The following is a 57536-nucleotide window of genomic DNA, read 5'->3' as shown; positions in this document are numbered from 1 at the left end:
GTCGTGTACCGGCAAAGGTGCAGTCGTTTTATACATGGAGATTTTGATGGCAAGCAGTAACTTGATTAAACAATTGCAAGAGCGGGGGCTGGTGGCCCAGGTGACGGACGAGGAAGCGTTAGCAGAGCGACTGGCGCAAGGCCCGATCGCGCTCTATTGCGGCTTCGATCCTACCGCTGACAGCTTGCATTTGGGGCATCTGGTTCCATTGTTATGCCTGAAACGCTTCCAGCAGGCAGGCCATAAGCCTGTTGCGTTGGTGGGTGGTGCAACGGGTCTGATTGGCGATCCGAGCTTTAAAGCCGCCGAGCGTAAACTGAATACTGAAGATACCGTGCAGGAGTGGGTGGATAAAATCCGCAAACAGGTGGCACCGTTCCTCGATTTCGACTGTGGCGACAACTCGGCGATTGCTGCGAACAACTACGACTGGTTTGGCGGTATGAACGTACTGACTTTCCTGCGTGATATCGGCAAACACTTCTCCGTAAACCAGATGATCAACAAAGAAGCGGTTAAGCAGCGTCTGAACCGTGACGATCAGGGGATCTCCTTTACCGAGTTTTCTTACAACCTGCTGCAAGGTTATGATTTTGCCTGCCTGAATAAACTGCATGGCGTGGCATTGCAAATTGGCGGTTCTGACCAGTGGGGTAACATTACCTCGGGTATCGATCTGACCCGCCGTCTGCATCAGAATCAGGTATTTGGCCTGACGGTTCCGCTGATCACTAAAGCTGACGGTACCAAATTCGGTAAAACGGAAGGTGGCGCAGTTTGGCTGGATCCGAAGAAAACCAGCCCATACAAGTTCTACCAGTTCTGGATCAACACAGCTGACGCGGACGTATATCGCTTCCTGAAATTCTTCACTTTCATGGACATTGAAGAGATCAATGCGCTGGAAGAAGAAGATAAGAACAGCGGTAAAGCGCCGCGTGCCCAGTATGTTCTGGCTGAGCAGGTAACGCGTCTGGTTCACGGCGAAGAAGGTTTAGTGGCGGCGAAACGCATTACCGAAAGCCTGTTCAATGGTAACCTGAGCGACCTGAGCGAAGCGGACTTCGAACAGCTGGCGCAGGATGGTGTACCGATGATTGAAATGGACAAGGGTGCCGACCTGATGCAGGCGCTGGTGGATTCTGAACTGCAGCCTTCTCGCGGTCAGGCGCGTAAGACCATCGCGTCTAATGCGGTCACCATTAATGGTAAGAAACAATCTGACCCGGAATATTTCTTCCAGGACAGTGATATTTTGTTCGGCCGCTACACCTTACTGCGCCGTGGCAAAAAGAACTACTGTCTGATTTGCTGGAAGTAAGTCAAAGTCAGCAGGGGCGTGGGAAACTACGCCCCTTTATTTTTTAGGGTTGTGGTAAGTAAAATGAAGAATATCCTCGCCATCCAGTCCCACGTTGTTTTTGGCCATGCCGGCAACAGTGCTGCCGAATTTCCGATGCGTCGTCTTGGCGCGAATGTCTGGCCGCTCAACACCGTTCAGTTTTCTAACCACACGCAGTACGGTAAATGGACCGGCTGTGTTATGCCACCCAGTCACCTGACTGAGATTGTTCAGGGCATTGCTGATATCGATAAACTTCAGACCTGCGATGCGGTGCTGAGTGGTTATCTGGGATCCGCTGAGCAGGGCGAGCATATTCTGGGTATTGTGCGCAAAGTGAAAGCGGCAAATCCCCAGGCGAAATTCTTTTGCGATCCAGTGATGGGTCATCCTGAAAAAGGGTGCATCGTGGCACCTGGCGTTGCGGAATTTCATGTTCGTCACGCACTTCCGGCCAGCGACATTATCGCGCCAAATCTGATTGAACTCGAAATTCTGTGCGAGCATGCGGTTAACAATGTTGATGAGGCGGTGCTGGCTGCCCGTGAACTGATTGCGCAGGGGCCGGAAATTGTGCTGGTTAAGCATCTTGCCCGTGCAGGCATGAGCGCAGATCGCTTTGAGATGCTGTTGGTCACCGCTGATCAGGCGTGGCATATCAGCCGTCCGCTTGTTGATTTTGGCTCACGCCAACCGGTTGGCGTTGGTGACGTCACCAGTGGCTTGCTGTTGGTTAAACTGTTGCAGGGGGCTTCATTGCAGCAGGCGCTGGAACATGTGACTGCGGCGGTGTACGAAATTATGATTGCCACCAAAGAGATGCAGGAGTATGAGCTGCAGGTGGTTGCCGCTCAGGATCGTATCGCGAAACCGGAACACTACTTTAGCGCTACTCAGCTGTAATCAATGTGCAATGGCGCTCACGCTTATCGGGCCTGGGTTTGGCTGTAGGCCGGGTAAGCGCAAGCGCTACCCGGCAACAACAATTAATTTAATCCTTCCGCTTTAAGCGCTGCGGCAACCGCCGGGCGTTCAGCCATGCGCGCCATATACGCCTCGATATGGCTTAATCCTGCCATATTCAACTTAACCGCATACGCCCAACGCAGCACGGTAAACAGATAGGCATCAGCAATGCTGAAGCGTGCGCCGCAAATCCACGGGTTGTCTTTCAGCGATTCGTTCACATACTGCATTTTTTTCTCAAGCAATGCGCGTACGGTTGGTTTGTACTCCTCTGGCGTGTCCGGGCGGAACAGTGGGGTAAAACCTTTATGTAGCTCTGTAGCGATATAGTTAAGCCATTCGATAGTTTTGTAGCGGGAGAGACTGCTGGTAGGGGCCAGGAGATGACGGTCTGGAACGGTATCAGCCAGATATTGCATGATGGCGACGCCTTCGGTCAGTAGTGTACCATCATCCAGCAACAGTGCGGGAACTTGTCCTTTCGGGTTTACCGCGAAAAAATCGTCGCCGTTTTCCAGGCGTTTCTTCATCAGATCAACACCATCCAGAGTGAAATCTTTACCGCTCTCACGAAGTGTGATGTGGGAAGCGAGAGAACAAGCGCCCGGTTTGTAGAACAGTTTCATCGGTAACTCCTTTTGGCTGAGGTATACCGTATGGTAGTGCTACCTGGAGCAAAAAAAAAGCCGCTAACAACAGTTAGCGGCCTGAAATTAAGTTTCCCTGAGAATTACGCTGTTGCGGCCTTAGCGGCTTTCTCATCGGCTTCGTCGTCCTGAGTCATCCGATTCAGTTTCGGTGCCGTCAGCAGCATCAGAACAGCGATAACCGCCGTTGCAACACCAATCTGCAGGAACACGCGACCGTAGACTTCCAAAGACATCAGCGGATCGGTCACATTCTCCGGAACCGCCATCATGTTAGCCACGTAACCACCGATGATGTTTGCACCGGCAGTAGTCAGGAACCAGCTACCCATAATGAAGCCCATCAGACGCTGTGGAACCAACTGTGCCACCATCGCCAGGCCCAGACCAGAAATCATCAGTTCACCGATACTTTGCAGACCGTAGCAGATGATCAGCCAGTTAACAGAAACGATGCCCGCATCGGTCGCGAATTTAGCGCCCAGCGGCAGGATCAGGAACGCACCGGAACACAGCACCATACCAATCGCAAATTTGGTTGGCATCGGCAGCGTATCGCCCATCTTGTTATAGATAGCGGCGAGGATTGGGCTACCAATGATGATCCAGAACGGGTTCAATGCCTGGTACTGTTCAGGTTCAAAAGCAATACCCAGAATAGAGTGCTCAACGTTACGAATCGCGAAGAAGTTCAGAGACGTCGGCATCTGGCTGTACAGCACGAAGAAGATAATCGCTTCCAGCATCAGAATGAAGGCAACGATCATTTTACGACGGGCAGCACCGTGCATGGTGAAGGCTTCTTTACCGAAGATAAATACGATACCGATGGCAATCACACCCAGAACCATACGTGCGATCTGCTGGTTGTGCAGCAGCCAGGTTGCAATCGCGATCAGCACCACAACGCCAACGATAGTCAGCAGCAGGTTACGGAAGTTGATTGGTTCAAAGTCAGGCTTGGAACCGTACTGTTTAACCCAGCGCTGGCAGAAGGCGAAGTTAACAACGGTGATCAGCATACCCACAACGCTCAGGGCGAACGCGGTGCTCCAACCATAACGCGCTGCCAGCCACGGTGTTGCCAGCATAGAGAAGAATGAGCCGATGTTGACGGACATGTAGTACATGGTGAATGCACCATCAAGACGCGGGTCATCTTTGGCATAGCAGGTAGAAAGCAGGGAAGATGGGTTCGCTTTAAACAGGCCGTTACCGACCGCGATGGCTGCCATACCCATATAAACGATACCCGCATCGTGACCAGACCATGCAACCAGCGCATAACCAATGGCCAGGACAACGGCACCCAGCATAATGACGCGTTTTGTACCCAGAACTTTATCACCTAACCAGCCACCAATGGCAACAAGGCCATACACCAGGGCGCTAAAGGAGGAGAAAAGGGTGATGGAATCCGCTTCTGACATACCCAGTTGCTTCACCAGGTAGACGGCCATAATCCCTTGCAGGCCGTAATAACCAAAACGTTCCCATAGCTCAATTGAGAAAATGAGATAGAACGCTTTTGGTTGTTTGAAGGCGTTTAAACTGACGCTTTCTGTTGGTTTATTGTTTGCAGTAGACACTTTTACCTCTTTTTTTACATCCCATATCAACGGGGGTGTTCTGGTACGTGATGAGTCAAGTTCATCCGTCCGATTGTTATAGTGGGAGGGGAAACGGCAAGTAATGTTCACTATCTTGACCATTCAGACAAGGGGTTTGTAATAATCTGTTACATATAACTCAGGTGGTGAAATCGTCGGGGCTGAGAAATGTTATCCAGCGTTAAATTTCTTCATATGGAGAATGGCAGATTTTTACACTGTCAGGATGGGGTTAAAATGGGAATGTGGCGATATGTTCTGCTATTTTGGCTTGAAGGTAGTGATATGGTCCATTATCTGAAAAATAGCCAGTGTAATGTTTTGTATCGAAACGAACCTGTCAGGTCATCTGATTGTCATTTTAACTACAAAATAATAAATATTTTACATAATGTTATCAGGGTGATCTTGATCACGGATGGATAGAAATTTCTACTATTAAAAAAACGATTAACCTACTCAGGTGTTAGTTCACAAGAATATTACATTAGATATGCAGGAAGGTACGGCATCATTGTCGGGAAATTAACGATTGAGAAGTGCATAACTAATCGTTATGAAATAGGGGCCAGCGTTATGGCCCCATGTTGTCAGATATCGGCTTTTTCTTTGAATTCGCAAAGATCTTCGATAATGCAGGAACCGCAACGTGGTTTTCTGGCTATGCAGGTGTAGCGACCATGAAGAATTAACCAGTGGTGGCAATCGACTTTAAATTCACTGGGGACGACTTTCAGCAGTTTCTCTTCGACCTGTTCGACGTTTTTACCTGGGGCAAATTGTGTCCGGTTACATACCCGGAAAATGTGGGTATCTACGGCAATCGTTGGCCAGCCGAAGGCGGTATTTAACACTACATTCGCCGTCTTGCGCCCAACGCCAGGCAGGGCTTCTAATGCGGCTCTGTCTTCCGGAACCTCGCCATTGTGCTTTTCCAGTAAAATGCGGCAGGTTTTAATCACGTTCTCCGCTTTGCTGTTAAACAAACCGATTGTCTTGATGTAGGACTTAACACCTTCAACGCCGAGTTCCAGCATCGCGGCAGGCGTATTAGCGACGGGGTAAAGCTTAGCTGTTGCTTTATTGACGCTGACATCGGTGGCCTGCGCGGAGAGCAAGACCGAAATCAGCAGTTCAAACGGTGATGTAAAATTAAGCTCGGTTGTCGGATGCGGATTGTTATCACGCAGGCGCGTCAGTATTTCCAGCCGTTTTGCTTTGTTCATTACACATTCCCTGTTTCACCCGCCGGGTCTGCTGCCATAGCGGCCTCGGCACGACGCTTCTTCATCTTTTCATCAATCAGATACTTAACAGCCAGCATCAGCCCCAGGCCAATGAATGCACCCGGCGGTAGCATGGCCAGCAGAAATGGTGTGTCAGTATGGAAGATCTCCACGCGCAGGACTTTGGCCCAATTGCCCAGCAGTCCGTCTGCGCCGTCGAACAATGTACCGTTACCTATGATTTCACGCAGCGATCCGAGAACAAACATGGCGCCGGTCGCCCCCATGCCAATAGAAAAACCATCGAGTGCGGATAATGCAGGGCCTTTTTTGGCGGCGAAGGCTTCTGCGCGGCCAACAACAATACAGTTGGTCACAATCAGCGGGATAAAGATACCCAGAGACTGATACAGGCCAAAGGCGTAGGCATTGATAAGCATTTGTACCGCACTCACTACGGAGGCGATGATCATGACATAAATGGGAATACGGATTTCGGGCGGTGTCCAGCGGCGTAGCGCTGAAATCGTCAGGTTTGTCAGGGTCAACACCAGCGTGGTCGCAAGCCCCAGACCTAACGCATTGGTTGCAGTAGAGGTAACGGCCAGCAACGGGCACATCCCGAGTAACTGTACAAGGGCGGAGTTATTTTTCCAAAGCCCCTGAACAATGACGTCTTTAATTTCGCTCATGGTTATTCTCCACAGGCGCTAAGTTGAGGAAGTTGCGCAGGCAGCGTCTGCGCATATAAACCGGCGCGTTTTACTGCATTCACCACCGCACGCGGCGTGATGGTTGCGCCCGTAAACTGGTCAAAGTCGCCGCCGTCTTTTTTCACCGCCCAGTGAGGGTCGTTCTCTGCACTAATCGTTTTGCCGCTAAAATGGGTTATCCAGTCTGACAGACGTAACTCGATTTTATCACCGAGGCCTGGTGTTTCATGATGTTCTGTTACCCGCGTACCCAGCACAGTACCGTTGAAATCTACACCAACCAGAAGTTGAATTGCGCCGGAATAACCATCGGGGGCCGTAGCCTCCAGAATTGCCGCAACCGGACGATCGTCCTGGCGGGCAATATACACTCGGTGGCTGCCTTTGCCTAACGCTGGCGCATCGACCAGATAACAACTCTCAGGCAAGTTATTATTGTAGCGTTCGCCAGGCAGAACCTGATCGAACAGTGCTTTTTGCTGCAGCGCGGCCTGTTCATCAATAGTGGACTTGGTTAATTGATTGATTGCCGCGGTTAACCCCGTCGAGCCCGCAGCAAACAGCGCCAGTGTAATACCGTGTTTACGAATCGTTTTCAGCATAGGGAGTCCTTAGCGATGTCCGTACACGCGAGGGCGAGTGTAATAATCAATCAGCGGAACCGTGATATTTGCCAGCAATACGGCAAAGGCTACACCGTCAGGATAACCGCCAAAACTGCGAATCAACCATACTAACAACCCCGCAAGTGCGCCAAAAATCAGGCGACCACGGTTAGTTGTCGAGGCCGTAACGGGGTCGGTAAGAATAAAGAATGCACCCAGCATGGTTGCGCCGGAAAGCAGGTGCAACTGCGGTGATGCCAGAGAGTCTGGCGAGAAAATCCAGCCTAAAGTGGCGCAAACAGCGAGCGATATCAGGAAGCTCACCGGGATGTGCCAACGAATCGCTTTCTGCCATAACAACACGATGCCGCCCGCGAGCCAGGCAAGGTTAACCCACTGCCAACCCGCGCCCGCGAGCATGCCGCTGTAAATCGGATACTGCATCACCTGTTCAACGGTACGCCCTGCATGTAGTGACGTCTTAAAGGTGTCGAGAGGCGTTGCCTGACTGATGCCGTCGATCCCTATACGGAGCGTGTTCATATCGCTGCCGCCAGCGGTATGTCCGGTAAAGATAACGTTTAAAGCATCAAAAAAGCCGGGCACCGTAGCGGCAATTTCATGTGGTGGCAGCCAGCTTGTCATCTGCACCGGGAATGAGATCAACAGCACGACATAACCAATCATTGCCGGATTAAATGGATTCTGCCCAAGACCGCCATACAGCTGCTTGGCAATGATAACGGCGAAGACGGTACCCAGGATCACCATCCACCACGGAGCCAGGGGAGGAATACTGACGGCAAGCAGCAACCCTGTAAGCAGGGCGGAGTTGTCTTTCAGGATTGCGGCAACGGGCTGTTTACGTAGTTTAAGCACGCCCGCTTCGGCGGCGATGGCACTGACCGATGCCAGCACTATCTGGAACAATGTACCCCAGCCGAAGAACCACCATTGAGCGGCAATTCCTGGTAATGCAGCAATCAGAACCAGCATCATGATACGCGATGTCTGACGCTGGTTATGGGTATAAGGGGAGCTAGCTATTCTGAATACCATTTATTCCTCGTTTACAACCTGCTGCTGTGCGGCTTTCTTTGCCTGAGCGCGAGCAATAGCGGCCGCAACGGCGGCTTTACGTGGATCAATCGGCTCGGCTGTTTCCGTTACTGCCTGCTGCTCAAGCTTGCGGGCTTTGGCACGGGCAATTGCGGCTTCGACGGCAGCTTTGCGTGGATCCGCACCCGCTCTGCTGTCCTCATCTTTTGACGGATTATCAGTGCGTGCGGCGCGAGCCTGCGCTTTTCGCGCTTCACGTGCGGCAATCACTGCGCTGTTATCAGGTTTTTCACCCGCCTGAATGACAACCGGCTGCATAGCCTGGGCCTGTTTCTCTTTCACGCGAGCCAGTGCAGCAGCGATGGCATCATGATCTTTGGGCGCCGGTTGTACAACTGCGCTTTTATGCCGCTCAAGACGTGCCGCTTTTTCACGTTCAAGGCGCGCCTGTCGGGCTTCAAATCGCGCTTTTGCTTCAGCCGCTCGTTTTTCTTCCTGACTAATGGCGTAAATCTCGGCTTTTTCCTGACGGAAATACTGCACCAGGGGAATGTTGCTTGGACATACCCAGGCGCAGGCACCGCATTCAATGCAGTCAGCAATGTTGTGGGTTGTCGCTTTATCATGCTGCTGGCCTTTACTGAACCAGTAAAGTTGCTGCGGCAGAAGATCGGCAGGGCAGGCATCGGCACAGGCGCTACAGCGAATACAGCCTTTTTCTTCCTGCGGTTCACCCATTTCACTGGCAGAAGGCGCAAGCAGGCAGTTGCTGATCTTCACGATGGGAACATCCAGCCAGGGCAGGGTAAAGCCCATCAGCGGACCGCCCATGATCACCATCTGGTCAGCAGAAGGACAGAAACCTGCATCATTGAGCAGGTGACGAACAGGCGTACCCAATCGCGCCCAAACGTTGCCCGGGCGGCTGACTGCTTCGCCCGTTAGCGTGACCACACGCTCGGTGATTGGCTCGCCGTCAATAACGGCCCGCTTGACAGCATAGGCAGTCCCCACGTTTTGCATCAGCACCCCGATATCGGAGGAACGTCCACCGTGAGGAACCTGTTTCCCGGTCAGGATTTGCGTCAGTTGTTTGGCACCGCCTGACGGGTATTTAGTGGGAATGACTCGTAAGCTGATATCGTGAGAATCAGCCAACACTGCGCGCAGCATGGAGATAGCCTGCGGTTTGTTATCTTCAATACCCAGCAGGACTTCGCGCGGTTGAAGAATATGAGCAAGTATGCGGATACCTTCGACCACCTGGGCCGCGCAATCTTGCATTAAGCGGTCATCGGCGGTGATGTAGGGTTCACATTCAGCGGCGTTGATGATCAGTGTTTCAATTTTATCACCGCCACCCTGCAATTTGACGCCGGTTGGAAAACCTGCGCCGCCGAGTCCGGCAACACCGAATTGGTGAATACGGGCTATGAGCTCTTCGCGGCTGCGGGCACGATAATTTGCCCAGCCGTCACGCTCAATCCAGCGATCTTCGCCGTCCGCATCAATGATGACGCTAAGTTCAGCTAAAGCCGAAGGATGCGCGGTAGAGTGCGGGGCAATGGCAACAACGGTGCCGGAGGTCGGGGCGTGTACGGGCAACATTCTGCCGCGCCCACGGGTTAGCGCCTGACCACGCAGCACGGTGTCGCCCACATTGACACGCAGTTCACCTTCAGCGCCAATATGCTGCTTCAACGGAATAATAAAGCGCGGAGCCAGCGGAACCTGCCGCAGCGGTGTCCCGTTAGACTGGGTTTTCATTTCAGGTGGGTGAATGCCGCCATCAAAGTCCCAGATTTTATTTTTTCTGAATGCGGAGAATAACTTAAGCATGTTGTTCCACAGGAATGATGCGCACAGGAATAGTGTTTAAATCCCACTTCCAGTTGTCAGGCGTCTCGGCGACCGGGCGTAATTCGATACATTGGGTCGGGCACGGATCAACGCACAAATTGCATCCGGTGCACAGATCGCTCATCACCGTGTGCATGGCACGCGTAGCGCCCACGATGGCATCGACCGGGCAGGCCTGAATGCATTTTGTGCAGCCGATACAGTTATTTTCATCAATCACCGCCAGCATACGAACGGGGGTAGCGTCCTGCTCATCACCATCAATAGGTTGCGGATCGACGTTCAACAGGGTCGCAATTTTTAGCATCACCGCTTCGCCACCAGGGGCGCATCGGTTGATTTTTTCGCCCTGACAGCCAATAGCTTCAGCATAAGGACGGCAGCCCGGATAACCGCACTGCCCACACTGGCTTTGCGGGAGAATTTCATCAATTTTTTCCACGACTGGATCATCCTCGACGGCAAATCGACGAGAGGCATAACCCAAAATAGCGCCGAACGCCAGACCCAGCAGACTCACTGCGGCAACGGCAATCCAGATAGCATTCATTACAACTTCACCAAACCACTAAAGCCCATAAAGGCCAAAGACATTAAACCAGCGGTAATCAGCGCAATCGCATTACCGCGGAAGGGGGCAGGAACGTCTGCTACGGCGAGGCGTTCGCGAATTGCGGCGAACAGAACCATCACCAGTGAGAAGCCGACGGCGGCGGAAAAACCGTACAGCGCCGACTGTAAAAAATTATGCCCGAGGTTGATGTTCAGCAACGCTACACCTAATACCGCGCAGTTAGTGGTGATCAGCGGTAAGAAGATCCCCAGCAGGCGATACAGCGCAGGGCTGGTTTTGCGTACAACCATCTCGGTAAATTGTACCACCACGGCGATGACCAGAATGAAGGCCAGCGTGCGCAGGTAGATGAGATCGAGCGGGATGAGGATCCAGGTGTCAATCAGCCATGCGCAAATGGATGCCAGCGTCATTACAAAGGTCGTGGCGAGGCCCATACCCATTGCGGTTTCCAGTTTTTTGGAAACGCCCATAAAGGGACATAAGCCCAGAAACTTGACCAGTACAAAGTTATTGACCAGTACAGTTCCGACAAACAGCAGCAGGTAATCAGTCATTTTTCGGCCTGAAATAAAAAAGCCGCCTATTATCTGACAATCTACAACAGGCGACAACAGGTTAACTGTAGGGTTATTACGGGTTCACAAACGTCGTCTTAACGCGTTGCGAGCGTTTGAAATAGGGTACCAGCAGCGCAGCCGCTAACAAAGGGAACAGCAGTTGACGCACGGCAAACGCATCCGGAACAGGTGAGAATGCAAACGCTTTAATTGCCAGTAACACCGAGATCAGCAGCCATATAATATAGTGTTTTGGCACACAGACTCTGCGTTTGAAAAACGCGATGGTCAGCCACAGCGTGTAGTACCACATGGCGATTGCGGTAATAAAGGAGACGCCCCATAGCAGCAAATTCGTCGTACTTTGCTCGCTCAGCGTTTGGAATGTCTGCGGTGTGGCCAACGCAGTGACATACAGCAGTAACGCCAGCGAAGCACTTAACAACGCGACTAACAGCCAGGCCAATGGCCCAAGTAGCCAGCCTCCGATACGTTGTGCCGGTGTTGTAGTCATTTCATCTCCAGGTTTACGCGCGCGAACAGACATGCCGTTCATTTTGGGGCAATTATTATAAAGCTTTTAACGCCAGGCGCTACTGTCTTGTTTATTGCACGTAATGCCAGACGGATTTGGGTACCTGGCCAACATCGAACAGGCGGCCTCCCGAAATGAGCTCGGCACGGCGGTGGTCTGCAGCGCGATACATATTGATAATGTCGCTATCGTCAGTAAGTGTGTAGTTAAGATGATCGAACAATTTTTCCAGACTTTCTAGCGAACTGATTTTGCGGAATTTTAATAAGTAATCCTGAACAGTCATAAAAGGCAATCCATATTAATAAAATAATACTAACGGAGTAGTAAATATTAAAAAACAACCAACGTTGTACAGGTAAACGCGAATTTGCGCGCAAATGTAAGAAGAGTTTTCAACCCTGTGGGAATCCAGGCGCTATTTACGCCTGCGGAAAGGGTAACGCGCTTCACGATCGCAGGCAATACGCGCTGGAGCGGGATGCGGCATAATTCGCTTTTTTTTTGACAAAAAATGATCTTTTACAGCCCTACCCAGCAACCATCGCGGAGTTAACTGCCAGGCTATAACGGGCTGCGTATATTTATTTTTTCTGTACTGCAGCGACGGGTTCCGGTGGTTGGTAGTTGTCAATATGATTGGCAACACCCAACAGGATCACGGAGACCACGAGAACAATCCAACCTGTTAACTCAATAAGACGATTCATTACTGACGACATTTGCTTTGATTTATCCATAAACACAGGTAGCAAATGTTACTTATCAATAAATGATACAGCAAGAGTATTGGGAACGATTTCGATGACTTTTTCGCGGCAAGTTAACTCTAAGTGGCATATGTTTGACTTAAGTTAAGCAACAACCTTTGTAGCGCAAAGGTTATTAAACTATTGTGGCGCTACTATCTATGGTGTGAAATAGGCCAGATCTGAATTGAGAGGCAAAAACATGAGTGACAACATCCGCGTTGGGCTAATCGGTTACGGTTATGCCAGTAAAACTTTCCATGCCCCCCTGATTGTGGGCACTCCGGGTCTGGAACTGGTTGCGGTGTCCAGCAGTGATGAAACAAAAGTGAAGGCGGACTGGCCTTCGGTGGCGGTTGTTACTGAGCCTAAACACCTGTTTAACGATCCGAGTATCGACCTGATTGTGATCCCTACACCCAATGATACACACTTCCCGCTGGCGAAAGCGGCGCTGGAAGCAGGTAAGCATGTGGTTGTTGATAAGCCTTTCACTGTGACACTGTCACAAGCACGCGAGCTGGATGCGCTGGCCAGAAGCGTAGGGCGCCTGCTTTCTGTCTTCCATAACCGTCGCTGGGACAGCGATTTTCTGACGCTGAAAGCCTTGCTGGCTGATGGCGCGTTGGGTGAGGTGGCTTATTTTGAATCTCATTTCGATCGCTTCCGCCCGCAGGTCCGTGACCGCTGGCGTGAACAGGGTGGCCCGGGGAGTGGTATCTGGTATGACTTAGCGCCGCATCTTTTAGATCAGGCAATTAACCTGTTTGGATTGCCGGTGAGTCTGACGGTCGATCTGGCACAGCTCCGTCCGGGGGCGCAGTCGACAGATTACTTCCATGCCATCCTGACGTATCCGCAGCGTCGGGTGATTCTGCACGGAACGATGCTGGCAGCGGCTGAGTCTGCTCGTTATATCGTTCACGGATCGCGTGGCAGCTATGTGAAGTATGGTCTGGACCCACAAGAGGAACGTCTTAAAAATGGTGAGCGGCTGCCACAGGAAGACTGGGGTTATGACATGCGTGATGGTGTACTGACACGCATGGAAGGTGATGAGCAGGTGGAAGAAACCTGGTTAACCGTGCCAGGTAATTATCCGGCTTACTATGCGGGAATCCGTGATGCGCTGAATGGTAACGGCGAGAACCCGGTTCCAGCCAGACAAGCCATTCAAATCATGGAACTGATTGAGTTGGGCATTGAATCGGCGAAACACCGATCGACGCTGTGCCTTGCCTGATAATGCCAATGTCGGATGTCGAGGCATCTTATCTGGCCTACAATGCAATGTAGGCCAGATAAGCGTTAGCGCCATCCGGCAATAAAGCCATTACGCTGCGGCGACTTTCTCACGCAGTGCTTGTTTCTCTTCATTGCTCAGGAACGCCATTTCCAGGCCATTGATTTGCGCCTGGCGAATCTGTTCACGCGTCAATCCTGCAGCCGGAGCGGCTACGGTGTATTCGTGAATAATATCCACACCCTGAACCGCCGGGTCGTCCGTATTCAGACTGGCCAGTACACCGTGTTCAAGGAATGTTTTCAGCGGATGCGTCGTCAGTGAGGCGACGGTACTGGTTTGAATATTCGATGTCAGGCAGGATTCAATGCCGATGCGCTGCTCGGCGAGAAAATCCATCAGGGCGCGATCTTCGACGGCTTTTACGCCGTGGCCAATACGTTCTGCTCCCAGTTCTCTGATAGCTTGCCAGATGCTTTCCGGGCCTGCCGCTTCACCTGCATGAACCGTGATATGCCAGCCAGCGTCGCGTGCACGGTTGAAATGGGACAGGAACAAACTGCCCGGGAAACCGAGTTCATCGCCGGCCAAATCCAGTGCGGTGATGTGATCACGATGCGCTAACAGTGCATCCAGTTCCTGCAAACAGGCAGCTTCGCCGAAAGTACGGCTCATAATTCCAATTAAGCGAGCTTCAATGCCGAACGTTTTACAGCCTTCGCGTACGCCTGCAATAACGGCTTCAACCACACCTGCAACGGGGAGTTGATGGGCCATCGCCATATAGCCTGGGGAAAAACGTAGTTCAACGTAATGCAGACCATTACGTGCGGCATCCTCAATATTCTCAAATGCGACGCGGCGACAGGCATCCAGCGAGGCCAGCACTTTGACACCCCAGTCAAGCTTTGACAAAAAACTGACCAAATCAGGCTCAGTTGACGTTACCTGCACGTGAGGGATCAGCATTTCAAGTGTTTGAGCAGGAAGCGTTAAATTAAACTGACGACCAAGATCCAGGATCGTTTGGGCACGGATGTTCCCATCAAGGTGGCGATGGACGTCGGTTAAAGGAAGGGAAGTATCAATCATGGTCGCACTCATGTTTTTAGGTAAAGTGCGCAGTATTATAAGAATAAATCGGGATAAAAATCCATGTTGCGCAATGATTAATTTCATTGCGCAACTTTAGTTAGCGAAGAGAGCGCAGGGCGTTAATTAATCCCTGAACACCTTTCTCAAGTTTTGAGCGGGGGCATCCGGTATTCAGGCGTACAAAACCGCACCCTTCCTCTCCGTAGGTCGAACCTGGCATGATCGCCACTTTTTGCTGGTGGATAAGCGCATTTTGTAACGCCTGGTCATCAACCCTGAGCGGACGTAAATCTATCCAGGCCAGATAGGTGGATTGCGGGATCTGCCAGTTAAGTTCAGGGAACGCGGTATTAAGTTCATCAGCAACGTAATGCAGGTTGCCGGCAAGATAATCCCGTAAGGCATCCAACCAGCGCTCACCTTGCTGATAGGCGGCAATATGTGCGGTGAGTGCCAGCACCGCAGGAGAAGACAATCCATCGCGTCCCTTTAGCGCACTGAGATAATCGTTGCGACTATTGGCGTCTTCGATGATCCCATACGCTCCGGTTAATGCCGGGATATTGAAGCTCTTGGAGCCGGAGGTGAGTAGCGCCCAGTCGCCGCGTGCGACATTGATCCACGGGATATGTGGTTGCTCTCCCCAAACCATATCCATATGGATTTCATCGGAAATGACGTTGACACCATGTCGCTGGCATAAATCAGCCATGGTTTCCAGTTCCTCGTGCGTCCACACTTTGCCCGTTGGATTTTGTGGGCTACACAGCAGAAGAATTTTACTCTCTGGCCGTGAGAGAGCTGCTTCCAGCTTTGCCATGTCGCAATACCAACCGTCGCTCCGCTTTTCCAGACCGACGGGGAGCACTGTGCGCTGGTTGCCCTCGATGGCCTTGTAGAATGCATCGTAAGCTGGCGTATGGACAACTACCGCGTCGCCAGCAGACGACCACTGGCGGATGAGTTCTGAGACCATATAGATAACTGAGGGGCCATATACCAGCGATTGAGGATCGATCCGGGTATTGTGACGAGTTAGAAACCAGTGGCTAATGGCCGCCAAAAACTCGTCATTTTTCCAGCGGCTGTATCCTAATACACCGTGTGACAGGCGCTGTGTCAGCGCCTCCAGAATGCAAGGGGCCGTAGCAAAATCCATATCAGAGATGGTGAACGGCAGCAGATCGGCAGTGCCAAAACGGTCGGCAACGTAATCCCACTGAGTACACCAGGTACCATGCCTGTCCACAACCTTTGAAAAATCAAACATGTCGTTGTCCTCACGCCTGTACGGTGTTCATCAGAACTGCGATTTCGTCTTTCACTGACTGGACCTGCGGGCCAATAACGACCTGAAGGTTATGCTGATTGAGCTGTACCACGCCAATGGCCCGGTTGTCTTTCAGTGCCTGGACATTTACGCGTGACATATCTTTGACCGACAAGCGCAAACGCGTAATGCAGTTATCCAGACTAACGATATTCTCCGCGCCACCCAATGCCGCCAGAATTGCCGGGACATTGTAGCCAGATTTACCGGGTGTGCCTGCCATCACTTTCTCGATATTGCTGGCAATTTCGACATCACGGCCCGGTGTCTTCAGATTAAAGCGGGTGATCGCGAAGCGGAAGATAACGTAGTACACCGCAAACCAGATGGCCGCGACAACAGGGACCAGATACCACTTGGTGGACAACCCGTGCAGGATCCCGAACACCACGAAGTCAATCAGGTTACCGTCTGTGTTGCCGATAGTCACACCGAGCACCGCCATCACGGTAAAGCCGAGGCCGGTCAATAAGGCGTGGATCACGTACAGAACTGGGGCAACGAACAAGAACAAGAATTCCAGTGGTTCGGTGGTACCGCCAATGACGCAGGCAATCAGACCAGAAATTAATAACCCTTTAATTTTATGTCGATTCTCAGGACGAGCACAGTGATACATCGCTAATGCTGCACCCGGCAAACCACCGAGGAACGCCGGCATTTTACCCTGGGACAGGAAGCGGGTTGCGCTTTCAGAGAAGCCTTGCGTTGTCGGGCAGCTCAGCTGCGCCTGGAAAATAGTCAATGCGCCACTGACGCTATGACCACACACTTCCTGGGTACCGCCCGCTTCAGTAAAACGAATGAGGGCCACCAGAATATGGTGCAGGCCAAAAGGCAGCAGCAGGCGTTCGCCGGTACCAAACAGCATCGGACCAAATTCACCTGCGCTGTTGATGATATTGCCGAGCCCGGTGATACCCATCGCAAATACAGGCCAGATCAGAGGGATAACTAATCCAACCAGCCCCATGACCAGTGAAGAGATGATGGGGACAAAACGGGTGCCGCCGAAGAAAGCCAATGCGTCCGGCAGACGGATATTGTGGAAGCGTTCATGCAGCATCCAGACAATGATCCCAGCGATGACGGCACCGAGGATCCCGGTGTCGATCGACTGGATCCCCAGGATGTTTTGGATGTTATTGGCCTTCAGGATTGCTGCATCAGTGGTAGGTAAAATCCCTTTCGCCGTCAACCAGAAGTTAACGGCAAGGTTCATGACTGCATAACCAACAAACCCGCCAAATGCCGCCACACCTTTGTTCTCGCGCGCCAGACCGAGAGGAATAGCAATACAAAACATCACGGGTAAGAAACTAAAGGCGAAAGAGCCGACTTTACTCATCCAGGTAAAAAGAGCCTGAAGCACCGGGTTACCCAATGCGGGGATCAGCGTTAAGACATCATGACTGCTTAATGAACTGCCGATCCCCAACATGATCCCGCAGAAGGAGAGCAGAGCCACGGGCAACATAAAGGTTTTGCCCAACTGCTGGAAAAATTCCCATAACGTTATTTTTGGTGTGGTTCTCGTCGTCATCTAACGACTCCTCGTGAAAGCTCGGTGACTAATGATGGCGAGAAGATAAAACGTTTTACCTAATTTTAGTGCGGTATAAATCACATTATCGAATGATAATACGGCGTATAACTATAACCGATTGATAAAACGTTTTATCCGTCACGTTATCAGGGAGTTTTCTGTTTTTATGGCTATAGCCAAAAAAATAACCATTCATGATGTTGCGCTGGCTGCCGGGGTTTCGGTCAGTACAGTCTCATTGGTGCTTAGTGGAAAAGGGCGTATCTCATCCGCAACCGGGGAGCGGGTAAACGCAGCCATTGAGCAGTTGGGGTTCGTACGTAATCGTCAGGCATCGGTGCTGCGTGGCGGTCAGAGTGGTGTGGTCGGGCTGATTGTGCGCGATCTGTCTGCGCCATTTTATGCTGAACTGACGGCAGGCCTGACGGAAGCATTAGAAGCACAGGGTCGGATGGTCTTTCTTTTACACGGCGGCAAAGACGGTGAGCAATTGGCTCAGCGTTTTGCGATGCTACTTAATCAGGGCGTGGATGGCGTAGTCATTGCAGGTGCAGCTGATAGCAGTGATGCGCTGCGACAACTGGCTGAAGAAAAAGGGATTCCGGTCGTATTTGCCTCACGAGCCAGTTACCTGGATGACGTCGACACGGTACGACCCGACAACATGCAGGCAGCGCAATTGTTGGTTGAGCATCTCATTCGGCACGGCCACCAGCGAATCGCGTGGCTGGGGGGACAGAGTTCTTCTTTAACCCGCGCAGAGCGTGTCGGCGGCTATTGTGCGACGCTGCTAAAATATGGTTTACCGTTTCATAGTGATTGGGTTCTTGAGTGTTCATCCAGTCAAAAGCAGGCTGCCGAAGCCGTTGCTGCACTGTTACGCCGCAACCCGACGATCAGCGCCGTAGTGTGTTACAACGAAACCATCGCTGTTGGTGCCTGGTTTGGTTTGATGAGAGCGGGGCGTCAGAGCGGCGAAATTGGCGTCGATCGCTATTTTGAACAGCAAGTCTCACTGGCCGGATTTGCGGATGTGGCGGAAAACGCGCTGGATGACATTCCCATTATCTGGGCCAGTACCCCGGCACGCGAAATGGGTTATACCCTGGCTGAACGTATACTGCAGCGCATTGGTAATGATGACAGCCATTCCCGCAATCTGACGCTTTCCGCCCGACTGGTCACGCAGAAGTAGCTTGGCGAAGATCAAAAGCCCGATAAGCGGTATTATCGGGCCTGGTTCAGAGAAGAATTACTGTTGTGGAACTGCCGGAGCATCCGGTTCGCCAAGGGTCGGCATACCGAACATACCAACAAACTCATCCAGCGGCATCTTCTGCCCGTTGAGCGTTACCTGGCCATTGGTGTACTGCAGGCTGGAGCCGATAGTGTTGTCCTGCATCGTGGTAATGCGGAACATCTGCCCCATCGCAGCCATGCCATTGACCTGCTGTTTAGCCAGCTTCGCGGCTTGCTCCTGCTGATAGCCCTCAATTTTGGCTATCTGTGTCATGAACTCAGTCGCCATATCCACAGGAATAGTCAGCTTCGCGTCCAGTGATTTGACTGAACGATCCACTTCCTGAGCCAGCGTTTGTGGCTCTTCTTTGGTCGCGGTTGGATCTTTGAGCAGCAGCGACAGATTAAACGTCGTTTCGCCTTTCGCATTTTTCCAGCTTAACGGCGCAATGGTGATTACTGGTTCACCTTTCATCAGAATGGGCAGCGCATTAAAGAACGCTTCCGTGACTTTCTGCTGATACAGCTCTGGGTTTTGGACGACATCAATCTGCGACATTAGCGCCTTGGTTTGGGCACTGTACTGCTGGCTGAACTGATGCAGGGCTTCACCGTCAATCTGACCCACTTTCAGCGTTAGCTTACCGCTACCCAAATCCTGGCCCTGTAATTTAAGGCTGTTCAGGGTGTAATCCAACTGACTGTTCACGGTTTTTCCGTCGTTAATCAGATCGGATTTACCATCAATTCCCATCCCTTCCAGCACGGCCAGTTCTTTGCCTTCGACCGATATCGACAGCTTATCGAGAGACAGCTTCTGGTCGCCGATGCGTTCACCAAAACTGGCGACACTGCTGGACCCTTCGGTTGTCAGGTTATTAAAGGTAATTTGCACCTTCTGATCGTATTCGTTGACTGCATTAACCTGACCGCTTTGCGCAGTGCCCGTCAGGGAAACCGCGTTACCGTCTTTATCTGCGGTGAACTGGAATTCCCCACCGCTGAAGGCCACTTTTTCGTCGCCTTTCTCGTAGTTCAACGGTTTAAGGGAAAGATCGGAACGGGTGTCGCCACTATAGCTAATACGGGAGTTGATGACGAAAGGAGACTCGCCTTTGGCTATATCAAACAATGACTTAGTGACATCGTTATTCACCAGTGTTGTTCTCACCGAAGCCATAGCAGGAATGAGGTTCAATGACTTAAGCTGGGTTAACGGGAAGGGGCCGTGATCCACCGTTTCATCCAAAACGATAGTTTGGCCTGCTTTCAGCCATGCGTTTTCCTGTCCGGCGATGGGCTTCACTACCAGTTGCAGTTGGCTATTGAACACGCCGCGCTGGTAGTTTTGATAACTCAGTTCAATTCCTGCCTCAGGTGAGTAGCGTTTGATCTGATCATTTGCCTGTGTCACCATCTCAGCGAGATGCGTTTCCAGTTTCTTTCCGGTGTACCAGGCGCCGCCCGTCCAGACGATACCCAGCGCAACCACCACACCCGCAGCTACCAGCGATTTTTTCATTTCGATATCCATAAAATAAAACCAGGCGTTTGAAGACGCCTGGAGGAGTGACATGTTTTTAACTCTCTACTAGCTTAGCAAGAGTTGTCAAAAATATCAGTATCTTGCTAGAGCTTGTTGTAAACACGCGCTAAACGGCCGACGCCGCTGACACTTATTGGCGATTCATTCGCACTAATAAATGCGGATTCACCCGGTTTTAGTACCAGACGTTGATCGCCTTTACTCAGTAGCGCTTCACCTTCGATGCAGAACAAAATCGCCGCACTGTGCTGGCTAATTACGGCTTCTCCGGCAGACAGTTCATGCAGGGAGAAGGCGAAATCATCAACCGGGATCGGGAAGTCGAGTTCACCACCGGTTTTGACCGGCGTGGTCAACAGTTGGTTCGCCGGTTTTGCGACAAATTTAACGTTGGCCACCAGCTCCGGAATATCGATATATTTCGGTGTCAGCCCTGCACGCAGCACGTTATCTGAGTTTGCCATGACCTCAAGTGCCACACCTTGCAGATAGGCGTGCGGCGTTTCGGCGAACAGGAACATCGCTTCGCCAGGATTTAGCTTCACCACATTCAGCAGCAGTGGGGAGAAAAGACCGCTGTCGTTCGGGTAGACATCAGCGATAAGGCGAATAGTCTGCCACGGTTCGCCTTGCTGGCTGTTAAGGGCTGATTTCAGTATTGCCAGTGCATGCGATTTTTCCTGGTCCTGCATATTTAACAGGCTGGCGAAAAGGTAGCTCAGGCGTTCGGCACCGGGTTCCTGCAAAAAGTGAGCAATGGCAGGATGTGCGCCCGCAACCGGTTGTAACAACGCAACGATGTCAGAGAACTCGCGAAACGCATTCATCGCCAGGAATGGCGTCAGGGCAAAAACCAGTTCTGGCTTGTGGTTCGGATCTTTGTAGTTACGCTCAGCGGCATCCATCGGGATCCCGGCAGCGTTTTCTTTGGCGAAACCTATCTCAGAGTTGTGTTTGTTTGGATGGACCTGAATAGAAAGGGGTTGAGCGGCGCAGAGCACTTTAAACAGGAAGGGCAGTTCGCCAAAGCGTTTTGCTACCGCATCGCCCAACAGTGCGGATTTATCGTGCTCGATAACATCGCGCAGAGCAACGGGTTGGCCATCGGCCCCTTGAACCTGAGAGCTGCTTTTCGGATGAGCACCCATCCACAGCTCGGCCATTGGCTGCTGGGTTGGGTTGGCAATGCCATAAAGTTCCGTTAACGCAGTTTTACTTCCCCAGGCGTAGTGTTGCACTGAGTTGATCAGTTTTTGCATTATCAATGCCCTGTTTCAATGTTGAAAAATCTCTGGCTATTAAACCAAGAAACCCTGGTCGAAGTAACCTGCACGTGCAAAAAGTCGTACTAGTCTCAGTTTTTGTTAAAAAATTGTGTAGGATATGGTGACTCGCTTTTAATACCCTGAGTAATTCTGGTTGCAGAAAGCCATATCTTCTACAACCCGATCTGCGGCAGGGAAGCAGGGCAATGGAACATCTGCCCAGAGAATAACCAGACCGAGCAGTAAGTGAGAGCACAATGTCAAACAAACCCTTTCATTATCAGCATCCTTTTCCCCTCAAAAAGGATGATACCGAATACTATCTGCTGACCAGCGACCATGTTTCCGTTGCCGAATTTGAAGGGCAGGAGATTGTCAAAGTTGCGCCTGAGGCTTTAACTTTGCTGGCTCGCCAGGCGTTTCATGACGCATCGTTTATGCTGCGTCCTGCTCATCAGCAGCAGGTTGCAGACATTCTGCGTGATCCGGATGCCAGCGAAAACGATAAATATGTCGCCCTGCAATTCCTGCGTAACTCTGATATCGCGGCAAAGGGCATTCTGCCGACATGTCAGGACACCGGCACGGCGATTATCGTGGGTAAAAAAGGACAGCGTGTCTGGACTGGCGGCGGTGACGAAGCGGCGCTGGCGCGTGGGGTTTATAACACCTACATCGAAGATAACCTGCGCTATTCACAAAACGCCGCGCTGGATATGTACAAAGAGGTGAACACCGGTACCAATCTGCCAGCACAGATTGACTTGTATACCGTCGACGGCGATGAATATAAATTCCTGTGTATTGCCAAAGGCGGCGGTTCGGCGAACAAAACCTATCTGTACCAGGAAACCAAAGCGCTGCTCACGCCAGGCAAATTAAAAAATTACCTGGTGGAGAAGATGCGTACGCTGGGAACAGCAGCTTGCCCGCCGTACCACATCGCGTTTGTGATCGGTGGAACATCCGCAGAAGCCACGCTGAAAACGGTGAAACTGGCGTCGGCGAAATACTATGATGAGCTGCCGACCGAAGGTAACGAACATGGCCAGGCATTCCGTGATGTGGTGCTGGAAAAAGAGCTGCTGATTGAGGCACAGAATTTAGGGTTGGGCGCGCAGTTTGGCGGAAAGTACTTTGCTCATGATATCCGTGTAATCCGCCTGCCGCGTCACGGCGCGTCGTGTCCGGTCGGTATGGGGGTCTCTTGCTCTGCTGACCGTAATATCAAAGCCAAAATCAACCGTGAAGGGATCTGGATTGAGAAGCTCGAACACAATCCTGGCAAATATATCCCGGAAGAACTGCGTCAGGCAGGCGAAGGCGAAGCCGTGCGTGTCGACCTGAACCGTCCGATGAAGGATATCCTGGCACAGTTGTCGCAATATCCGGTTTCTACCCGCTTGTCGCTGAATGGTACGATCATCGTTGGACGTGACATAGCGCATGCGAAACTGAAAGAACGTCTGGATAACGGCGAAAGTTTGCCGCAGTATGTTAAAGATCACCCAATCTATTACGCCGGACCGGCAAAAACGCCGGAAGGTTATGCATCTGGCTCGCTTGGTCCAACCACTGCCGGACGTATGGACTCGTATGTTGACCAGCTTCAGGCCGCGGGCGGGAGTATGATCATGCTGGCAAAAGGAAACCGCAGTCAGCAGGTTACTGACGCTTGCCATAAACATGGCGGTTTCTACTTAGGCAGCATTGGTGGGCCAGCGGCCGTGCTGGCTCAGGGCAGTATCAAGAGTCTGGAGTGCGTGGAATATCCCGAACTGGGGATGGAAGCCATCTGGAAAATTGAAGTGGAAGATTTCCCGGCGTTTATCCTGGTGGATGACAAAGGGAACGATTTCTTCCAGCAAATTCAGACGTCGCAGTGCGCACGCTGCGTTAAGTAACGTCAGCCGCCCTACGGGGCGGTTTTTTTTACCGCACGAACCACCAAACGACAGTTTTTTCCTCGTTAATACTCATAAGACCAATGCAAGTGGGCAATGTCGAAACATAACCTAATCAATCGTTAATATAAGGAGCAGGTAATGGTAACGGTACGCCGCGAGAATGATTCAATGGGTGCGATCGATGTCCCGGCCGATAAACTCTGGGGCGCGCAAACGCAACGATCGCTGGAGCATTTTCGCATTTCAACAGAGAAAATGCCGGTTTCGCTGATCCACGCGTTGGCGCTGACTAAACGGGCCGCTGCGAAGGTTAACCAGGATTTGGGGTTGCTGGCTGCGGAAAAAGCCTCCGCCATCATGCAGGCTGCAGACGAGGTTCTGGCAGACAAACATCGTGATGAGTTTCCGCTGGCTATCTGGCAGACCGGCTCCGGCACGCAAAGCAATATGAATATGAATGAGGTGCTGGCAAACCGGGCCAGCGAATTGTTGGGCGGCGTGCGGGGGATGGGGCGAAAAATACATCCGAACGATGACGTCAACAAAAGCCAAAGTTCAAATGATGTTTTTCCCACGGCAATGCATGTCGCCGCGCTGTTGGCTTTGCGTGAGCATCTGATCCCTCAACTGAATGTGTTGACCACCACGTTATGTGAAAAATCGCATGCCTTCGCCGACATTGTCAAAATCGGCAGAACCCATTTACAGGATGCGACGCCCCTGACGCTGGGTCAGGAAATCTCAGGCTGGGTGGCCATGCTGGAACATAACCTGAAGCATATTGAACATAGTCTGCCACACGTTGCTGAACTGGCGTTGGGCGGTACGGCGGTAGGGACCGGGCTGAACACCCACCCGGAATATGCCGAGCGGGTTGCGGATGAACTGGCTGTGTTGACCTCTGCACCTTTTGTCACCGCGCCGAATAAATTCGAAGCGCTCGCCACCTGCGATGCCCTGGTTCATGCTCACGGCGCGCTAAAAGGCCTGGCTGCATCGCTGATGAAAATCGCCAATGATGTACGCTGGCTGGCATCCGGTCCGCGCTGCGGCATCGGCGAAATTTCTATTCCTGAAAATGAACCGGGCAGTTCCATCATGCCGGGTAAGGTTAACCCGACACAATGTGAAGCCCTGACTATGCTGTGCTGTCAGGTTATGGGTAACGATGTTGCCGTTAATATCGGCGGGGCGTCAGGGAATTTTGAACTGAACGTCTATCGCCCGATGGTTATCCACAACTTCCTGCAATCGGTTCGCCTGTTGGCTGATGGTATGGAAAGCTTCAACGAACACTGTGCGACAGGGATCGAGCCAAATCGTGAACGCATTGATCAGTTGCTCAACGAATCACTGATGCTGGTAACCGCGCTAAACACCCATATCGGTTACGATAAAGCGGCTGAGATTGCTAAAAAGGCGCATAAAGAAGGACTGACCTTAAAAGCGTCAGCCCTGGCGCTGGGATATTTAACCGAGGTCGAATTCGACAGCTGGGTCCGCCCGGAACTGATGGTCGGTAGCATGCGACCGGGTCGTTAATCCGCTACATACAGGTGCAGCCGTGGGATAATCAGTCTTAACGGTTGCGCCTGAGGTTTAAAACGGTGCTGAACATTGTCAGCATCGTAGTTCAGTAATCCTCCGATATCCGGCACCGTCATGCCGTTTTCGTTATTTACTAGCGCAATTAATGGCGTCGGGCAGGCATATTGCACCTGTTTTTGCTGCCCTTTGTACCAGACTCGGGCGATGGGTTGTACTTTGACCGGGCGTTTGATCTTCAATTTTGCCTGCTGTGGCAGGGCAGCGATGTCCTGGTATTCACGCTCAAGCCTGGCCTGCCACTCTTCGCGTGTCCACGGATGCACGCTGCGTGGTGATGTCAGGCTCTTTTCCAGTTGTTGCAGTACCTCATCACGTGTCAGGTTCTTAATAATATGCTTGTTGGCCCAGCCAAATCGCAGGGTAGCCGGATCTCTGACGACCGTTAGCGTCCGATAGGCGTTCAACGTAATCAGCCCCGGTAGGTGGCGGTGCACCCATTCAAAACGTGCCGCCGATGGCAGACCAGAATCTACGGTGACAATACGCTCAAAGGTGGTTTTAAGCTGATTAATACGTTGTATTTGCTCTTCCAGCACGACTTGTGTGCCGGTATTCACCTGATAGCAGAGTACCCCCGGCAGGCGGACAGCCGCTTTGCTACTGCGATTCTCGGACTGCTGTTGAATAAACAGGTGGCGAAAGTGGCGTAGTGCCAGGGTTTCCGCCTCTTTACCCAAGTGCTGTTTAACGTCGATGGTTTCCAGTGGCGCGTGTTCTGCCTCTTTCACCACTTCCGGCAACGAGAACACGCGAGCAATCAGCAGCGCCTGCTGTTGCAATTGCCCGGTGAGGTGTGCCAGTTCTTGTTCCATCTGGCGAAAGGTTCCGTTTAAGCGTTCGACAAGATCATAGCGAGACATAGGCTTACCATTTTAGTTACAACATACTTTTTTATAGCACAAGACACTCAACCTGACCACCGAGCGGTGTAGGTCAGGCAGCTGAAAATTCAGGTATGTTATGCCAGACAGGCCAACTTAAGGAGAAGCGGGCACCGCCGAGTTCACTTTCATCACAGGCCACAGTACCGCCCATAGCCAGAGCAATGGAGTGGACGATGGCGAGGCCAAGTCCGCAGCCACCTGTCGCCCGGTCACGGCTGGGATCCAGACGAACGAACGGTTCAAAAATCTGCTCGCGCGCAGCTGGCGCGATGCCGGGTCCATCATCTTCGACGATAAGCGTTGCCTGACTCCCATTGAGTTGCAGGCTGGCTTGCACAGTAGACTGGCAGTAACGCAGAGCGTTGTTTAACAAATTATCCAGCACACGCTCCATCAAACGCATATCCAGTGCGCCGTAGTCTCCGATTTGAAGATGGCGCAGGCGTACCGCACGATCGGGATTGACGCTTTGTACATCTTCCAGATGGGTTGTTAGCCACATAGGCAGGTCCGGAACACTGAGTTTTAGCTCATTTTGCGGCCGATCCAGACGAGCATAGGTGAGCAATTCTTCAATTAACGCTTCCAGTTGACCAATATCGCGGTTTAGCGCCTGCGATTCCTGCTCGGTGAGGTTATCGCTCATTTCCAGGCGGTAACGCAATCGCACCAGCGGTGTGCGAAGCTCATGGGCAATGCCGTCAATCAGCTGTTTTTTACTGGCAATCAGGGCATTGATATTGTCTGCCATTTGGTTAAACGCCACGCCCAGACGTTCAAAGCTTGATCCGCTGTCAAAGTGCAACCGCTCATTAAGATGCCCTTCACCAAAACGCTGCGCAGCGGCCTCCAGTCTGAGCATCTCTTGCCAGTGTGGGCGCATCCAGATCAGCACAGGGAAGGCCAATGAAATAGCAATGAAGGCCATCAGCGCGACGTCCAGCAAGCGCATCTGGTGCAGGAAATAGAGATAAGGTACCGGGCCGACGGCTAGTACATAGTGGCTTCGCGGAATTCGTTGAATAAAGGTGTACTGATCGTCGAGCGCAACGATATCGCCTTCCCGTAAGCGCTGCATGGTGGGAGCATCCAGATGGTATTTATTCAACGGTTCTACGCGAAGATCAAAAGACAGATTTAAATCCATCTCTTTCAGGGTTTTTCCCCAGTCACGCGGCGGGATTTCGCGTAATTCGCTGCGCATCAGATACAACGAGCTTTTCATCAAGTCGTCGAGCGACTGTCTGCCCGCACGTTCTGCGGTGAATTTGTACACCAGGCCAACCAGCAGGGTCATCACCAGAAAACAGACAAACAATAAGAGATAAAACTGCACAAACAGCTTTTTCATGAAAAATCACTCAATGTTCAATATGTTAGCTATTGCGCGTTTCCCTCTGGGGCACCAGGGGACACAGTTGTATCCGCTGATGCGCTGGTTCAGAAAGGCTATTTGATCACCATCAAGCGCGTTTATCCAGGCAGAGTACACTGTATAAACCATTTCTGCATTCTCATGACCCATCTGATTTGCAATAAACGCAGGGTTGGCTCCAGCGGAGAGCATCCAGCATGCATAAGTATGCCGGGTTTGCTATGGGCGACGGCGGCGCACGCCAGAACGCCTTATGGTTGTGTTCCAGAGTGAGCTTATCGAATTAGCAGTGAATCGCCACAGGTTTAACAGACACCTCGGAGTCATCCTGCGAGATAGCGGGAAACAATGTGGGATCAACCGGCGTGGCGGCTGATGAAGCGTGCCGGGATAAAGGCTCAGGTCGGGTATCGCAGCCCACGAGCGTGTAAAGGTGAAGTCAGTATCGTGACACCCGACAGGCTCCAGCGACAGTTCAACCCGGAAGCTCCGGATGAACGTTGGGTAACGGACATAACCTACATCCGAACCCACGAAGGCTGGCTGTATCTGGCCGTCGTTGTTGACCTGTTCTCGTGCAAAGTTATCGGCTGGTCAATGCAACCCCGGATGACAAAAGATATTGTTCTGAATGCGCTTTGATGGCCGTGTGGTGACGTAATCCCCAAAAACAGGTACTGGCTCATTCTGACCAAGGTAGTCATGGTTACGGATGCGGTGCTGCTTACGGGGCTGTATAGGGGTATATTCATTGCCACTAATGTTTTTTTACGACGAAAAGATATGATTGATTTGGCGTATTATGTGAATGCTATTAAAAGCGGAAAGGAAGTAATTTGTATTCAAGAATCTTGTGAATGCGATGATTTGGCTGAGGTTGAGACTATAACCATGGAATGGAGACACGATAGTGGTGTGGTAATCCGCTGTACTAACGAACTTGAAGCTACACAACATCCCAATGATGTTTGCCCTGAATGTTGGATTTGTTGGGAAGTGATAGATGCGGCAGGGCAGGAAATCAGGCCAATGAAGAAGAATTTTTATAATGTTTTTCAGGAGTCATTCTGGTTGAGTATGAATTGACAGTCTGTACTACATTTCACTTTTTGCAACGCTGCAAGCAACTGCTCCTTTTTATGAGATAACGCTCGCGGCCAAAGCAGGTTAGTGAGAAATAAAAATGAGCACAGAAGCGGCTATCAAAATCTTCGATCCCCGGATAGCTAAGCTGGAACCACTAGGCGGTAAGTCGTCCATCCACTGGGATGATAGGTGGGCGATCGAAGTGGCGATATTTAGTACAGGCATCTCGCAGTAATAGCTATTGTGAAGCTCATCTGCGGATAGGTTTGATAGTGGAAATGAGTTATCAATGATTTTGACAAAAACATCCAGAGGATAAGAATTATCATCTTCGGTAACTGGTTGGATAAAATATTATAATCTTTCTCGGTTAGATAGTGCTTCAACAGGTGATGATTTATAGTCTTATTTAACATGAAATTAACTTTGTATGACGTGTATAATATTTTGATGTGAATAAATTGACCGATATTGCCATTATGAAATTCGCTTAGGTGGGGCGGTTAGTAAAAAACCCGCACCCATAGCTAAAATTACCTAAAAGATAATTGAGTAGAATGTGTTTGCGGTGAATCCCCCTAAGCGGTGGGGCATAAACAGCAAAGTGTAATTAATTTTACATGGTCCAAAATTGGTGCGAGTCACGGAGGCTGTCCAAAGACTCACCGGGAGGCACCCGGCACCATACTCAATTAGCCCCGACTCCCCTGCCGGGGCTTTTTCATACCTGTTTTCTGCAAATTCCATAATTAGCCGTCAACCAGTGAAGAATACTGCTATAGCATTTGCTTACATGACTCTCAATTGCTCTGCATTAACCGCCCATACTGAAAATACTTGGCACACCGAATCCACGTCGGCGAACGATAAAGCGTTAAGCGTGTTTCTATTGCTGCCAACATAAATGAGACCGCAAGCCCCAGTGTCTGTATTAATGCTGATAGTAGTATGAGTGAACAGCAGAGTGCGACAATCTACGAAATGATTAAAAGGCCGGGGGATGGACATCATCATCCCCGGTAACCGGTTGGCAAGCTGTTGTTGTTTTCTCCAGATTAAAGAGTGGACTGATAGCTGTGATTACACAACATGATTTAACATGAAATTAACTCATCATTAGTATATCTAATATTTTTATTATGAATATATTGGTAGTCAAAAAATGGAATGCGGCCTGTAAAATAGTGGTTATTGCCCTGCATAGACGTTGAGCAATGATTATTTGGTGATGTTATGCCGAAAATGGACTGGAAAAATCTGGAGCAGGAATTCCAGCGTGCGCAGGTATATTAAAACGCGCAAGAGTGCGCAGAAAAAGAAACCAGAAGCCAGTTTTAGTGGCACAGTAAATTTGGCCACCTGATTAAAAGTGATATTCTCACCACTACATAAAACAGGTGACTTAATGAACAAGAAAACTAAGCGTACTTTCACCCCCTGAGTTCAGGCTGGCATGTGCACAGCTGATTGTTGATAAGGGCTACTCAATCGACAAGCCAGTGAAGCGATGAATGTCGGTTCTACCACGCTTGAAAGTTAGGTTCGTTAGCTCAGGCGAGAGCGTCAGGAGGAACAGAATACGATATTAAAAAAGGCTACCGCACTCTTGATGTCCGACTCACTGAACGGTTCACGATAGCCGCCAGACTGAGTGACAGCCACACGGTTGTAAGCCTTTGTTCCGCACTGGAAATACACCGTAGCAGTTACCGGTACTGGCGAGAAGGCGAAAACGACGCGATACTGTCAATCCGGCGCGAGTGAGGCTGTACAGCGAAGTACGCCGGCGTGGAACCGGAGCCGGGGCTCAGCAGGGGCGCGCACTCTGGCTGAAATGCTGACCCAGAATGGCGTTCCGATATTACACTGTATCCACTATTTCTGCATTGCCATCCTCCGCTCGGCGCTTTGGCATGTATGACGTATAATGCGGCTTTGATGCATTCTGATCTATTCCACACAACTAATAAAATGAACCTCAATCGTTTCTGTTACTTGCTACTGATTTTGGCTGCGTCAGGCAGTATATTCACCCCACATCCCTTGGTCATGTGGTGCCTGCTTGTTAATGTTTTGACGCTGGTGATTTACGGCGCAGATAAAATGGCGGCGCGTAAGGCCTGGCGCAGAGTGCCAGAATCCACTTTGCTGGTGTTTGGCATGATGGGCGGGTGGCCTGGCGCGATTGCGGGCCAACAACTTTTTCGTCATAAAACACAAAAACAGCCATTCAAAACCTATTTCATAATCAGTATTTTATTGAGTGTTTCAGCGATGGCAGCTGTTTATTGGCTCTTAGCATTTTCATCTTCCTGAGCATCAATCACGAGTATCAAAAACAGCGGAGACAGGATGATATGAAGATCTATATTATCGACCAGAATGGCGATTTAGCCTTACAAAATGGTCGCAGTATTGTTGTTGAGTTTGCTGATGGCAAATCGCTTGAACTGGCTGGTAGCCCACAACCGTTACCGGAGGGAATCCCTGACGGGATCCATATTTGGGGCGGCAGAATTCCGTATCAAACGTCAGAAGAAGTGAAGACCTCGCAACTGGATTTCAAACCGGTAGCGGCCAATGGCATGATTGTTTCACCGCTCCCGATCAAAGAATCTGATTCCTGTGTAACAGAGATGTTTATTGCAGATGATGACGGTTCCCTGCAACCGCTAAAAGGGAGCAGGGTGGTTATTGCGCTTGAAAATGGCAAAACCCTGGAGTTCATGGAACATTATGCCAACAATGGGCTGCTGGTTTGGGGAGGACGCGAGCCCGATTCGCAACTTCCTTTTGAAGAAGTTAAGCAAAGAACCGAGAGTCTTGGAGTGTATCTACTGGCAGGCAACGTTGTTCATGTATTTCCCTATAAAGTGGAGTAACAATATGCTTTTCGCCTCAAGGCTCAATCAAATAAGAGGTCGCATTGGATAAATCTGTAGTCAATGGCTGGCTCAGCCGATGGGGACTCACCCCTGATGGCGAACAGATTGCAACGCACACATCGCAGCTTTTGCCCGTTACCGTTATTAAAAATGGACAAAAAGCGATACTCAAACTCACCACCAATGACAGTGAACGAAATGGCGGCGAGCTGATGGTTTGGTGGAGCGGGAATGGCGCAGCGAGAGTGCTTGCTCATGCTGATGGCGCGATTCTGTTAGAACGAGCGACAGGGTCAAGTTCTTTAGCTGACATGTCCCGCTCTGGCAAAGATGCGCAGGTTTGTCGCATTATTTGCCATACTGCCAGCCGTCTCCATCTCCCGCAAAATACGTCTACACCCGCGCTAACGCCGCTACATCATTGGTTTGGCGATCTTGCCCCTGCGGCGAAAATCTATGGTGGAGTTATGACGCGCTGTGCAGAGATCGCAAACGAATTGTTCTCATCTCCTCAGAATGAGGTCGTATTGCATGGTGACTTACACCACGGCAATGTCCTCGATTTTGGCCCGGCAGGCTGGCTGGCAATTGATCCCAAGGGACTACTGGGTGAGCGAGGGTTTGATTACGCCAATATATTCACGAATCCTGACCTTGCCGATCCCTGTGTTGCTATCGCGACAGACCCAAACATTTTTAAGCAACGCGTGCAACTTGTCTCTGAGATAGCCGGGATTGAACGACAGCGACTGCTGATGTGGATAGTCGCATGGTGTGGTTTATCTTCTGCATGGTTTCTGGAGGATGGGGAAAATGCGGCGATAACCTTGCGTGTCGCGGAGTTAGCGATTGCTGAACTGGACGAAGAGAGCAGGCAACTTTGATCTAAGACACTGGGCTGGTAATTCTTAAACGTTATCATTAGGCTGGTAAACGTTTTATTAATCTATCAGTGAACGGCGGTGATGTTGTGTTGTTTATTACAAAACGAGTGGGCCGGAAATAATGACTTCGTTGTATTCATTAATAAAAAAACGGCCAAACCTCATATTGCTGGTGGTTTTTCTCATCGGAGCAAACATAGTCGCCTGGCTTTGGGCATTAACCGCGTTTAGTCATAATACGTCACTTCTGGCGCTGAGCCTGATCGCGTGGTGTTATGGTTTGCGTCATGCAGTCGATGCCGATCATATTGCTGCCATAGATAGTGCGACGCGAAAGCTCATGCAGCAAAAGAAACGCGCACTGACGACGGGGGCATGGTTTTCTCTGGGACACTCCACCATCGTTGTGCTGGCAAGCATTGGTATTGCTCTGACCACCAGCGTATTTAAGCAACATATGGTATGGTTTCAGAATATTGGTGGAATTATCGGAACCACCGTTTCTGCCGCATTTCTGCTGATTCTGGCTACCATCAACCTCATCATTTTCTGTCAGGTCTGGAAGGCGTTCCGCCATCTGAAACGTACCGGTATTTATGATCTCTCCACGGAAGATGTCACGGTTTCAGGTCCGCTGAATTGGCTATTCCGCTCAGCCTTCAGGTTGGTTGGGAAAGACTGGCACATGTATTTTGTTGGTTTCTTATTTGGCCTGGGCTTTGACACCGCGACTGAAATCTCGTTATTGGGCATATCGGCTTCAAGCGCCTCCAACGGGATGTCTGTCTGGTCCATTTTAGTCTTCCCGGCGCTGTTTACCTGCGGTATGGCGCTGATTGACTGCCTCGACAGTATTCTGATGGTTGAGGCCTACGGTTGGGCATTCAATAAGCCGCAGCGTAAGCTGTATTACAATATGACCATTACCGGAACCTCAGTGATTGTGGCGCTGTTTATCGGTGGACTGGAGGGGTTGGGCCTGCTGTCTGATGCTTTTTCGTTACAGGGCGGGCTGTGGGACACGGTCAGTAACTTAAGTGACCACATGGGCAACGTCGGGTTTGTCATTATTGGCGTTTTTATTGCCTGTTGGATTATTTCCGCGTTGAACTACCGCTGGAAAAAGTATGACGGTCTGACGTTCAGCTGAGGTAGAAAATCGGTATGCAACTCAACGTGACGCTGTCACGTTGAGTTGCATTCACGCGATAGGTTATGCGCCTCATCCGGTGGGTTATTTCTGAGATTCGTCGTCCCAGGCGTGCGGCGCGAACAAATAACCTTTGTTGCGTACCGTTTTGATTCGATAGGGTTCAGTCGCGTTATCGAGCAGTTTTTTACGTAACCGGGAAATTGCGACATCGACACTGCGGTCCATACCGTCGTAACTTACGCCGCGCAGATTCTTCAGCAACGCATCACGGTCCATAATCTGCCCGGCATGGGTTGCCAGTTCCCAAAGTAACTCAAAATCCGCCGTAGAGAGGGCGACCAGCTCACCGCCGAGCAGCACAGACCTATTCGTTGGGTCAATGGTCAGTGCGCCAAAACGCAGAGTGGTGTGCGGGGTGATGGTGGCAGCCTGAATCCCTTTAGCCTGGGCTGAATGTTCGTTTTGGCGTAAATGCAGGCGCAGGCGAGCCAGCAGTACTGCCGGTGGTGTGGTTTTCAGGATATAGTCGCAGGCACCCATTTCGAGAGCCAGAATATGGTTCATGTCACTGTCCAGCGAAGTCAGCAGGACAATTGGACCTTGCCAGCGCCCACGCAAATCACGGCAAATAGTCATACCGTCCTTACCTGGAAGCATAATATCTAACAACACCAGATCGGGTTGCACTTGCAGAATTTTCTCTTCGGCCAAATCACCACGAGGTTCAACGATAACCTCAATATCATGCCGGGCCAGATAGGCCGCAATCAGCGAACCTACTTCGGGATCATCTTCAACAAATACGATGGTGTTCATATCATTCATTTTGAATATAAAACGCCAACATACACCGCCATCGTTTTTCCTTCCATTAATCTTTTCTAAACGAGAACGCTTCCGTTATGCTAGAGGCTGATGTTATTGATGTGTTAAGGCAAAACGATGGGGCTCGTAGTAAAAGCGGCGCTGGGTGCGCTGGTAGTGGTGCTGATTGGTTTACTGGCTAAAACAAAGAATTATTATATTGCCGGATTAATTCCGTTGTTCCCAACCTTTGCGTTGATTGCCCACTATATTGTGGCCAGTGAACGTGGGATCGAGGCGCTGCGTACAACGATTGTATTCAGCATGTGGTCGATTATTCCCTATTTTGTCTACCTCATTTCACTGTGGTACTTCACCGGTTTTATGCGTTTACCCGTCGCGCTCATTGGCTCGGTAGTCTGCTGGAGCCTGAGCGCGTGGTTGTTGATCTTTTGTTGGATAAAACTGCACTAGCGCAGGTGGCGACCACCGTCAACGGCAAAGCTGCGGCCGGTGACAAAGCAGCTGGTAAACAGGTAGTCTATTAAATCAATGACTTCTTTTTCACCGGGCGCGGTTTTCATCAACGATTTATTCAGCGCCTGCTGACGATATTCTGCATCGTCACCCTCGTTAAACAGGATTAGCGAGGGGGCGATTGCGTTAACTTTCACTTCCGGGGCCAGTTTGCGGGCAAATGAGCGGGTCATATTATCCAGAGCAGCTTTACTGGCAGCATAGGCAATATGCTTGTCGCTGCCACGCTCTACGACGTAATCAGTAAAATGGATAATATCGCTGGCCGCATGCCCATGTCCGCGTAGCAGGCCTTCCAGCGCGTGATTAAGCAGGTAAGGGGTATTCACGTGGATCTGCATCATGCTGGACAGCACCTCAGAAAGCGGCAGCCCCGGTTTTTCGGCAAGCCAGGCGCTGGCATTATGCACAATAGCGCGTAAACCTTCGGTACGGGCTTTCACTTCCCTGGCAAAAGCGAGGACGCCTTCGTCGGTCGCGAAGTCAGCCTGAATACATTGTGCACCCGCCTCTTGCAGGCCATCAATCGCCGGGTAGTGTGTCCGGTAACTGACGATCACCGGCTGCTTTTGATTCAGAAAATGCCACGCGATGGCGAGACCGATACGACGGCCCCCTCCGGTGATAAGTATTGGCAAAGCGGGCTTTTTACCCATCGAGATCTCCATGAGTCGCAAACGATGGGTCAACTATTTAACCCATCAGCATCCAGGTCGCTGGAACAGCTGCTACAAGAAGCAGGCCGATCAAAGCCATTTCCTGGCGTTTTAATACGTTGTCATGCGCGTGAGTTTTGCGGGCATAAAGGAAAACCAGCAACCCCGGAGCATACAGCACCACGGACAACAGCAGGTGCATCGGACCTGACGCGTACAGTAACCATAAGCCATAAATGCATGCACCGACACCAACAGCCTGATGAATTGGGCGGGTCGCTATTTTCAGCAAAAATGCGCCGACGAGGAAATAGGGCACCAGAATCATCTCAGAGGCAATAGTCAGCAGCGTATTGTAGTCAGAACCTGTGAGCCAGATCAGCACCAGACAGACCTGCACGCAGATGTTAGTCAGCCACAGTGATGCAGATGGCGCACCTTGCGCATTCTGACGGGCAAAAATACGCGGGAATGCTTTGTGCGTGGATGCCAGAAATGGGACTTCCGCCGCCATAATCGTCCAGCTCAAATAGGCACCGCAGACAGAGACAATCAAACCCGCGGCGATAATGATTTCGCCCCATGGCCCCATCATTTTAACCATCAGACCAGCCATTGATGGGTTGCGGATCTCAGCCAGTTCCGGGCGTGCGACCACGCCAAGAGAAAGCAGGGTCACCAACAGGTAGACGCCAAGCGCGGCAAGTACTGCCAGCAGTGTCGCGCGCCCAACGTCGCGTTTGTTCCTCGCCCGTGCGGACACCACGACAGCGCCTTCCACGCCGATAAACACCCACAGAGTGATAAGCATGGTGTTTTTAACTTGCTCCCAGACAGGAACACCCAGTTTCACACCGGTAAAGTCCAGGCTAAAGGTGTCGAGCTTAAATAACATAAATGCCAGAACGATAAACAGGCCAAGCGGCAGTAGCTTCGCCAGCGTCGCCACCAGATTAATGCTGGCGGCTGTCTGTACACCACGTAACACCAGAAAATGCACGACCCACAGCAGTACCGATGCGCCAACAATAGACTGCCAGGTATTCCCGTCGCCAAACAGACGTAACGCAGGTGTATCGGTAAAGAAGCTAAGTGCGGAAAAGACGATAACCAGATAGGAAACGTTAGCGATAACGGCGCACAGCCAATACCCCCACGCGGAACAGAAACCGATCAGTTCTCCGAAGCCTTCACGCGCGTAGGTAAAGATACCGCCGTCCAGTTCCGGGCGGATACGCGTCAGGATAAGCATGGCAAACGCGAGCAGCAGGATCCCCGCGCCCGTAATCGCCCAACCAATCAATAACGCTGCCGGGCTGGCTACTGCAGCCATATTTTGTGGCAGGCTGAAAACACCGGCGCCAAGCATTGAGCTTAGAACCAGCGCTGTCAGTGCGCTCAGACCCAATTTCTTTTCCATTTGTATCCAGTTACAAAAACGAGAGTGAGAGAATAATTATTTTGGCAAATCGCATAAAAATGGTGAAAGCGACTCAAGGCGCGGGATTTTACGGAGAGAAGACAGCGCATGCAATGGGGATAGGCAGATTTGTGACTAAAAATGCTAAAGGCGGCATAAAGCCGCCTTTTATTGTTACAACTGTCTGTTACTTATACAGGTCGGCGCTGATGGTCATGTTGTTACCACGTTCCGACCACTGGCGGGTAATGTGGTAGTACTTGGCACCTTTTTTCGCTGCACGTTTCGCAACCTGGTAAGAGACTTCGGTCATGTTGCCATAGTTACCGGTGAACTTGATGCTGTCGAACGGCACCATCATCGCGGCGGTAGCTTTGTTCAACTCCTCAACTTTAGTACCGTCAGGCAGGGTGACAGTGTAACGTCCGCCTTTAGTTGACTGAGTTTCGAAGAAACGACCCACTTCGGCACTCGGAGACGCGGTTGTTGCCACGCCTGGGATTTCAACTTTCTTCGCGGCTTCGCCACCGGCTGCTAAAGCGGCACGTCCGGCATCAGAATCGGCAGGGATCGCATCAGGGCTTTGAACAACACGTTTTTTCGCATCTTCTTTGTAGATGAATGCGGTAATACGTTGGTTACCCCCCTGGTTGGCATCAACCTGGCGTACGATATAAAAAGAGTAAGCCCCTTTTTCTTTCGCCACTTTGGTGATGGCATCATTTACTTCAGGCTGGCTGCGGTAGAAACCCTGAACCGTAACGGTATCGAAAGGTTCAATCAGAACAGCCTGGTCTTTCGGTAATTCCATAACGCCGTTGATGACGCGATTTTTGGTGACTTCTGCTTTTTCAGCGTCGGCTTTATAGATATCGGCGACGACGCGCCAGTTACCGCCACTGCCAAAATCTGAGGTATCAACAACATAAAAGGAGGCTGCACCGTCTTTATCTGCACGACGGGATACGGCGTCTACCGCATCACCGATAGCATTAAAACGACCGGTAACCACAATGCGGTCATAGGGTTTCAGGGCAGCTGCTTGCTCCGGCGTCAATTCTGTCGCTGCATTTACAGAAAAAGCAGTCGCAGAAAGAAGAGCGGACGCCAGGAGAGTGTTCTTAAGCTTCATAAAAATAATCCTTCGCCTTGCGCAAACCAGGTACTGGTATTGTTATTGACTAGAAACGTGGCTGATTATTGCATTTAAATTGTGTCAGTGTCTGCGTGATTTTTCACTCATCGTGCCACCCATGCTAACAACATCGATAACATTTAGTGATATGTCTAAAAATTCGGCGTTTGGCGGCTAAAACTGATAAAGCAGTTGAATTTCATAAGTTAATTTAATGTTAATCAATTGTTCTACGGTGGCGCTTAATCATGTTTTGCCGCTTCGCTTGAGCGAATTATCGGCCTTTGCGGGCTATTTAAAGGGCATTATCCCTGCTTGCGAATGAATTCATTCCTGTTTTGCAAATTTCATAATAAATACTGTTTTTTGGCGCTAGATCACAGGCGTCATTTTCAGTAGCTTATACAGAGTTTGTTACTGTTTTATTTTATTGGGGTAACACTGAGCTCTCTCGGGAGTGTGCGCATGCCTCTTGCGAACATTGATAAACCATCATCAAAAATACAGATGGAAGGGAACATTATGCGAATTGGCATACCAAAAGAACGGTTAACCAATGAAACCCGTGTTGCAGCCACACCGAAAACGGTTGAGCAACTGCTGAAGCTGGGTTTTAGCGTCGCGGTTGAAAGCGGCGCAGGTCAACTGGCTAGTTTTGACGATAAGGCGTTTGTGCAAGCAGGCGCAGAAATTGTTGACGGGAATGCTGTCTGGCAGTCAGAGATTATCCTGAAGGTCAATGCGCCAGAAGCGTTTGAGATTCCGTTGCTTAATTCGGGTACCACGCTGGTGAGTTTTCTCTGGCCTGCGCAGAACCCTGAGCTACTGCAAAAGCTCGCTGAGCGAAATGTGACGGTCATGGCGATGGATTCCGTGCCGCGTATTTCGCGTGCGCAGTCACTGGATGCCTTAAGCTCGATGGCCAACATTGCGGGGTATCGTGCAATTGTTGAAGCGGCACATGAGTTCGGACGGTTCTTTACCGGGCAAATTACCGCGGCGGGTAAAGTTCCACCTGCCAAGGTGATGGTGATCGGTGCTGGCGTGGCGGGATTGGCCGCTATCGGTGCAGCAAACAGCCTCGGGGCGATTGTTCGCGCCTTTGACACGCGCCCGGAAGTAAAAGAACAAGTTCAGAGTATGGGCGCTGAGTTCCTCGAACTGGACTTTAAAGAAGAAGCGGGCAGCGGCGATGGCTACGCCAAAGTGATGTCCGAAGCGTTTATTAAAGCGGAGATGGAGCTGTTCGCCGCTCAGGCAAAAGACGTCGACATCATCGTTACCACCGCGCTGATCCCGGGGAAACCAGCGCCGAAACTGATCACGCGTGAGATGGTTGATTCGATGAAGCCCGGCAGCGTGATTGTCGATCTCGCCGCGCAAAACGGGGGTAACTGCGAGTATACCGTTGCCAATCAGGTGACCACCACCGAGAACGGCGTCAAGGTTATCGGCTATACCGATTTGCCGGGACGTTTGCCGACTCAGTCTTCACAATTGTATGGCACCAACCTTGTAAACCTGCTGAAACTGTTGTGCAAAGAGAAAGACGGCAACATCACCGTTGATTTTGACGATGTGGTGGTGCGCGGCGTGACAGTGGTTCGCGATGGTGAAATTACGTGGCCTGCACCACCTATCCAGGTTTCTGCTCAGCCACAAGCGGCGCCTAAAGCTGCACCTGCACCACAGGAAGAGAAAAAACCTGCATCCCCATGGCGCAAATATGCGCTGATGGCGCTGGTGGTGATTTTGTTTGGCTGGCTAGCCGACGTCGCGCCAAAAGAGTTCCTCGGACACTTTACGGTGTTCGCACTTTCCTGCGTGGTGGGTTACTACGTGGTGTGGAATGTCTCGCATGCGTTGCATACCCCGCTGATGTCCGTGACTAACGCTATCTCCGGGATCATCGTCGTGGGGGCATTATTACAAATTGGCCAGGGCGGCTGGGTGAGTTTCCTGAGTTTTATCGCGGTGCTTATTGCCAGCATTAATATTTTCGGTGGCTTCACCGTGACTCAGCGCATGCTGAAAATGTTCCGGAAAAACTAAGGGGTAACATATGTCTGGAGGATTAGTTACAGCTGCATACATTGTTGCCGCAATCCTGTTTATTTTCAGCCTGGCGGGACTTTCCAAACACGAAACGTCTCAACAGGGTAACAACTACGGCATCGCCGGGATGGCGATTGCGCTGATTGCCACGATTTTTGGCCCGGATACCGGCAACGTCGCCTGGATTCTGGTTGCAATGATCATTGGTGGTGCAATTGGTATTCGTCTGGCGAAAAGAGTCGAGATGACCGAGATGCCGGAGCTGGTGGCGATTCTGCACAGCTTCGTCGGTCTGGCCGCCGTACTGGTTGGTTTCAACAGCTACCTGTATCACGATACCGGTCTGGAACCGATCCTGGTGAACATTCACCTGACTGAAGTGTTCCTCGGCATCTTTATCGGTGCAGTAACCTTCACCGGTTCTATCGTGGCGTTTGGTAAACTGCGCGGCAAGATCTCATCTAAGCCGCTGATGCTGCCGAATCGCCATAAGTTGAACCTGGCGGCACTGGTGGTTTCTTTCCTGCTGCTGGTGGTGTTTGTTCGTACCGAGAGCGTGGGCCTGCAGGTTCTGGCGCTGCTGGTGATGACCATTATCGCACTGGCGTTTGGTTGGCACCTGGTAGCATCCATCGGTGGGGCCGATATGCCGGTCGTCGTCTCTATGCTGAACTCCTATTCAGGATGGGCGGCAGCAGCGGCAGGCTTTATGCTGAGCAACGATCTGCTGATCGTTACGGGTGCGCTGGTCGGTTCCTCGGGTGCGATCCTGTCTTACATTATGTGTAAGGCAATGAACCGTTCTTTCATCAGCGTTATTGCGGGTGGGTTTGGCACCGATGGGTCCTCAACCGGTGATACCGAAGAAGCAGGTGAACATCGCGAGATTAATGCCGAAGATACCGCTGAAATGCTGAAAAACTCTCATTCTGTGATTATCACCCCGGGCTACGGTATGGCGGTGGCGCAGGCGCAGTATCCGGTGGCGGAAATCACTGAGAAACTGCGCGCCCGTGGTATCAAAGTCCGCTTTGGTATTCACCCGGTAGCAGGGCGCTTGCCTGGTCACATGAACGTGCTGTTGGCGGAAGCAAAAGTGCCGTATGACATCGTGTTGGAAATGGATGAAATCAACGATGATTTCGCCGACACCGATACCGTGCTGGTTATTGGCGCCAACGATACGGTGAACCCGGCAGCGCAGGATGATCCGCGCAGCCCGATAGCCGGAATGCCGGTGCTGGAAGTGTGGAAAGCGCAGAATGTTATCGTGTTCAAACGCTCAATGAACACCGGTTATGCAGGCGTGCAGAACCCGCTGTTCTTTAAAGAAAACACCCATATGCTGTTTGGTGATGCCAAAGCCAGCGTGGATGCGATTCTGAAAGCGTTGTAATGCGTGCTTAAAAGTAAGACGGCCTCTGCGGAGGCCGTTTTTTTATTAAACATCCAGTTTACGCTGGGTTATCCATTCCACGCGCGCCGGATCTCGATGCGAGAAAAATGCGCTGATCCCGGCGTCCATGGCGGCGATTTGCGTCATTTCCTCAGTCGTTAAGGTAAAATCCAGTATCTGAATATTCTCTGTCATACGCGCTTTACGCACGGTTTTCGCCAGAGAAATAATTCCGCGCTGATAAATCCAACGCAGTACTACCTGACCGATGCTTTTCCCGTACTTTTTACCAATCGCGGCCAGTGTCGGATTTTGAAACAGATCATTGCGCCCCTCGGCGAACGGCGCCCAGGCTTGTGGTTGAATATTGCGGCTCTGCATCCAGGCTACGGCATGCGGTTGCTGGTGGAAGGGATTCACTTCTATCTGATTCACCGCCGGGATGATGCGGTTGAAGGCCATCAAATCTGCCAGACGGTCCGGGTGAAAATTGCTGACGCCAATTGCGCGAATTTTCCCTTCCTCGTAGAGTTCCTCCATCGCACGCCAGGCACCGTGTACGTCGCCATAGGGCTGGTGGATTAAATACAGGTCAAGGTAGTCAAGTTGAAGGCGCTGCAACGAACGCGCAAACTGAGCTTTCGCGCCAGCGTAGCTGGTATCCTGTAACCACAGCTTGGTTGTGATGAAAAGTTCATCGCGGGGTACGCCGCTTTGTTTCAGCGCATTGCCGACCTGAGTTTCATTCAGATAGGAGGCGGCGGTATCGATCAGGCGATATCCTGTTTCGATGGCATCCCGCACGGCTTGCTCACACTCGTTCGCTTCGGTCATTTGGTATACACCAAAACCGAGCAGAGGCATCTCAACACCGTTATTTAAGACCGTTGTATTCATGGAACGCTCCTGAACATCATTTTTGCATTGCCAGCAGATTAGCAAGAATCTGTTCACACCATTAGTCCGTTAAATCAGCATAGACCTATGAGCTAAATTCATTTTTAGCAGGCTAAAATGCGAAGGTTGTCGCATTTGTTAGCGGGGAGAGGGCGTTACTCATGATTGGCGTTCATAAACCTATGCTTCTTCGGCTATCTAATCACTGTCATTCACCCCGTATATACTGCCACCTGACTTTTCCTAAGATAACAGGACGCTATGCGTACACGTGAACAGTGCCTGCCGGCTGCTGCTGCAAGCCAGACCGGTCTCTCTTTTATTCTCATCCTCAGCGGCCTGATGGCCTTTACTTCACTTTCAACCGATATCTACCTCCCGGCGATGCCGACCATGGCGGGGGATTTAAACGGCAATGTGGAGCTTACTGTTACCGGTTTTTTGGTGGGGTTTGCTATTGCGCAACTGATCTGGGGACCGATCAGCGATCATCTGGGTAGACGTACACCGTTGTTCATCGGCATGGTGCTGTTTATCATCGGTTCTGCGGGGTGTGCGCTGTCCACGGATATCACGCAAATTGTTTTCTGGCGGGTCTTTCAGGCGCTGGGGGCCTGTACCGGACCGATGCTGGCGCGTGCCATGATTCGTGATCTCTTTGCTCGTACTCGTGCGGCGCAAATGTTGTCAACCCTGGTACTGGTTATGGCGATTGCCCCCATCGCAGGGCCATTGATTGGCGGGCAAATTATTCGACTGAGCACCTGGCACTCTATTTTTTGGTTACTGGTGGCCATTGGCGTGCTGATGTTTATCTCGTTGCTGTGGTTACCGGAAACACTCCCTGAAGAAAGACGCGTAAAAGCCTCACTGGCAGGCGCATTCCGGCATTACCGCGCGCTATTAACCAATGGTCGATTTATGCGCTACACCCTGAGTCTGACCTTTTATTACGTGGGTGCGTATGCGTTTATTACCGGTTCGCCATTTGTTTACATTCGCTATTACCATGTCGATCCGCAGCATTATGGCTGGTTATTTGCGTTAAATATTGTCGGCGTTATGGCGATGAGTGTGGTCAACCGCCGGCTGGTGCAACGGCACGCGTTAGAACAGTTGCTTAAGTACGCGACAATGTTGGCGGCACTGGCTGCTGTTGCATTGGCACTGCTGGTTAAGCTGGAAATAGGGGGGGTTATTGCCATTATCATCACTGTGTTTCTGCTATTTTCGATGAATGGGATCATTGCAGCAACGTCGACGGCCGCCGCGCTGGATGCGGCCCTCAATATCGCCGGGTCAGCTTCGGCGCTGATTGGTTCATTACAGTATGGCAGTGGCATCATCTCATCGTTACTGCTGGCGAGATTGAGTGACGGCACCCCCTGGACCATGGCCTGGATTATTGCGCTATTCACACTGATGAGCGCCGCACTGGTGTTCCGTGACAAACAGTAGTTGAACAGCTCCGCGATAGCGGGGCATACGCTTATTCTTTGTTAAGATCGCTCAGCAGGACGGCAATGCTTTGACCACCATTTGTTTGCTCAAGGGCAATCTTTACAATGATGGTCAGCGGTACTGAAAGCAGCATCCCAACGGGACCGAGCAGCCAGCCCCAAAAAATCAGCGACAGGAATACCACCAGCGTAGAAAGTCCCAGCCCACGTCCCATGATGCGGGGTTCGAGGATATTGCCGAATACCAGGTTAATCACCAGATAACCTGCCAGCACGAGCAACGCGTCGTAAAAACCGCTGAATACCAGTACCTGAGCAATAGGGGGAATCGCTGCCAACACCGAACCGATGTTAGGAATATAATTCAGGGCAAAGGCCAGTAGTCCCCAGACAAACGCGAAGCGGACATCCAGTGCGGCAAGCATGCCCCAGGCGACCAGGCCGGTGACGATGCTGATGGCGGTTTTTAGTACCAGATAGTGTGAGACACTGTCGATAGCGCGTTGGATCGCGGCCATTCCCTCAAGAGGGCGGCTCATCATTTGTTTGAGTTTTCCGGGGAGTTGCGGTACTTCCAGCAGCATAAAAACCACGGTCAGCAACAGTAGAAATATCGAGGACATCGCATTAGAGAGTTGCGTCAATAAATTGGTGACCAGCGTCATCGCAGCGTTCGGATCGACATATTTCACCAACTCGTCTACGGAAACGCCGATCCCCGCACGTTGTAGCCACGGTTCGATATTTTTCAGTGGGATAACCAATGACGAACGATACTGCGGCAGTGTCCGTGCCAGCTCATTTAAGGATGTACCTAAATAAGCCAGAAGCAGCACCATTAGCATGACAATAATAACAACCAGCAATGACACGGCAAATACACGCGGTATGCGGAGCTTAACCATGCGCTGTACTACGGGATTAAGCACGACGGCGATAAATAACGCCAGAATAAACGGTACGATGATATCGGCGGCAAATCGGATACCGGTTAAAATGATAACCAACATGCCGAGCATAATAACTATTTTTAGGCCGTTAAGCGTGATGATCGGTTTTGCCATGTGAATCCCTGAGTTTTTTATCAATATAATAATGTGATCTGCCTCGAGCCGTTATAACAAAAATCAAACGAGTCGGGTAAAGAAGTGAAAAGATTTTGAGTTCGCATTGAACCTATGATACAAATCATCTGTGTTTAACTACCGAGGACAATTATCATCCGCGATGATGAGAAGCAACACTGCGGATAATTGTAATATTATGGACAATACGTTCAGGATGTTTTTGCGTTTACCTACACTTCTTCGTACCTCCTCAACTTTCTTGCTTGCGGGTGAGCAACACTGGCGCAACGCGCTTTAGTCCCTTCTTCTGCCTGAGCTGGCGTTATGCGCTGAGCTATCTGATTCTATTTTTTGGTTTACTGCATGCAGTAGGCCCAAAGGACTATATTCTCAAGCAGGAGAAGCATCATGTTTTACTGGATATTATTAGGTCTGGCCATTGCGGCTGAAATTACCGGTACGCTGTCAATGAAATGGGCCAGCGTAGGCCATGGTAATGCGGGCTTTATTTTAATGCTGGTAATGATCGCCTTATCGTATATTTTTCTCAGTTTTGCCGTTAAAAAAATCGCCCTTGGTGTGGCCTATGCCTTATGGGAAGGTATCGGAATTTTATTTATTACGCTGTTTAGCGTGTTGTTATTCGACGAAACCTTGACCACGATGAAAGTTGCTGGACTGGTCTCGCTGGTGTTAGGCATTGTGTTGATCAAATCGGGTACCCGCAAGCCGGCAAAAGCGAGGAGGGAGGTGACCCATGCAGCAGTTTGAGTGGGTTCACGGCGCGTGGCTTGGAATGGCCATCGTTCTTGAAATCGTTGCTAACGTCTTCTTAAAATTTTCCGATGGTTTCCGCCGTAAGGCTTATGGCGTGTTGTCGCTGGTGGCGGTGTTAGCGGCCTTTAGTGCGCTGTCCCAGGCGGTAAAAGGGATCGACCTTTCTGTCGCCTACGCGCTGTGGGGAGGATTCGGGATCGCCGCAACGTTGGCCGCAGGATGGGTGCTTTTTGGTCAGCGCCTGAATAACAAAGGCTGGATTGGCGTCGCCTTGCTGCTGGCCGGAATGATAATGATCAAACTTGCCTAATCTACGTGCTGCCCGCAAACGTGGGCAGCATGCGTCATCCCTTCGCCAGTGCTTCGAGTTTATCGCGAAAACCCGTCACAGAAATGGCGCGATTATCTGCCCGCCAGCGATCTTTTGCTGCTGGAGCGGAGCTTTGCACACCAATTAATTGCCAGCCTGAATCTGTCTTTAACATCAATGGGGAGCCGCTGTCGCCAGGGAGCGTATCGCACTGATGCGACAAGACTGTATTTTGCGCCCAGCCAGTTACCACGCAATCCTGATGCGTGTACAGGTCATCCAGGTGATCTTCCGGGTACCCCGATTGAGTCACTTTACGGTCAGCAGCTTTTAGCGCAGCGGTTAACGCGGCTTTATCACCGTCAAATAACGGTAGCGGCGTGATCCCGGAGGGGGGATAACGTAACACTACCAGACCAAAATCCCACGGAGCTGCAGAAGGTGGGACAATCCAGCCGTCACCATCTGCTTTTAAACGCTTGCCGAGAGAGGGATCAACCCGTCCTTCAATGCCGTGGATTTCATAGCGCCAGATACCCTTTTTCGACACAAAACGTAGCGCGACGGCTTTATCCGGCTTGCCTTTTGGTGGGGTGAGTAAGCAGTGCCCGGCGGTCAGGGCCAGGTGAGGTGAAATGAGCGTAGCCGTACACAGGTTACCGCTGGCGGTTTCCAGTTGCCCGATAGCGTCCCACGGTGATTGTGTAGGGTCAGTCACCCTCACACGATCATCATGACCAAAAAACAGCGTTTTTATGTTATCGGCTTCAGCAATGGTCGTTGCAGGCTGCTCCGCATGTGCAACGACAGGAAATAGACAAATTGAACCCAGTAATACCGCAATGGTTTTATGCATATCACACTCTGGTGGGGAATTATGATTATTAACAGCAAACCCTCAGTTAATACTATAGACGGGACGGCGGGAAAGTGGGAGTAAAATCAGATAACTACACTCAGGAAAGATAAAAATGCATGGCGATAAGAGCGCAAATTATCAGGGTAATAAGAATGAACTCAAAGCGGTAATGTGACACCATTTTACCCTCCGAAAGGCGGCGCTAAATCAGACTGATTTAGCGCCGTATGCTATGGCATGGGGGATGCCATGGTTACTACAGATGTTTTATGCAGCCGGCTGAGCAACTGGTTTAGCGGTTTCGTGTTTTACTGCTTTTTTGGTGTGTTTTTTAGCGGCCTGAGCTTTCTGCTCTGCGGCTGGTTTGGTTGCAGCTGGTTTAGTTGCTGCTTTTTTGGTGTGTTTTTTGGCTGCCTGAGCTTTCTGCTCTGCAGCTGGCTTGGTTGCTGCTTTTTTGGTGTGTTTCTTCGCAGCCTGAGCTTTCTGTTCTACAGCCGGTTTAGCTGCGGATTTTTTAGCGTGCTTTTTGGCAGCCTGCGCTTTCTGCGGAGCTGCTTTGTGCTGTTTTTTATGATGAGTGGTTTTTGCCGGTGCGGCTTTCGTGGTCGCAGCAGCAGTCGGAGCGGTAGTAGCAGTTGTTTCAGCAGCAAATGCAGCGGAAGACAGACCCATAGCAGCGGCAACAACCAGAGCTAATACTTTTTTCATTCTCATACCCTCGATTTGGTTTTTCATTCAACCCCACTGCGGGGCCGTTGAAATAACTATATCGCTGTAATCTCTGGGCTTCCGTGAGTCATTGGTTTCGACGTGTAACCGTTTGTACAATGACTCACGGTTTACGATTACAGATAGCGAGCTTCCAGATGGGCGCGGAAATAGCGGCTGCTCAGCGGCTCTCCGGTTGCCTGGGTAATGAGCTGCTCGGTCGTGAAACGACTGCCATGTTGCCAGATATTCTGGCGCAACCAGTCAAACAAGGCGCTAAAATCTCCTTGCGCAATGGCGTGGTTTAAGCCTGGCAAAGCACGGTTAGCTGCACTGAAAATCTGGGCTGCATACATCGCCCCCAATGTGTACGAAGGGAAGTAGCCAAAACCGCCATCGGTCCAGTGGATATCCTGTATACAGCCGTTACGGTAGTTCCCGATCGTAGAGAGCCCTAACCAGGCCTGCATTTTTTCATTCCACAAGGCAGGAATATCATCGACCTCAATGTCGCCGTTAATCAACGCGCGCTCGATTTCATAACGCAGGATCACGTGAGCAGGATAGCTAACCTCGTCGGCGTCAACGCGGATATAGCCCGGTTTGACCTGCTGGTTCCAGGCGATGAAATTGCTTTCCTCAAAGGCGGGTTGATTGCCAAAATGTCGGGTTACTGCGGGAATTAACCGTTTCAGAAACGCCGGGCTGCGGCCTAATTGCATTTCAAAGAACAGGCTCTGAGATTCATGGATGGCGGTTGATCGTGCCAGGGCAATAGGTTGTCCTGACCAGTTCTGAGGTAGATTTTGCTCATAACGCGCATGACCTGTCTCATGAATGACGCCAAATAACGCGCTGAGCAGTTCGTTTTCATCGTAGCGGGTGGTAATCCGAACATCTTGCGGTACGCCGCCGCAGAACGGATGTGCACTGATGTCCAGGCGTCCCGCGGTAAAATCAAAACCTAACTGCGCCATGGTTTCAAGGCCCAGCTCACGCTGAACTGCAGTCGGGAAGGGACCAGTGGGGGCGATAAGCGATTGTTGTGATTGTTTTGCCACTACCTTATTGAGCAATTCGGGTAGCCAGCTCTTGATGTCGGCAAAGAGAATATCCAGCCGGGCGCTGGTCATCTCTGGTTCAAAGACATCCAGTAATGCGTCGTAGGGCGAACATCCTTTCGCTTCTGCACGCAGTCGGGCTTCTTCGCGGCTGTACTTAACCACCTCTTTCAGGTTTTCAGCAAACCCTTCCCAGTCATTGGCCGGGCGTTGGCTGCGCCAGGCATGTTCGCAACGACTGCCCGCCAGTGATTTCGCTTCTACCAGTGATTCGGGTAGTAAGGACGCTTGATGATGTAGCCGTGACATTTCGCGCAGATTGGCCTGCTCGACATCGTTCAGGTCTTCCTGCTGTGCGGCGGCGATCCACTTTGCCACATTGGCACCGGTTAACAGTTGATGTTCAAGCACGCTCAGTTCAGCCAGCGCTTCACCCCGGGCTTTGCTACCGCCAGGCGGCATCATGGTAAACATGTCCCAACTGGCTATTGCAGAGAGGTGGGAGAAGCGAGAGAGACGCTGGAACGTACGGGTGAGTTGATGGTAATTATCGCTGTTACTCATTTTTTGTTCTCGTTCTGTTGGACCAGATTTCAGAGTCTAACGCGATTTCGCAAATTAACCCATTCATCATAGGCATGGGAATTTTGGTAGCTTGTCAATGATAATGATACTTTTTATCATGATTGTGTATTGTTCAGATAACGAGAACATTTCATTTTATCCAAGGAGCAGGTGTGCAACAGGAAGTCAGTAACGAATATATCGCAAGGACAAAAGCGGTGGCTGGCTGTTTCTCTATGTTTTTGTTGATGTTCGGCCTCACATTTTCCCCATTATTTTTCCCTGCCAGTCACGACTTGCTCGCCAAAGGATTACTTTTCCCGCTGCTGTTTACACTGGAATTCGTCGTCCTGGTGCCGTTGTATTACGTTTTCTTTAGAAAAAGAGACGGTCTCGGGAAAGGAACATTCAACGCCCGGTGGTTTGCCATATTGTTTGTTGCGCTGCTGATTGTGCAGCTGGTCCTGCCCTGGGTATTGGGGATCAGAAAGACCGAAGAATGGGTGACAAGCCAGGTCTCACTGAACAGCTACGCGCTTTGGTTATCCAGTGTAACGCTGATATTTATTGCACCCGTGTATGAAGAAATCATCTTCAGGGGCTGCCTGTTCAATGCCTTTCAGTACTGGTTCAATAATAAAACAGGATTGTCGTCAGTGGTGGTGTCGGCTATTTTCGCCGTGATGCATACACAGTATGTGGATCTGAGAACGTTATTGATGTTGTTTATTGTGTCCCAGGTTTTGATCCTGGCGAGGCTGAAAAGTAACGGTTTACTGATGCCGATTTTGCTACATATTTTGATGAACGGTACGGTAATTGCTCTGCAGATTAGCGCCCAGACGTTTATGTTATCGTGAGACGTTTATGATGCCCGGTTTTCGGGCATCATTGATTATGCGTGCAGACGGTGGTGCAATCGGGCACCAACCAATAGCGCCAGCACCAGCATCAGTGCGATAAACCCGCCCACGCCGTTCCAGCCATAGCTATGCCAGAAAACACCCCCTAGTGTACCGGCAATGCTTGAGCCCAGGTAATAGCTGAACAGGTACAGTGAAGAGGCCTGGCCTTTAGCGCGTTTGGCTCGCGGCCCGATCCAACTACTTGCCACGGAATGCGCCGCAAAAAAGCCGGCTGAAAAGAGCAACATACCGGCAAAAATCAGCCATAACGAGGTAAACAGAGTCATTATTAGCCCGAACAACATCACGCCTGTCGAGAACAACATTACCGGGCCGCGCCCATAACGGGTGGTCATGGAGCCGGCTTTTGGTGAGCTCCAGGTGCCGGTAAGATAAGCCACAGACAACAAACCGACGACAGCCTGGCTCAGCGCCCAGGGAGACAGCATCAGACGGTAGCCGATGTAGTTAAACAGTGTGACAAACGACCCCATCAGCAAGAACCCTTCTGCGAACAACAGTGGAAGTCCTCTGTCACGCCAGTGCAAACGGAAGTTGATAAATAACGTTTTAGGCCGTAACGATGTCGGTCTGAAGTGCCGTGATTCCGGTAAGATCTTCCAGAACATTAGCGCGGAGGCGAGGGCAAAGCAGCCAATAGCCGCCAGCGCGATTCTCCAGTTAAAAAAGTCAGTAAACACGCCGCTAATCAAACGACCACTCATACCACCAATCGAGTTTCCGCTGATGTATAAGCCCATTGAAAATGCAACAAAACTTGGGTGAATTTCCTCACTCAAATAGGTCATTCCCACGGCCGCCACGCCGCTCAGTGACAGTCCGATCAGCGCACGCATGATTAAAATACCGTGCCAACTGGTCATCATTGTTGAAAGGAGCGTACAACAAGAGGCGAGCAGCAGCGCGGTAACCATCACCGGCTTGCGGCCAATAGCATCTGAAAGTGGGCCGGTAAACAGTAACCCTATCGCCAGCATCGCTGTTGAAATGGAGAGCGAAATACTACTGCTGGCAGGCGATACGCCAAACTCGTGCGAAAGCACAGGCAGTATGGGTTGTACGCAATAGAGGAGGGCAAAAGTCGCCAGTCCGGCGGAAAACAGCGCCAGCGTGACGCGCATAAATGGGGATGTTCCGCGTTTGATAAAACCATCCGGCGGGGTAACTATCTGTTCATCAACATCGCTTGTTGGCGCGGTATCGACAGTTGTTGTACGGCTCACTTGAAATCCTTGCTCATCCAATTACGTCTACAGGACCAGCCTTAAGAGTATGAAAATCACAATATTCTGTCTAATATATTAATAATCTCAAATAATATTTTAAAGATATGAATATCGAACTGCGTCATTTACGTTACTTTGTGGCAGTTGCGGAAGAGCTGCATTTTGGTCGTGCAGCGGCACGACTGAATATTTCGCAACCTCCGTTGAGTCAGCAGATCCAGATTCTTGAGCAGCAGGTGGGTGCACGGCTACTGGCGCGGACTAACCGCAGCGTGGCGCTTACCGCTGCCGGAAAACAGTTTCTGGCGGACAGTCGGCAAATCCTGGGTCTGGTAAATGAGGCTGCCGCCCGTGCTGAGCGATTACACCTGGGGGAGTCGGGAGAACTGCGCATCGGTTTTACGTCATCAGCCCCGTTTATTAAGGCCGTGTCCGATACGCTGTCTCTTTTTCGCCAATGCTATCCTGCGGTGCATATGCAAACCCGTGAAATGAATACGCGCGAGCAAATTGCCCCGCTCAACGAGGGAACACTGGATTTAGGGCTCCTGCGCAATACGCAACTACCGGACACGCTGGCGCGGGAGGTCATTTTGCATGAGCCGCTGATGGCGATGATCCCACGCGCACATCCTCTGGCGCAAAAGCCGGTGGTGACGCTGGCGGAGCTGGCAAACGAACCGTTTGTCTTTTTTGATCCGCATGTTGGAACGGGGTTGTATGACGATATTCTCGGCCTGATGCGCCGTTATGATCTGAAACCAACCATCGCCCAGGAGGTCGGTGAGGCGATGACCATCATTGGACTGGTGGCCGCAGGGTTGGGTGTTTCCATTTTGCCCGCCTCTTTTAAACGGGTGCAATTGTATGAAATGTGTTGGATCCCTATTGCCGAAGACGATGCGGTCTCCGAAATGTGGTTGGTGTGGCCGAAGCATCATGAACAAAGCCACGCTGCGCAGCGTTTTCGCCAGCAGCTTTTAGCCGCAGTGCAGCGCGGTTAATTTAGTTTAAAAATGGTCGAAAATGTGCAGTAAATCACAAGGCTAAGCAAAAAGTTGACGGAAACCATTGAAGTGCTTCACCATAGTCTACAGATTATTTCGGAGCGCGAAAATAAAGGGAGTAAGTGGTGGTTGCTGATAGTCAGCCTGGGCATATCGATCAAATTAAGCAGACCAATGCGGGCGCGGTTTATCGTCTGATTGATCAGCTGGGACCGGTATCGCGTATTGATCTCTCTCGCCTGGCACAATTGGCGCCTGCCAGTATTACCAAAATTGTCCGAGAAATGCTGGAAGCGCATTTGGTGCAGGAGCTGGAAATAAAAGAAGCCGGTAACCGCGGACGTCCGGCGGTTGGGCTGGTTGTCGAAACAGAAGCCTGGCATTACCTTTCTATTCGTATTAGTCGTGGCGAGATTTTCCTGGCGCTGCGCGATCTGAGCAGCAAACTGGTGGTCGAGGATTGTCTTGAAATGGCGCTGGTCAGCGAGACATCGTTACTGGAACGGGTTGTTGCGCAAGTTGATCAGTTTTTTATTCGTCACCAGCAAAAACTCGAACGCCTAACTTCCATCGCGATTACCTTACCCGGCATTATTGATACAGAGAACGGTATCGTACATCGTATGCCGTTCTATGATGACGTCAAAGAGATGCCGCTCGGCGAAACGCTGGAGCGGCATACCGGCGTGCCGGTATACATTCAGCACGATATCAGCGCATGGACCATGGCCGAGGCGCTGTTTGGTGCATCACGCGGGGCGCGCGATGTTATTCAGGTAGTCATCGATCACAACGTGGGTGCAGGGGTGATCACTGATGGTCATTTACTGCATGCAGGCAGCAGCAGCCTGGTCGAAATAGGTCATACGCAGGTGGACCCTTACGGCAAACGGTGCTACTGCGGTAATCATGGGTGTCTGGAAACGATCGCCAGCGTCGACAGCGTGCTGGAACTGGCGCAGGTGCGACTGAAGCAGTCAATGAGCTCCTCTCTGCACGGACAACCGTTGACGGTAGACGCACTGTGTCAGGCGGCCATGCAGGGCGATTTATTGGCGAAAGATATTATTAACGGCGTTGGGACACATGTCGGTCGTATCCTGGCCATCATGGTGAATTTGTTCAACCCGCAAAAGATATTGATAGGATCTCCACTCAGTAAAGCCGCTGACATTTTGTTCCCGACGATTGCTGACAGCATTCGTCAACAGGCGCTTCCGGCGTACAGCCAGCACATTGTTGTCGAAAGTACGCAATTCTCTAATCAGGGGACGATGGCAGGGGCCGCTCTCGTTAAAGACGCGATGTATAACGGTTCTTTGTTGATTCGTCTATTACAGGGTTAACATTTTTTAACTGTTGTACGAAAAATTGCGCTATCTCAAGCTGGTTCTGGCCGTCATACTTTAGACTTTCTCCACTGTTTTATTTTCCTGACTTATATTTTCAGAGCATACGGTGGAGTTAGTGATGCTGAAGCGTTTCTTTATTACAGGTACAGACACTTCTGTTGGGAAGACCGTGGTTTCCCGCGCATTACTACAAGCGTTGGCGTCAGGGGGTAAACGTGTGGCGGGTTACAAACCCGTCGCCAAAGGCAGCAAAGAGACCCCGGAGGGTATGCGCAATAAAGATGCACTGGTGCTGCAAAGTGTGTCATCCATCGAACTGCCGTACGAGGCGATTAACCCTATCGCGCTGAGCGAAGACGAAAGCAGCGTGGCGCATAGTGGTCCGGTTAACTACACCCTGTTATCCAATGGACTTGCAAGCCTGAGTGAGAAGGTTGATCACGTTGTTGTTGAAGGCACAGGTGGCTGGCGTAGTCTGATGAACGATCTGCGTCCGTTATCAGAGTGGGTAGTACAGGAGCAACTCCCGGTTCTGATGGTGGTGGGCATTCAGGAAGGCTGTATTAACCATGCCATTCTCACCGCACAGGCGATTGCCAGTGACGGGCTGCCGTTGATTGGCTGGGTAGCGAACCGTATTAACCCCGGATTGGCGCATTATGCCGAAATCATCGACGTGCTAAGCAAAAAATTACCGGCACCGTTGATGGGTGAATTGCCTTATTTGCCACGTGCCGAGCAGCGCGAGCTTTCTCAGTATATTCGTCTGTCAATGCTCGGCAGCGTGTTGTCTGTAGATAGAGTCATGGCGTAACGTTCGCGACAGCACTGACGACACGACGCAAGCAATCAACAGGCCGGGGAGCAGTCGATACTCCCCGGTCATTTCACAGACCATCAATGTCGACATAGTGGGGGCATGGGTCGTCGCCGCCAGCAGTGTGGCCATTCCTGTTAAGCCCAACAGTACCGCTATTTCATCCGCCCCCGGAAGCCAGAACCCCCATACCCGACCCAGTAACATACCGATCGACAAACCGACGAACAACGTTGGTGTAAACACGCCGCCGGGGGCTCCTGAACCGCTACTGGCGAGTACGGCCAGCAATTTGCAAATGAAAATTCCGCTGATGACGGCGAGCAAAGGCGGAGAGAGTAAATACGACTGTACCACGCTGTAGCCGTTGCCCCAGACCGCAGGTGTGAGTAGCGACAACAGGCCAACGATCAACCCGCCCAGGGCTAACTGGCCTGGTGGTGCGAGTTTTAAGCGCAAAAATCCGTTGTGGCTGGTGGTCATAAGCCACATAAAAAGAGGTCCGCAGAGACCGGCTAACAGACCCGTGCTGATAATCATCACATATTCCAGCACATGCAGCTCACGTGTCAGATGAACGGTATACAGTAGCGCGTTGCTGTTGCTAAGCGCATTGGTGGTTAACAATGCGACGACGGCGGAGACAACCACCGGCCCTAATGAGGCGAGTATCAACGTGCCAAACAGCACTTCGGCAATAAATAAGCTACCCGCCAACGGAGCGTGATACGCACCGGCCATACCAGCAGCAGCCCCGCAGGCAATCCATAATTTCCATTCCGAACGCGGTGTGAAGCGTTGTGCGAAGCATGAGGCCGCCAATGCGGCCAATAAAATCATTGCTCCTTCACGACCAATGGCGCTACCGCTTGCCACGACGACCAAAGAGGCCAGTGATTTCACCAGACTTGCGCTGACGTCGAACTGCCCGTCAGTCTGCAGGGCTTCCATATAATCTGTGGGGGCCTGTGGGCGTAAACGATTAAATTTTTGCCAGCCCCAGAGCAAGAGTCCTGCCGCCAGACCACCGAGCGCAGGTGTCAGCATGCGTCTGAACGGCGGCAGATTTGTCGCGGCATTGACCAGACTTCCCGTATCGTTACTCAGGAACAGCCATTCAAGCAATTGCATCGCATGACGAAATCCTGCAACGGCCAGGGCTGCAAGGATACCAATCAGCGCGGCGATCAGCAGACGCCGAAACAGAGTGCGTAGGTCAGGATAAGCATGTAAACGATGCATGGGTTGCCAGACAGGAATATTCAGACGGCTTATTTTGCGGGTAATTAGCCGCAGAAGCAAAAGCTCAGCGTGCGAAACTCAGCGGGAAATGGGCAGGAACTGTCCTGCCCGTGGGTGACATTAACGAAACAATGGTTTATCTGCCACCGGAACTAATAACTGCGACTGCCATTGTGCCAGCGTCAGGCGTGCCAGTTTACCCAACCCCTGGTAGAACGGATGGTCCGCCTTCTCGATAAAAACATCGAGAAAGCGAGCCGACCACGGCAGTAGATGCCAGGCCAGCAATTGCTCACATTCGGTGTGGCGGCCATTTTCGGCAAGCCAGGCGGTTAGCAGTAACAGCGAACCAAAGTGATCTTCTGGCTCATTTTGTTGCAGCGCAAACTGAATGCCGTTGTCGCGCATCCATTGACGTAATGCCAGCGTGGAATCACCAAACAACACGTTTTCGCGATCCAGCCAGACCGAACCCCAGGGCGGGGATGGCAAAGCGTAGGGGCCGATAAACAAACGTTGCCAGGCTTGTGGGAGCGTTTCATCGCTATCTGTCTGCATTTGTGCAGCCAGTGGCGACAACGTAGCTTCCGGCAGCGGCCACTGTGCTTGCCAGCCATCAGCTTTTAACGCACTGACCATCGCAGATGCTTCAGCGCTATCTGGCGCATAGAAGAACAACGCGCCCAGAACGCGCGCTGCGGTTGAAAAGTTGTCACATTGTGAAAAATGGGTCATGCAAACAATCCTGAACAGTGCGGGTTGCCCCGCACCCGAGAGTTAACCTGCAACAGCCATTCCGACTGTCATATGCAAACCATAAAACAAACCACGACCAATGATTTCACCGGCCAGGACTAAAATTAAACCTAACGCCAGCCCAGCGGCATGCGGGTTTTTACGGCGGATAAGCGGGCATATCCAGCACCCAAGACCTGCGGCCAGCAAGACGATGCGCCACACCTGTAAGCGGCCGTAGTCAGGTACCAGCGCATTGGCGAATTGCACCGAACTGTGGATTGTGCCGAGGGAAAGTCCCTGCAGGACAATCACACCTGCACTCACCAGTAACGCCAGCACGCTTATTCCCGCGAACACGTTGGCATTAAAAGGAACACCAGCAGCACGCAACAGCAGGGCGGCAAAGAGTGGCCCGCTCAGAAGCATGGTCATGAAAAAGGCCACCGTAGTGTAACCATTATACCAGGTCGGTACGGTATCTATCTGGTAAACGTTGGTCATCGCCCAGACAAACACCACGCCCAGCAACATGCTTACCAGCAGCCATATTTTACCTAATGCAGCAGGCATTTTACCGAGAAAAGCGACCAGCCACCATAAACCACCGACGGCAAAAAACAGCGAACCGCTGGCGATTTCATTACTTAGCGCTGATTCACCGACTCTGTTCAGTGAGTTAAATGCGCGTAACGGAGACCCCAAATGCATAACCGAGGCCAGGAATGCGATTCCCATTACCAGCCAAAGAAAAAACATACTGCGAACAATGCGCTGCCTTACAACATCGTCTTTGGCGGCAACCCAACCCAGCCCACAGACGATTAGCGCGCCTGCCACGCATTGGCCCAGAACCGTGAACAGTACCAGCGGCCATTCATGCCATCCACTTCCCATTTTAGACCTCCTTCGGATTAGCCAGATAACCCGTGGTATCCCCGGTCGGGCGGCTATTGGCATTTGGTTTGATGACGATGCTCGGTTTGGTAAAGTGCGCGCCAGGGAGCGGCGCAATCGCGGCCAGGGTGCCGTG

At 51.1% G+C, this 57536-nt stretch carries 54 protein-coding genes and 3 pseudogenes (1 of these 57 only partly in view); 23 read left to right on the top strand and 34 right to left on the bottom strand.

Annotation, left to right across the window (positions count from 1 at the left end; genetic code table 11):
- The first annotated feature begins 46 nt into the window (after positions 1-46).
- Positions 47-1321, top strand: a complete 1275-nt coding sequence (gene tyrS / locus HV041_RS09630; RefSeq protein ID WP_121584604.1) for a tyrosine--tRNA ligase — start codon at positions 47-49, stop codon at positions 1319-1321.
- Positions 1322-1384: 63 nt separating this feature from the next.
- Positions 1385-2245: a pyridoxal kinase PdxY gene (gene pdxY, locus HV041_RS09625; RefSeq protein ID WP_048211752.1), complete on the top strand. Its 861-nt coding sequence runs from the start codon at positions 1385-1387 to the stop codon at positions 2243-2245.
- 83 nt (positions 2246-2328) lie between these two features.
- Here pdxY and gstA read toward each other — a convergent pair whose 3' ends face one another.
- The 12 genes from gstA to blr all read right to left on the bottom strand — a co-directional run bounded on the left by gstA (position 2329) and on the right by blr (position 12407).
- Entirely contained in the window at positions 2329-2934 is a 606-nt protein-coding gene (gene gstA, locus HV041_RS09620) for a glutathione transferase GstA (RefSeq protein ID WP_048211751.1), read from the bottom strand.
- A gap of 104 nt (positions 2935-3038) precedes the next feature.
- A complete protein-coding gene (gene dtpA / locus HV041_RS09615; RefSeq protein ID WP_048211750.1) occupies positions 3039-4544 on the bottom strand; it encodes a dipeptide/tripeptide permease DtpA in 1506 nt (501 codons plus the stop codon).
- A gap of 611 nt (positions 4545-5155) precedes the next feature.
- Positions 5156-5791 (bottom strand): endonuclease III, encoded by a 636-nt coding sequence (nth, locus tag HV041_RS09610; protein ID WP_121584605.1) that lies wholly within the window; start codon positions 5789-5791, stop codon positions 5156-5158.
- Positions 5791-6483 (bottom strand): electron transport complex subunit E, encoded by a 693-nt coding sequence (locus HV041_RS09605; protein ID WP_048211748.1) that lies wholly within the window; start codon positions 6481-6483, stop codon positions 5791-5793. Before HV041_RS09605 ends, nth begins: the two co-directional genes overlap by 1 nt.
- Before the next feature lie 2 nt (positions 6484-6485).
- A complete protein-coding gene (gene rsxG / locus HV041_RS09600) occupies positions 6486-7106 on the bottom strand; it encodes an electron transport complex subunit RsxG (RefSeq protein WP_048211747.1) in 621 nt (206 codons plus the stop codon).
- 9 nt (positions 7107-7115) lie between these two features.
- On the bottom strand, positions 7116-8168 hold the full coding sequence (gene rsxD, locus HV041_RS09595) for an electron transport complex subunit RsxD (protein ID WP_048211746.1): 1053 nt from the start codon (positions 8166-8168) through the stop codon (positions 7116-7118).
- Entirely contained in the window at positions 8169-10007 is a 1839-nt protein-coding gene (gene rsxC, locus HV041_RS09590) for an electron transport complex subunit RsxC (RefSeq protein WP_121584606.1), read from the bottom strand.
- On the bottom strand, positions 10000-10578 hold the full coding sequence (gene rsxB / locus HV041_RS09585) for an electron transport complex subunit RsxB (protein WP_121584607.1): 579 nt from the start codon (positions 10576-10578) through the stop codon (positions 10000-10002). The genes rsxC and rsxB overlap by 8 nt, the downstream gene beginning before the upstream one ends.
- Positions 10578-11159 carry an electron transport complex subunit RsxA gene (gene rsxA / locus HV041_RS09580; protein WP_005121199.1) on the bottom strand — a complete coding sequence of 194 codons (582 nt, stop codon included), beginning with the start codon at positions 11157-11159 and terminating at the stop codon, positions 10578-10580. Before rsxA ends, rsxB begins: the two co-directional genes overlap by 1 nt.
- Positions 11160-11235: 76 nt before the next feature.
- Positions 11236-11676, bottom strand: coding sequence for a DUF2569 domain-containing protein (locus tag HV041_RS09575; RefSeq protein ID WP_121584608.1), 441 nt, complete (start codon positions 11674-11676; stop codon positions 11236-11238).
- 91 nt (positions 11677-11767) lie between these two features.
- Positions 11768-11983, bottom strand: a complete 216-nt coding sequence (gene ydgT / locus HV041_RS09570) for a transcription modulator YdgT (RefSeq protein ID WP_003832804.1) — start codon at positions 11981-11983, stop codon at positions 11768-11770.
- A gap of 298 nt (positions 11984-12281) precedes the next feature.
- Positions 12282-12407: a division septum protein Blr gene (gene blr / locus HV041_RS09565; RefSeq protein WP_040233850.1), complete on the bottom strand. Its 126-nt coding sequence runs from the start codon at positions 12405-12407 to the stop codon at positions 12282-12284.
- Between the two features lie 241 nt (positions 12408-12648).
- On the opposite strand from blr, the gene HV041_RS09560 reads away from it, so the two are divergent.
- Positions 12649-13689: an oxidoreductase gene (locus HV041_RS09560; RefSeq protein WP_048211743.1), complete on the top strand. Its 1041-nt coding sequence runs from the start codon at positions 12649-12651 to the stop codon at positions 13687-13689.
- A 90-nt stretch (positions 13690-13779) separates the two neighbouring features.
- On the opposite strand, the gene add is transcribed toward HV041_RS09560, so the two are convergent.
- From add to malX, 3 genes are all read right to left on the bottom strand, one after another.
- Complete coding sequence (gene add / locus HV041_RS09555) at positions 13780-14781, bottom strand: adenosine deaminase (protein WP_121584609.1); 1002 nt, start codon at positions 14779-14781, stop codon at positions 13780-13782.
- Positions 14782-14881: 100 nt separating this feature from the next.
- Positions 14882-16054, bottom strand: a complete 1173-nt coding sequence (locus tag HV041_RS09550; RefSeq protein ID WP_121584610.1) for a MalY/PatB family protein — start codon at positions 16052-16054, stop codon at positions 14882-14884.
- 10 nt (positions 16055-16064) lie between these two features.
- The gene (gene malX / locus HV041_RS09545; RefSeq protein WP_121584611.1) at positions 16065-17657 is read right to left on the bottom strand and encodes a maltose/glucose-specific PTS transporter subunit IIBC; all 1593 of its coding nucleotides are present in this window, start codon (positions 17655-17657) and stop codon (positions 16065-16067) included.
- 169 nt (positions 17658-17826) lie between these two features.
- Here malX and HV041_RS09540 point away from each other — a divergent pair, with 169 nt between their 5' ends.
- Positions 17827-18855 carry a Mal regulon transcriptional regulator MalI gene (locus tag HV041_RS09540; protein WP_048211739.1) on the top strand — a complete coding sequence of 343 codons (1029 nt, stop codon included), beginning with the start codon at positions 17827-17829 and terminating at the stop codon, positions 18853-18855.
- A 57-nt stretch (positions 18856-18912) separates the two neighbouring features.
- Here HV041_RS09540 and HV041_RS09535 read toward each other — a convergent pair whose 3' ends face one another.
- Positions 18913-20421: a YdgA family protein gene (locus HV041_RS09535; protein WP_165712423.1), complete on the bottom strand. Its 1509-nt coding sequence runs from the start codon at positions 20419-20421 to the stop codon at positions 18913-18915.
- A gap of 107 nt (positions 20422-20528) precedes the next feature.
- The gene (gene manA, locus HV041_RS09530; RefSeq protein ID WP_005121190.1) at positions 20529-21704 is read right to left on the bottom strand and encodes a mannose-6-phosphate isomerase; all 1176 of its coding nucleotides are present in this window, start codon (positions 21702-21704) and stop codon (positions 20529-20531) included.
- A 263-nt stretch (positions 21705-21967) separates the two neighbouring features.
- Here manA and fumB point away from each other — a divergent pair, with 263 nt between their 5' ends.
- The gene (gene fumB, locus HV041_RS09525) at positions 21968-23614 is read left to right on the top strand and encodes a class I fumarate hydratase (protein WP_048211738.1); all 1647 of its coding nucleotides are present in this window, start codon (positions 21968-21970) and stop codon (positions 23612-23614) included.
- Positions 23615-23755: 141 nt separating this feature from the next.
- Positions 23756-25159 (top strand): class II fumarate hydratase, encoded by a 1404-nt coding sequence (gene fumC / locus HV041_RS09520; RefSeq protein ID WP_121584612.1) that lies wholly within the window; start codon positions 23756-23758, stop codon positions 25157-25159.
- Here fumC and tus read toward each other — a convergent pair.
- The 3 genes and pseudogenes from tus to HV041_RS09505 all read right to left on the bottom strand — a co-directional run.
- On the bottom strand, positions 25156-26085 hold the full coding sequence (gene tus / locus HV041_RS09515) for a DNA replication terminus site-binding protein (protein WP_101742531.1): 930 nt from the start codon (positions 26083-26085) through the stop codon (positions 25156-25158). The genes fumC and tus overlap by 4 nt on opposite strands.
- A gap of 73 nt (positions 26086-26158) precedes the next feature.
- Positions 26159-27460, bottom strand: a complete 1302-nt coding sequence (gene rstB, locus HV041_RS09510) for a two-component system sensor histidine kinase RstB (protein ID WP_121584613.1) — start codon at positions 27458-27460, stop codon at positions 26159-26161.
- Positions 27461-27466: 6 nt separating this feature from the next.
- A pseudogene (locus HV041_RS09505) lies at positions 27467-27688 on the bottom strand (site-specific integrase); the annotation flags it as partial.
- A 124-nt stretch (positions 27689-27812) separates the two neighbouring features.
- Between HV041_RS09505 and HV041_RS09500 the strand changes: the two are divergent.
- From HV041_RS09500 to HV041_RS09470, 7 genes and pseudogenes are all read left to right on the top strand, one after another.
- Positions 27813-28137, top strand: a pseudogene (locus HV041_RS09500) (DDE-type integrase/transposase/recombinase); the annotation flags it as partial.
- 49 nt (positions 28138-28186) lie between these two features.
- Entirely contained in the window at positions 28187-28570 is a 384-nt protein-coding gene (locus tag HV041_RS09495) for a hypothetical protein (RefSeq protein ID WP_249424102.1), read from the top strand.
- Between the two features lie 1369 nt (positions 28571-29939).
- A pseudogene (locus HV041_RS09490) lies at positions 29940-30431 on the top strand (IS3 family transposase); the annotation flags it as partial.
- Between the two features lie 110 nt (positions 30432-30541).
- On the top strand, positions 30542-30886 hold the full coding sequence (locus tag HV041_RS09485; protein WP_121585486.1) for a DUF1294 domain-containing protein: 345 nt from the start codon (positions 30542-30544) through the stop codon (positions 30884-30886).
- A 41-nt stretch (positions 30887-30927) separates the two neighbouring features.
- On the top strand, positions 30928-31452 hold the full coding sequence (locus tag HV041_RS25065) for a hypothetical protein (protein WP_048211733.1): 525 nt from the start codon (positions 30928-30930) through the stop codon (positions 31450-31452).
- A gap of 44 nt (positions 31453-31496) precedes the next feature.
- The gene (locus HV041_RS09475; protein WP_121584614.1) at positions 31497-32339 is read left to right on the top strand and encodes an aminoglycoside phosphotransferase family protein; all 843 of its coding nucleotides are present in this window, start codon (positions 31497-31499) and stop codon (positions 32337-32339) included.
- 121 nt (positions 32340-32460) lie between these two features.
- Positions 32461-33489: a HoxN/HupN/NixA family nickel/cobalt transporter gene (locus HV041_RS09470; protein ID WP_061067865.1), complete on the top strand. Its 1029-nt coding sequence runs from the start codon at positions 32461-32463 to the stop codon at positions 33487-33489.
- A gap of 84 nt (positions 33490-33573) precedes the next feature.
- Here HV041_RS09470 and rstA read toward each other — a convergent pair whose 3' ends face one another.
- Positions 33574-34308 (bottom strand): two-component system response regulator RstA, encoded by a 735-nt coding sequence (gene rstA / locus HV041_RS09465; protein ID WP_162926026.1) that lies wholly within the window; start codon positions 34306-34308, stop codon positions 33574-33576.
- 126 nt (positions 34309-34434) lie between these two features.
- Here rstA and HV041_RS09460 point away from each other — a divergent pair, with 126 nt between their 5' ends.
- Complete coding sequence (locus tag HV041_RS09460) at positions 34435-34770, top strand: GlpM family protein (RefSeq protein ID WP_005121178.1); 336 nt, start codon at positions 34435-34437, stop codon at positions 34768-34770.
- Here the strand turns inward: HV041_RS09460 and folM are convergent.
- From folM to ydgH, 3 genes are all read right to left on the bottom strand, one after another.
- The gene (gene folM / locus HV041_RS09455; RefSeq protein WP_048211729.1) at positions 34767-35489 is read right to left on the bottom strand and encodes a dihydromonapterin reductase; all 723 of its coding nucleotides are present in this window, start codon (positions 35487-35489) and stop codon (positions 34767-34769) included. The two genes, HV041_RS09460 and folM, sit on opposite strands and share 4 nt — an antisense overlap.
- A 37-nt stretch (positions 35490-35526) precedes the next feature.
- Positions 35527-36909 carry an amino acid permease gene (locus HV041_RS09450; RefSeq protein ID WP_048211728.1) on the bottom strand — a complete coding sequence of 461 codons (1383 nt, stop codon included), beginning with the start codon at positions 36907-36909 and terminating at the stop codon, positions 35527-35529.
- Positions 36910-37096: 187 nt separating this feature from the next.
- Positions 37097-38041 carry a DUF1471 family protein YdgH gene (gene ydgH / locus HV041_RS09445; protein ID WP_005121175.1) on the bottom strand — a complete coding sequence of 315 codons (945 nt, stop codon included), beginning with the start codon at positions 38039-38041 and terminating at the stop codon, positions 37097-37099.
- A gap of 525 nt (positions 38042-38566) precedes the next feature.
- Between ydgH and pntA the strand changes: the two genes are divergently transcribed.
- Both pntA and pntB read left to right on the top strand, forming a co-directional pair.
- A complete protein-coding gene (pntA, locus tag HV041_RS09440; protein ID WP_048212589.1) occupies positions 38567-40096 on the top strand; it encodes a Re/Si-specific NAD(P)(+) transhydrogenase subunit alpha in 1530 nt (509 codons plus the stop codon).
- A gap of 10 nt (positions 40097-40106) precedes the next feature.
- Positions 40107-41495: a Re/Si-specific NAD(P)(+) transhydrogenase subunit beta gene (pntB, locus tag HV041_RS09435; RefSeq protein ID WP_005121173.1), complete on the top strand. Its 1389-nt coding sequence runs from the start codon at positions 40107-40109 to the stop codon at positions 41493-41495.
- Between the two features lie 45 nt (positions 41496-41540).
- Here pntB and HV041_RS09430 read toward each other — a convergent pair whose 3' ends face one another.
- Positions 41541-42392 carry an aldo/keto reductase gene (locus tag HV041_RS09430; protein ID WP_048211726.1) on the bottom strand — a complete coding sequence of 284 codons (852 nt, stop codon included), beginning with the start codon at positions 42390-42392 and terminating at the stop codon, positions 41541-41543.
- A 261-nt stretch (positions 42393-42653) separates the two neighbouring features.
- Here HV041_RS09430 and HV041_RS09425 point away from each other — a divergent pair, with 261 nt between their 5' ends.
- Positions 42654-43850, top strand: a complete 1197-nt coding sequence (locus HV041_RS09425) for a multidrug effflux MFS transporter (protein ID WP_121584615.1) — start codon at positions 42654-42656, stop codon at positions 43848-43850.
- 31 nt (positions 43851-43881) lie between these two features.
- On the opposite strand, the gene HV041_RS09420 is transcribed toward HV041_RS09425, so the two are convergent.
- A complete protein-coding gene (locus HV041_RS09420) occupies positions 43882-44916 on the bottom strand; it encodes an AI-2E family transporter (RefSeq protein ID WP_048211724.1) in 1035 nt (344 codons plus the stop codon).
- 408 nt (positions 44917-45324) lie between these two features.
- Between HV041_RS09420 and mdtJ the strand changes: the two genes are divergently transcribed.
- Both mdtJ and mdtI read left to right on the top strand, forming a co-directional pair.
- On the top strand, positions 45325-45690 hold the full coding sequence (mdtJ, locus tag HV041_RS09415) for a multidrug/spermidine efflux SMR transporter subunit MdtJ (RefSeq protein WP_161958620.1): 366 nt from the start codon (positions 45325-45327) through the stop codon (positions 45688-45690).
- Complete coding sequence (gene mdtI, locus HV041_RS09410) at positions 45677-46006, top strand: multidrug/spermidine efflux SMR transporter subunit MdtI (RefSeq protein WP_040233868.1); 330 nt, start codon at positions 45677-45679, stop codon at positions 46004-46006. The genes mdtJ and mdtI overlap by 14 nt, the downstream gene beginning before the upstream one ends.
- Positions 46007-46040: 34 nt before the next feature.
- On the opposite strand, the gene HV041_RS09405 is transcribed toward mdtI, so the two are convergent.
- The 3 genes from HV041_RS09405 to HV041_RS09395 all read right to left on the bottom strand — a co-directional run bounded on the left by HV041_RS09405 (position 46041) and on the right by HV041_RS09395 (position 49198).
- Positions 46041-46862 carry a serine protease gene (locus HV041_RS09405; protein WP_048211723.1) on the bottom strand — a complete coding sequence of 274 codons (822 nt, stop codon included), beginning with the start codon at positions 46860-46862 and terminating at the stop codon, positions 46041-46043.
- Between the two features lie 270 nt (positions 46863-47132).
- Positions 47133-47573 carry an acid resistance repetitive basic protein Asr gene (asr, locus tag HV041_RS09400; protein WP_121584616.1) on the bottom strand — a complete coding sequence of 147 codons (441 nt, stop codon included), beginning with the start codon at positions 47571-47573 and terminating at the stop codon, positions 47133-47135.
- Between the two features lie 137 nt (positions 47574-47710).
- The gene (locus tag HV041_RS09395) at positions 47711-49198 is read right to left on the bottom strand and encodes a carboxypeptidase M32 (RefSeq protein WP_182294208.1); all 1488 of its coding nucleotides are present in this window, start codon (positions 49196-49198) and stop codon (positions 47711-47713) included.
- A 173-nt stretch (positions 49199-49371) separates the two neighbouring features.
- Here HV041_RS09395 and HV041_RS09390 point away from each other — a divergent pair, with 173 nt between their 5' ends.
- Positions 49372-50058, top strand: a complete 687-nt coding sequence (locus HV041_RS09390) for a type II CAAX endopeptidase family protein (RefSeq protein WP_061067869.1) — start codon at positions 49372-49374, stop codon at positions 50056-50058.
- 35 nt (positions 50059-50093) lie between these two features.
- On the opposite strand, the gene HV041_RS09385 is transcribed toward HV041_RS09390, so the two are convergent.
- Positions 50094-51347 carry an MFS transporter gene (locus HV041_RS09385; RefSeq protein ID WP_048211719.1) on the bottom strand — a complete coding sequence of 418 codons (1254 nt, stop codon included), beginning with the start codon at positions 51345-51347 and terminating at the stop codon, positions 50094-50096.
- 107 nt (positions 51348-51454) lie between these two features.
- Between HV041_RS09385 and HV041_RS09380 the strand changes: the two genes are divergently transcribed.
- The 3 genes from HV041_RS09380 to bioD all read left to right on the top strand — a co-directional run bounded on the left by HV041_RS09380 (position 51455) and on the right by bioD (position 54523).
- A complete protein-coding gene (locus HV041_RS09380; RefSeq protein WP_048211718.1) occupies positions 51455-52354 on the top strand; it encodes a LysR family transcriptional regulator in 900 nt (299 codons plus the stop codon).
- Positions 52355-52482: 128 nt separating this feature from the next.
- Entirely contained in the window at positions 52483-53703 is a 1221-nt protein-coding gene (mlc, locus tag HV041_RS09375) for a sugar metabolism global transcriptional regulator Mlc (RefSeq protein ID WP_048212588.1), read from the top strand.
- Between the two features lie 124 nt (positions 53704-53827).
- Complete coding sequence (gene bioD / locus HV041_RS09370; protein WP_005121161.1) at positions 53828-54523, top strand: dethiobiotin synthase; 696 nt, start codon at positions 53828-53830, stop codon at positions 54521-54523.
- Here bioD and clcB read toward each other — a convergent pair.
- The 4 genes from clcB to HV041_RS09350 form a co-directional block, all read right to left on the bottom strand.
- Positions 54479-55768 (bottom strand): voltage-gated ClC-type chloride channel ClcB, encoded by a 1290-nt coding sequence (clcB, locus tag HV041_RS09365; protein ID WP_182294207.1) that lies wholly within the window; start codon positions 55766-55768, stop codon positions 54479-54481. The genes bioD and clcB overlap by 45 nt on opposite strands.
- A 120-nt stretch (positions 55769-55888) precedes the next feature.
- Positions 55889-56503 carry a Tat proofreading chaperone DmsD gene (gene dmsD / locus HV041_RS09360; protein WP_116361219.1) on the bottom strand — a complete coding sequence of 205 codons (615 nt, stop codon included), beginning with the start codon at positions 56501-56503 and terminating at the stop codon, positions 55889-55891.
- A gap of 42 nt (positions 56504-56545) precedes the next feature.
- Complete coding sequence (locus tag HV041_RS09355; protein WP_121584617.1) at positions 56546-57400, bottom strand: dimethyl sulfoxide reductase anchor subunit family protein; 855 nt, start codon at positions 57398-57400, stop codon at positions 56546-56548.
- A 1-nt stretch (position 57401) separates the two neighbouring features.
- A protein-coding gene (locus HV041_RS09350) for a DMSO/selenate family reductase complex B subunit (protein ID WP_121584618.1) crosses the window boundary here: on the bottom strand, positions 57402-57536 show its end. Its footprint extends 483 nt past the window's final position; 135 of the gene's 618 nt are visible here — the last part of the coding sequence; its start codon lies off the right edge, out of view; its stop codon occupies positions 57402-57404.

It is taken from the genome of Citrobacter sp. RHBSTW-00029 (assembly GCF_014104295.1).
GTDB classification, from domain to species: Bacteria; Pseudomonadota; Gammaproteobacteria; order Enterobacterales; family Enterobacteriaceae; genus Citrobacter; species Citrobacter youngae.
This window is presented reverse-complemented; position numbering and strand designations above follow the sequence as displayed.

What these genes read in the sequence shown, in the direction of transcription:
- manA (WP_005121190.1), bottom strand. Translation starts at nt 21,704, where the DNA reads ATGCAAAAACTGATCAACTCAGTGCAACACTACGCCTGGGGAAGTAAA.
- HV041_RS25065 (WP_048211733.1), top strand. Translation starts at nt 30,928, where the DNA reads ATGAAGATCTATATTATCGACCAGAATGGCGATTTAGCCTTACAAAAT.
- HV041_RS09380 (WP_048211718.1), top strand. Translation starts at nt 51,455, where the DNA reads ATGAATATCGAACTGCGTCATTTACGTTACTTTGTGGCAGTTGCGGAA.
- add (WP_121584609.1), bottom strand. Translation starts at nt 14,781, where the DNA reads ATGATTGATACTTCCCTTCCTTTAACCGACGTCCATCGCCACCTTGAT.
- dmsD (WP_116361219.1), bottom strand. Translation starts at nt 56,503, where the DNA reads ATGACCCATTTTTCACAATGTGACAACTTTTCAACCGCAGCGCGCGTT.
- HV041_RS09420 (WP_048211724.1), bottom strand. Translation starts at nt 44,916, where the DNA reads ATGGCAAAACCGATCATCACGCTTAACGGCCTAAAAATAGTTATTATG.
- bioD (WP_005121161.1), top strand. Translation starts at nt 53,828, where the DNA reads ATGCTGAAGCGTTTCTTTATTACAGGTACAGACACTTCTGTTGGGAAG.
- HV041_RS09540 (WP_048211739.1), top strand. Translation starts at nt 17,827, where the DNA reads ATGGCTATAGCCAAAAAAATAACCATTCATGATGTTGCGCTGGCTGCC.
- HV041_RS09575 (WP_121584608.1), bottom strand. Translation starts at nt 11,676, where the DNA reads ATGACTACAACACCGGCACAACGTATCGGAGGCTGGCTACTTGGGCCA.
- HV041_RS09550 (WP_121584610.1), bottom strand. Translation starts at nt 16,054, where the DNA reads ATGTTTGATTTTTCAAAGGTTGTGGACAGGCATGGTACCTGGTGTACT.
- rsxD (WP_048211746.1), bottom strand. Translation starts at nt 8,168, where the DNA reads ATGGTATTCAGAATAGCTAGCTCCCCTTATACCCATAACCAGCGTCAG.
- ydgH (WP_005121175.1), bottom strand. Translation starts at nt 38,041, where the DNA reads ATGAAGCTTAAGAACACTCTCCTGGCGTCCGCTCTTCTTTCTGCGACT.
- HV041_RS09355 (WP_121584617.1), bottom strand. Translation starts at nt 57,400, where the DNA reads ATGGGAAGTGGATGGCATGAATGGCCGCTGGTACTGTTCACGGTTCTG.
- HV041_RS09605 (WP_048211748.1), bottom strand. Translation starts at nt 6,483, where the DNA reads ATGAGCGAAATTAAAGACGTCATTGTTCAGGGGCTTTGGAAAAATAAC.
- gstA (WP_048211751.1), bottom strand. Translation starts at nt 2,934, where the DNA reads ATGAAACTGTTCTACAAACCGGGCGCTTGTTCTCTCGCTTCCCACATC.
- rstB (WP_121584613.1), bottom strand. Translation starts at nt 27,460, where the DNA reads ATGAAAAAGCTGTTTGTGCAGTTTTATCTCTTATTGTTTGTCTGTTTT.
- nth (WP_121584605.1), bottom strand. Translation starts at nt 5,791, where the DNA reads ATGAACAAAGCAAAACGGCTGGAAATACTGACGCGCCTGCGTGATAAC.
- folM (WP_048211729.1), bottom strand. Translation starts at nt 35,489, where the DNA reads ATGGGTAAAAAGCCCGCTTTGCCAATACTTATCACCGGAGGGGGCCGT.
- HV041_RS09395 (WP_182294208.1), bottom strand. Translation starts at nt 49,198, where the DNA reads ATGAGTAACAGCGATAATTACCATCAACTCACCCGTACGTTCCAGCGT.
- HV041_RS09460 (WP_005121178.1), top strand. Translation starts at nt 34,435, where the DNA reads ATGGGGCTCGTAGTAAAAGCGGCGCTGGGTGCGCTGGTAGTGGTGCTG.
- rsxA (WP_005121199.1), bottom strand. Translation starts at nt 11,159, where the DNA reads ATGACTGATTACCTGCTGCTGTTTGTCGGAACTGTACTGGTCAATAAC.
- tyrS (WP_121584604.1), top strand. Translation starts at nt 47, where the DNA reads ATGGCAAGCAGTAACTTGATTAAACAATTGCAAGAGCGGGGGCTGGTG.
- pntA (WP_048212589.1), top strand. Translation starts at nt 38,567, where the DNA reads ATGCGAATTGGCATACCAAAAGAACGGTTAACCAATGAAACCCGTGTT.
- mdtI (WP_040233868.1), top strand. Translation starts at nt 45,677, where the DNA reads ATGCAGCAGTTTGAGTGGGTTCACGGCGCGTGGCTTGGAATGGCCATC.
- blr (WP_040233850.1), bottom strand. Translation starts at nt 12,407, where the DNA reads ATGAATCGTCTTATTGAGTTAACAGGTTGGATTGTTCTCGTGGTCTCC.
- fumC (WP_121584612.1), top strand. Translation starts at nt 23,756, where the DNA reads ATGGTAACGGTACGCCGCGAGAATGATTCAATGGGTGCGATCGATGTC.
- tus (WP_101742531.1), bottom strand. Translation starts at nt 26,085, where the DNA reads ATGTCTCGCTATGATCTTGTCGAACGCTTAAACGGAACCTTTCGCCAG.
- rstA (WP_162926026.1), bottom strand. Translation starts at nt 34,308, where the DNA reads ATGAACACCATCGTATTTGTTGAAGATGATCCCGAAGTAGGTTCGCTG.
- clcB (WP_182294207.1), bottom strand. Translation starts at nt 55,768, where the DNA reads ATGCATCGTTTACATGCTTATCCTGACCTACGCACTCTGTTTCGGCGT.
- HV041_RS09470 (WP_061067865.1), top strand. Translation starts at nt 32,461, where the DNA reads ATGACTTCGTTGTATTCATTAATAAAAAAACGGCCAAACCTCATATTG.
- HV041_RS09425 (WP_121584615.1), top strand. Translation starts at nt 42,654, where the DNA reads ATGCGTACACGTGAACAGTGCCTGCCGGCTGCTGCTGCAAGCCAGACC.
- HV041_RS09535 (WP_165712423.1), bottom strand. Translation starts at nt 20,421, where the DNA reads ATGAAAAAATCGCTGGTAGCTGCGGGTGTGGTGGTTGCGCTGGGTATC.
- rsxB (WP_121584607.1), bottom strand. Translation starts at nt 10,578, where the DNA reads ATGAATGCTATCTGGATTGCCGTTGCCGCAGTGAGTCTGCTGGGTCTG.
- asr (WP_121584616.1), bottom strand. Translation starts at nt 47,573, where the DNA reads ATGAAAAAAGTATTAGCTCTGGTTGTTGCCGCTGCTATGGGTCTGTCT.
- HV041_RS09430 (WP_048211726.1), bottom strand. Translation starts at nt 42,392, where the DNA reads ATGAATACAACGGTCTTAAATAACGGTGTTGAGATGCCTCTGCTCGGT.
- HV041_RS09405 (WP_048211723.1), bottom strand. Translation starts at nt 46,862, where the DNA reads ATGCATAAAACCATTGCGGTATTACTGGGTTCAATTTGTCTATTTCCT.
- HV041_RS09495 (WP_249424102.1), top strand. Translation starts at nt 28,187, where the DNA reads ATGGTTACGGATGCGGTGCTGCTTACGGGGCTGTATAGGGGTATATTC.
- pntB (WP_005121173.1), top strand. Translation starts at nt 40,107, where the DNA reads ATGTCTGGAGGATTAGTTACAGCTGCATACATTGTTGCCGCAATCCTG.
- HV041_RS09560 (WP_048211743.1), top strand. Translation starts at nt 12,649, where the DNA reads ATGAGTGACAACATCCGCGTTGGGCTAATCGGTTACGGTTATGCCAGT.
- fumB (WP_048211738.1), top strand. Translation starts at nt 21,968, where the DNA reads ATGTCAAACAAACCCTTTCATTATCAGCATCCTTTTCCCCTCAAAAAG.
- ydgT (WP_003832804.1), bottom strand. Translation starts at nt 11,983, where the DNA reads ATGACTGTTCAGGATTACTTATTAAAATTCCGCAAAATCAGTTCGCTA.
- HV041_RS09485 (WP_121585486.1), top strand. Translation starts at nt 30,542, where the DNA reads ATGAACCTCAATCGTTTCTGTTACTTGCTACTGATTTTGGCTGCGTCA.
- rsxG (WP_048211747.1), bottom strand. Translation starts at nt 7,106, where the DNA reads ATGCTGAAAACGATTCGTAAACACGGTATTACACTGGCGCTGTTTGCT.
- pdxY (WP_048211752.1), top strand. Translation starts at nt 1,385, where the DNA reads ATGAAGAATATCCTCGCCATCCAGTCCCACGTTGTTTTTGGCCATGCC.
- malX (WP_121584611.1), bottom strand. Translation starts at nt 17,657, where the DNA reads ATGACGACGAGAACCACACCAAAAATAACGTTATGGGAATTTTTCCAG.
- rsxC (WP_121584606.1), bottom strand. Translation starts at nt 10,007, where the DNA reads ATGCTTAAGTTATTCTCCGCATTCAGAAAAAATAAAATCTGGGACTTT.
- HV041_RS09450 (WP_048211728.1), bottom strand. Translation starts at nt 36,909, where the DNA reads ATGGAAAAGAAATTGGGTCTGAGCGCACTGACAGCGCTGGTTCTAAGC.